We start from the raw sequence: 47,165 nt of genomic DNA, 5'->3' as shown, positions 1-47,165 counted from the left end.
CCGCGGCTAGCGCCTTGCGGCTCACAAAGCCCGATTCGATCCTATCCAACTCGCGGGGCGGCTGGTCCGTGAGCGGCAAGACGCTAGCCGCCGGTGACAGCGCATCCGGACCGACGGCTAGCGTCTTGCGGCTCACAAATATCGGTGTTCTGATTTTCATTTGCCTCGATCCATGCGGTCTTGCGCTTCGGTGATGTAAATGACAACCTGTTCCAGATCATCGTCGGTGTCGATGAATTCGATGTCTCCGCCTTTTGTCCACACCTTTTCGTGAGTGACGGGATTCTGCATGCGGCGCAATGCAGTGGTTCCGTTTGCTTTGAATTGATCGCGCACTCGTTTCGGCGGGGCGCAGGCCGTAACTGCAACGTGAACGTGATTTGAGCGCACAGAAACCGCATGCAATTCCCAGCCACGAATGGATGCGTGTTGTCGAATGATGTCTTCCACTTCCTTGCGTTGCGATTCGTTCAGAGCCAGCGGCTTGTCTTTCATGCGGTCGCGACACCAGTCCTCAAGCAATGGCTGCGGTTGTTGCTGACCGACTTTCCATTTCCGCCAGCCACGTAAATCGCCCGGTAGCCAAGTGCCATAGGTGGTCCAAGTGATAAAAAGTGTGATGGTATCAGGCGCGTCTGAAATACCGGCGGCTAGCGCCTTGCCGCTCACTTGCTCGGTCATGACAACTCTCCGATCATTTGTACGATGCGATCGGTTACGCCTTTGAGTTCAGTATCAATTTCATCGAGTTCCCTCGGCGGTTTGAACACGTAGAAGTGACGGTTGAATGGATATCTTAACCAATCTTCGTCTTGTCGTGGTCGATCCAAGCGTCTGCCACATGCGGCACAACTTCGCGATGGAAATACTCGTCCACATCTTCGCCCAGCGGAACCTCTTCGCTGTCTCGCAGTTTGAAGTCGGGCTTGGGCTGGCCTTTTTTTTTGCCTCGCGTTTCGAGGACTCTCTGGCCGTCTTCATCAAGTAGCGGTCGCTCGACGGTGATCGTCTGGTAGCCAAAGTCGGTCGTCTTGAAGATGCAGCTGATGGGAATTGTGTGAGCGGCAAGGCGCTAGCCGCCGGTGTTTTCGGCTTGCCGTTGCGTGAAGTACCGGCGGCTAGCGCCGTGCCGCTCACGGATACGCGTTTCACTCGCTTGCCGGTGTTCTCGTCAATCCAAACTTCCTTGGCTTCGCCGAACAGACGTGTGATCTCGGCAATGTGTTCGTCGCTCAATTCCTTGCGTTTGCTGCCGAGACTCTTTCGCATCTTCTGCCACATTGCACTGGCGTCGATCAACTGCACCTTGCCCTTGCGGCTGGCAGGCTTGCGGTTGGTCACGATCCAGATGTAGGTGCTGATGCCCGTGTTGTAAAACATATCGGTCGGCAAACCGATGATGGCTTCCAGTAAATCGTTCTCCAGCACGTAACGGCGAATCTCGCTTTCCCCGCTGCCCGCGTTGCCGGTGAACAGCGGCGAGCCGTTCAGGACAATGCCAAAGCGACTGCCTCCGTCTTTGGTGGAGCGCATCTTGGAAATCAGATGCATCAGGAACAGCAGCGAACCATCGCTGACTCGCGGCAGTCCGGGGCCGAAGCGACCGTTGAAGCCGTCTGAAGCATGCTCCTTTTTGATTTCCTTCTGAATCTTTTTCCATTCGACGCCAAACGGTGGATTGGAAAGCATGTAGTCAAACTGCTTACCCGGCAGGCCATCGTCGGACAACGTGTTGCCGTGGATGATGTTACTGATGTCCTGCCCCTTGATCAGCATGTCGGCTTTGCAGATGGCATAGGACTCGCCATTGAGTTCCTGTCCGTACATCACCAGCCGAGCGTCTGGATTTTGACCGCTGAGGTGGTCTTCGGCCACCGACAACATGCCACCGGTTCCGGCTGTCGGATCGTACAACGAACGGACGATGCCGGGTTTGGTCAGGGCGTCGTCGTCTTCAATGAACAGCAAGTTGACCATCAGCCGGATGACTTCTCGCGGCGTGAAGTGTTCTCCGGCGGTTTCGTTCGAGAGTTCCGCGAACTTGCGGATCAATTCTTCAAAGACATGGCCCATCTGCTCATTGGTAACCACTTCGGGGTGCAGGTCGACGTTGGCGAACTTCTCGGTGACCATGTACAGCAGGCCGGGTTTGGCGAGACGATCGACTTGGGTGTGGAAGTCGAAGCATTCAAAGATGTCGCGGACATCTGGTGAGAAAGCCTGGATATACGAGAACATGTTCTCGGCAATGTTGTCCTGATCGCCCATCAGTTTCTTAATGTCCAGCGGCGACGTGTTATAGAACAAACACTTCGACTTCTTCAGCAGGAACGGTTCCGGATTCAGCCCCGCAGCTTCACGTTTTTCCTTCTCCTTCAGCACCGCTTCTTTGGTGGGGTCCAGAACGCAGTCTAAACGCCGGAGCACCGTAAAAGGCAAGATCACCTTGCCGTATTCAGACTGCTTGTAATCCCCTCTCAGGAGGTCTGCAACCGACCAGATAAACGAGGAAAGATTTTGTTGATTCATCGATGACAATCCATTGGCCAGTTCCGCCATGCTTAAACGCGGCATGGTCATGTGTCGCATTTTAGCAAATTCCCACGAACATCGCAGGCAGCACCGTCACATCGCTGCAAACAGTCGCCATTCCCTTATCAACGCTCGTGTGATATTTAGTTGTAACTCAAACGAACGGCTTTTGCTCACTAGCCTGAGTTTATCGTCGCAATAGGGCGAATCATCCCACATTCATGGATGGGGAAGTGTGTAACCGGAATTGCGGTCGGACATACTGCAATGATTCAAACCGGATCCGGTTGATCCAAAGATTAAGGTTCGTGTTTTCTATGGAAAACGCATCAAGTCTAAGCGTTTACCCAAACTCAAAGCAGCCAAAACGAAACCATATTCCGGATTCTTCAATGTCCGAGGCGACTTTAAGCGACCGTCAGTGACAAAGTAACTTTGGGAAGTCGTAGCGCCATACGTTCGACTAAATGCCGACGAACCGAGCCGATCGGAATAGCAATGGTGTTAAGCTAGGTCAACAGTCACGATCGAAGACATCGTAGTTTCCGATACGTTCCGCCCACACTCGCGGGCATCTGCTCACGCACATAGCGCGCTGGCCACACTGGATGGTAGCAACACCGAAACGTGCATCACTACCAGCGAGCTTCCAATCCTGCCAAACCGGTGTGCAGCGATTGAATGCTGTTGACTTGTCCTTGGTAGCCAAGCACCGTGGTGAAGTGTTGCAATATTGACCATTCCAAGTTGATGCCTAGTACGGCCCAATCACGTCCGAGATCGATGCCACGGACACTCACGCTCTCGGTCTCGTCTTGAAAATTGGCAACAAAAGTTTCGTGTGTATCCAAGTACTCGTGCATCCAGCCAAATCGTAACTTTGTTGTCGCAGGTCCAATGCTAGTCGGGGCAGTCTGCTGAATTGACAATCCTAGGATGCTGCGAAGTGAATCGGCGTCGATTGAATCACCAACCAAGTTCACCGAGTCGGCTCCGGTTTCGTGTATTTCGTCTTGATCCAGTGAGATGTACTGCATAGCAAAGTGCGGCACCCACGAAGTCGCACCGCTTTGGATCAACGTTCCATATTCCAGACTCCCAAACCCCTGCGTGCCATCGAATTCGCTTCTTGCGACACGGTTGATCATGCCCTGCGTGTTGGTAATCGTTCGGCGAGCTTGGTATTCTTGATTGCCGCCGCCAGCGATTCCCAAAAGGTAGCCATAGCCGCCGATGTACTGCATCGAACCGCCGTACTGGTAACTGTCGACGTCGGCATCTTGAGCCACGCCTATAGTCGTCACGTTAGACCAACCCATATTCAAAAACAGCCCAAGGTCCAGCCCATTCGCAAAACCTCGTTGCAAGCCGAGCTCGGTACCGCCAAGCGAGTAGTTAAAGCCCGGCGTACCACAGTCATCTCGGTCAGCGTCGCCACCGATGCCGTATCCACGCACCCATCCACGGGTCAGCTCGTCCGGTTGCCGATACATTGTGTCGAGAATCAACTGATCGCGAAGCATTGCCATCGTAAAACTTGTATGTTGCAACTGGGCTGCAACAAGCGACGGATAAATCTGTCCGCCAAGCTGATCCAAATTCGCCTGGATCGAATCGGTAGTGGAACTCTTAAGTGAATCAATGACATGTTGTAAATCACCACTAGGGGACGCCGTTCGTAAAGTATCCAGATAAGCTCCAACGCTGACCTGATTACAAGAATCCCCGATGGCAGCGAACGTTGCGGTCGGATCGTCAACAAGCGTGAAGCTTACAGAAGCCGGATCATAGTTCAGATTAGCGGTGTAGAACGGCAGGTTTTCTGTGATACCGGCGAACACTCCGGTAACAGTGCCGCCTGAGGTCAGGAATGTGTATTCCATTCCGTCTGTATAGATTCCATCCAACGCATTCACATTTACCGTGCCGCCATTAAGGTTGACATTACCGGTGACAGCGTAGAGATCGTTATTGGTACCAGGGACCGTGCCATCAGCGTTGATATCGACTTGTACGTTGCCATCGTCAACCGTCAGGTTGTTGCCGAAGTTGAGTGTATCGATCGCTCCGGTACCGCCGGAATTTAACGTACCGCTGCTCGATGTATCGCCTGCGAGCGTACCGTTTCCGATGAGAGTGCCGCCAGTAACAATATTGGTCACGCCATTGACTATGCCAAAGCCTGATACGTTCGTGATCGCGCCGCTCAAAACGTTCGTGTCACCGTTGACGACGCCACCAACATTAAACTGCGAGCCGCCATTTGCCACTACGTCACCGTTAATTGTCCCGTCGATCGTAGCGACCGCGTCAGCAACCAAAGTGGTGTTTCCCGTAATGGTCCCACCCGCCGGAACATTGATGATTCCGTCAACGGCCACATTTCCGTTAATGGCCCCCTGAACCGTCGCCATCGCTCCGTCGCGGAGAGTCGTATTGCCATTTATCGTTCCACTGGGATCTACCGTTAGGTTTCCGTCGACGACTACCATGCCGTTGACGGTACCGGTGATAGTTGCCGTTGCCCCGGTGCTAACGTCTGCATCGCCTGTGATCAATCCATTTGAAGTCAGTGTTCCACCAGCAGCAACGGAAGCATTTCCAGTGATGGTTCCCGTAGCAGCGATGATGAGGGTTGTATTCGCACCTACTTCTGCATTACCGATATAGTTGGCGTCGCCATTTAATGTCAGCGTGCTCGAGTTGCTTGTTACCAAATCCGAACCGCTGATCGTCAATGCCGTAGCGGCGCTACTGTCAATGGTTAGATTCTCGTTGATGGTCGGCAAAGGTGTGAGCAGTGTAATGGTTTGACCAGAGAGTCCCGTGGCGAAGTCGATCACTTCGTCGGGTGTAGCGACCAGAAGAACCTGGCGCAGCGATCCCGCTCCACTGTCCGCCGTGGTAGTAACGGTGCCAGCCATCACATTCGCATTCGCGCCAATCAACAAAAAGGCGGCCAGCGCAATCCGCTTCAGTTCTGCAGTGCGTCTAAGGACACGATGTGGAAAATTCGTCTTGTTCATTCGGTCGGCGAGCCTCGGATTTACGGGATTATTCGTCAATTTCGGCATTTTCGATCGAATCGGCACAGCAATTACGGAAACTTCCAAGCGATTCACTTGTCACTATGCGTCCGATCACCGGCATGATCGATACAGTCTACCTAGGTCAAGCTGTTTCCAGGATGCTTGGCAAGAAACGTATTTACTTAAACAAAGTCGAAGCATCATTTTCGCGCCGTTTTGTTAACACTCAGTCGCGCAGTTGACTAAAAAGCCAACATTGCCTGGGTTGCCATCCGAGCATTTTTACTTCCATCGGGCGTGTTCTCTGCCGAGCAGGCAGCTTAGAAATCAAGAATGGCCAACGATTTCCACTAAAGCCAGCTGATCCAATGCTAGAGAAACCACGCCCATCCGCTGAAAGCATTGCTGCCAGCAACATTCCTAAGCTACGCGTGAGTGGACCGGATCGCTGGATAACTAGGTAACGGTATTGGAACGACCGGGGGTAGCGGGTCAAAAAACCAGAACGATGTTTTGATTCCATCACTACTCTCAAATGAGCGACGGGGAGCCTTTCATTTTGCCACGGTCGCGTCGTCGCTGTCCCTCTCCCCCGTGACCTTAGGTGCTCGCCTGTCATCGGTTGTCATCGATCAGCAGTCATGCTGCACCAGGATCGAAGGTAGGCACTACTGACCCGATGGATCAGCGTGGTGATCGAATCCTGCCTTAATCAAAATCGATACTGCACTGGACTGGCGATACTGGGGCAATGAACCGTTTACCAAACTGGCTCGATAAACCATGCGATGTGTCCACAATTTTATTTCGTTAGTTGCAGGGTGAATGCGACAGTTAGGCATCCAAGAACAGACGAACGGATCCAAGTCGTTGTTTCCAATTGGACACATCAGTCAGCATGCACCCCGATTGCCATTGACAGCGTCTTGGCGAGATGACTGGTAGAGTGGCGAAGCCCGTTGGTTTAGAACGTCGATTGGATCAGTCCGAAGTTGCCTTTCGTTGATTTGCCAATCCACGTGCAATCGCCAACAGATCATCTTGCGTTGCCTCGTCCATCGTCCGCATTATCTCCAGTGTTTCGAATTGTTGATTGGTCAGGATTGGTCAGGATTGGTCCTGATTGCCCTTCCTGGTGCCCTTCCATGCGAACGTTATCAACATCGGACAATGCCCGCGTTGACGGTTGCGAATCCTCTGGGATGTACTGTTATTTGTTTTCGTAAGTTTCGGTTGATAATCGACTTAGAGTAACCGGCAAAGTGCCGTGCGACCCGCTTCTGAATCCATTCTTGATATTTCCATATCAAGAATCGAAAAGGAGGGGTCGAATGCCTCGTCAAAAGTTCGATCAGCCCGCGTATCGCTATCACATCTCTGGCCAAGCGGTCGTCTCGTTCTGTGGTAAGAACTTCTACTTACGGTCTTTTGCAATCTCGAGCGTGCAGCGTTCAAGCCATTGCCACTGGCGAGATTTCCGTTCTACCACGAAGTTCGTCGCAAGGTGACTCGTGATGGACACATCGCAGTCAACAAAGCGTTCTATAGTGTGCCGCCGGAATATCTTGGTCGCAATGTTTGGGTTCGCCACAACCGTCGTCTGGTGCGAATCCTCAACGAACGAATGGACCCGATCGCCAAGCGCTGCGTGTTCAACAAGGTAATTCGTCTACCTCAACCGCTACGGCTGGCTGTGCCAGTACAAAACGATCGAAAACGACGTACAGGTAGACGGCAACCTGTATTGGTGTGTCGATCCTACGGTTGAAGTGCCGAACGGATTCTTGAACAAGGTGAGAAACTCCAAGTTTTCCGAGGCCAACAAGCAACAGTACCCACCGAGATGGGCCAGCAGGTCGATCGTTGCCGATCCTAAACTTGTCGCGTTCGACCGCGATGCAGAGGCTGCCGGCGATTGCCCTCTTCAGGAGAACAGCCCGGCGATTGGCGATCGGCGATCGACGCCGGCATCGTGCTGCCGGATGAGTTGGAGGACCCGTTCCGCCCAATGGACGCATCGCGGCCGGACATCGGTGCCCTGCCACGTCGTGCAGGTATGTTGGCGGGCGGACGACCTGAGAACACGAAGTCGGTCCCGGAAACACAGGAGTAGTGAAACACAAAAAAGTCCTGGCGACTTCCGCTACAATCAATCATCAGAATCCTCAGTCGTGATGAAACAATAGGAGTTCGATCAGATGCACATCATGCGGGTAATCGTGATATTGTTTCCGTTGTTGCTGGCATCGTCGTTCACTGATGCATGCCTTGCCGCCGAAGTTTTGACACTCGCGAAAGACGGCAATGCCAAGGCCGTGATCGTACTGCCGGGTGGAGCCACGTCTGCCGCTCGCGAGACGGGCGGGATTCTCGCCGATCATCTGAAACAGATCTGCGGTGGCGAATTTCGGGTTATTGTCGAAAGCGATCTGAAAGACGCATCGGTGAAGGATCAGCGAATCGTGACGAAGTCCACTGAACCGGTTGAGACTTTCATCCTTCTTGGCGAAGGCGGATTAACGAAGCTGCTAGGCGCAACGTCAGCCGATCTGGGGCCCGGTGGAATACTGATTCGCACCTTTCCCAACGCGATTGTTCTGCTTGGCCCAGGCAAGACAGCACCGTCCGATCCGTACGGTACTCGTTATGCCGTCATGACTTTTATGGAAGATTCGCTGGGTTGTCGATTTCTGTGGCCCGGTGAACTGGGCAAAGTCGTTCCCCAACGGAAGACGATCAAAGTCGCTCCGATCAACTTCAATTACACGCCTAGGATTCGCCAGCGACGCATACGGATGGCCATGGGGCTTGGCGAACGTAAGTCTCACGGCGTGAAGCGGTTGGGTTTCACCGATGCAGATTATCACTATTTTAACAAGGCCGCGATGGTTACGACTTCGCGAGACGGAGGCTGGGCCAACTGGCATCGACTTGGCGGATCGCTTCGACTCGCGTCAGGACATTCGTTTGGCTACATGTGGGAGAAGCACAAGGATGAGCATCCGGAGTGGTTCGCCGTGCAACCCGATGGAACGCGAGATCAAAGCCGCAGCCCCGATCGTTCTCGCCTGTGTGTCTCAAACCTGGAATTGATCGAAGAGATCGCGCGTGACCGAATCGAAAGCTTGAACAAGTCAGACCTGAACAGCGTTTCCATCGGCCCGAACGACGGTGGACAGACTTCGTTCTGCCGCTGTGACGAATGCAGGAAGCTCGACCCGCCCAACAGCCGCAAATTGGCTGGCGGCGGCCCCGCGCTGACTGACCGATACATCTACTTTTGGAACGAGATCGCAAAACGGGTAACCGAAGTGCATCCGGATGCGTGGCTCACCGCTGATGCCTACAGCGTCTATTCAGCTCCACCCGTACTCCGGAAGCTCCATCCGAACATCGCTATTCGATTCGTCGGGCTGACGTACACAAATGAAGAGAAACGGCGACAGGACCGCGAAGACTGGGACGCGTGGTCGAAAGCGGTGAAGAAGATCTACTTCCGTCCCAACGTGCTGCTGGCCGGACGTCGTCAGGGCACTCCGGTTATCTACGTTCACAAACTGGCTGAAGACTTTCGGTATCTGGCAAGTCATTCTCTGGTGGGCACTGACTTCGATTCGTGCTGCCATAACTGGGCGACGCAGGGACTGAATTACTATGTCTGCGCCAAACTGCATTGGAATCCCGATCTCGACGTGGATGCGTTGATCGACGACTACTGCCAGTCGGGTTTTGGGTCCGGTGCAGACGCCGTGAAGAGTTATTTCCTCCGCCTGGAGGATATCACGAACACGATCGCGGAGCAGCAGTTGAAAATCACTCAGCCTTTCCCACCAGCCGTCATCGACGAGCTACGTGGTTATCTCGACATGGCGGCAGCAGCTACGGCCGACGAACCTGATGCGTCCAAACGAGTCGCGTTCCTGCGGAGCGGACTGGAATACACGGACGCCTACGTTGCCGCGTTTCGGATTTTCCGGGAACATGAGGCAGCGGGCGGCGGTCGACTGTTAAAAGAAACGAAACAGAGAATCCGCGAAGCGCTCGACAATAACTGGCTCGTATCGCGCGGTATCTTCGAGAATCACCATCTCGCGGTGAACGTTGCAACCGTCGCGTGGGGCAGCTGGAACTATTTTGGTCGTTACTACTGGAGCGACCCGTCGCCCGAAATCCGCGCAAAGGTGGAATCGCGATAGGAAGACCATTCCGAGCGGTGGGGCGATCTCGATACCATCACCCTCGGTCCTGACAACATCTATTTTAACACCCCCGGCATGACTGACTTCGGCCAACGTTTCGCCATCAAGATGCAAACGCTTCTCGAGACACAAGAACAAAAGAAATGAAGATCTATCCGGCTCCACATCGACTTGCAAACGTTTTGTTTTTTGAGAGCAGGTACTTCCGGCTTGCCCTTGCTGTTGTTTTCCTGACGATGACGTTCGCCGATGCCTCCGTTGATGCGAAAGAAGGGGGCAATCCCCAGCGTCCAAACGTTCTCTTCATTGCAATTGACGATCTCAATGACTGGGTTGGTTTCTTGAACGGGAACCCCAACGTTCAGACGCCCAACATGGATCGTCTGGCCGCTCGGAGTGTTGTGTTTACGAATGCTCAGTGTCCGGCACCCGCGTGCGTGCCGTCACGCAATGCAATGTTCACGAGCCTGCATCCCACAACAACCGGCATGTACACGAATGGATGTGGGAATTTCAGAAAAGCCGAAATAACGAAAGAGGCAGTCACGTTGCCCCAGCATTTCATGCAGAACGGATACCGGGCCGAAGGTGTCGGCAAAATCACGCATAGCACGGACACAGCGTCATGGCATGAATTCGGCAAAGTCACGGCGGAAAAGCACCTGCCCAATCATGAAGGTTACTGGCAGCATTGGGGGATGTTGGATGTTGAAAAAGAGGAAATGGTTGACTGGAAACGCGCCCAGTGGACTGTCGGGCGAATCAAGAAGGGGCTCCCAGAACCATTCTTTCTGGCGTGTGGTTTCCATCTTCCGCACGTCGACTGGCATGCCCCCAAAGCCTATTTGGAGAAGTTTCCTGTTGACGAAATTGAGCTTCCTCCAATCAACCTGGATGACTACGACGATATCCCAGGCAGGGAAAATTCAGGCGAACTCTTTAAGAAACGATATCTCGATACAGGAAAAGCGAAGCAGGCCGTGCAAGGCTATCTCGGCTGCATTCATTTTGTAGACGAATGTGTGGGCCAGCTAGTAGATGCACTTGATGATTCGCAATTTAAGGACAACACGATCATCGTGCTGTGGTCGGACCACGGAATGCATGTGGGCGAGAAGTTGCGATATGGCAAGTTTGCACTATGGGAAGAGTCGGCCCACGCCCCATTGTTGTTCTCAGCACCGTCCCTCGGCATTGAGCCTGGGCGATGCGATGAAGTCGCGAACTTGATCGATATCTATCCGACGCTGATCGACCTATGTGGATTGCCCAAACGCGATGGACTCGATGGCATCTCACTCATGCCTCAACTGCAGGACCCAACGACCGAACGAGCGTCCCCTTCGATGACCAGCAATCGACAGTATCAGAACACGCTCCGAACGAAACGATGGCGGTATATCCGTTCACAGGATGGTTCCGATGAACTTTACGATCATGACCATGACCCAAACGAATGGAGGAATCTGGCTGACAATCCTGAGTATGCCTCGGTGATCAAGGAGTTGTCGGCTTTTATCCCGATAGAGCAGGCGATGGACCTGGCCAATAGCCCCGAGAATGTCGCCAGGCGAGAGGCAAGCCAAAAGAAGCAAAGAGAAAAGAAACAAACGGTCAAGAAGGGCAAGAGTAAGTAGACGCGAAGTGTTCTACATTATGTCGACGCATTGCAGATCCAGTCCATGAAAAGGCCGATTTTGCAGGCCGAGTTGATAGGCCCTAGTTGGCAGGCCCTGAAGTGAGATTAAATTGAAGACTACTGGACTGCAATGATTTGTGAACGGCAACAAGGAGATAAGTAATGAGATGTTATTCGCATAGTGCCTTTGTCATGAACCGAACAGAGCTTCTTTCCTTGGTAGCGAGTGTTATCGCGTCTCTACTCATCTCCACCTCCACGCATGCCCAGACCCAGCACGTGAAAGTCACCAGTGCCGATGGCAAGAAGGCAATCGAGTTTGAGTTCATTCGCTACATTCCGGCGACACAAGAAGTCGTGTATCGCAGGCATGGGGCACCGCGTCCAATGACGTCCAAGCTGTCACTGTTTTCAGAGGATAGCAAGGCGTTGATTCTGGAACTGCAGCGAGCGAAAGAAATGGCTGTGGTTCAGGCACCCATTCAAGATCCAACGGTCGCCCAACGCACCCCAATAGCATCCAACCAGACCGGATCTTTGAGCGAGCTACCAGCAAGAAACGAGCCCAAAGAAGGTTCTATGCATGAGGGCATCATCAAAGGACTGGCGATCATCGCGGATTTCCCGGATCAGCCGATTTCAGAGGAGCGGATGGCTGAACTGAAAAGGAAGTATAGTGCGATGGAACTGACCGCAGACGGTAAGATTCAATCAATCAAAAAATACTATCACGTCTTGAGTCGAGGCTCTCTCACCATCAAAACCGATGTGGTCGGGCCCATTCCCTTGCCACACAACGCAATGCACTACTACAAGTTGGGGGCCAAGACAGGCGCGAAAGGACAGCAGGTTTCCTTGGGCAGATACAAAGCACTGGAAGACTGCCTCAACCACCTGATCGCCAGTGGATTCGACTTCTCACCGTATACCAAGGTGCAATCGTCGGATCCCCGTCGAGACAACCAACTGCTCTTCCTGTCTTTCGTGTGTCAGGCACGGGGCCAGAGAAGTGAGACGGGGCGTCCCGACGCACTGCTGTTCAATGCTTCGACCACAAGTCTTCGTTTTGGAGGGATCAAACCCATCGAGGCCGACGGAGTGAGATTCAGTACGTTCTTCGGCGGTAGCAGCATCCACGAGGTGGCGCACCGTGTACTGGAATGGCCTGATCTCTACGGCGTCGGGAGTCAAGTTGGTCCGCAAACGGGTGTCTCTACAATCATGAGTGGAGTCTGGAATTCGACTCCTGATCCGTATCACATGTACCAGACTGGCTGGCTGGACGCGGAAAACATCTACGGTAAATCGGGCAGGTTTTCAATCCAATGCGGCGATGTCAATACAGCGTACGCCTACTATGACCCCAGCAATCCCGATGAATACTTCTTCATTCAGCCCATGATTAAGTCTGGTCTGTTTGACAACCGGACGAACGATGAAGGACTTGCGATTTGGCGGATTTATACAAAAGGAGCGAACCACGTTTTTCCGAAGGAACCGTTGCTGGTCGAAATGGTTCATTGCGACGGGGTGAACGCCGATGTCAGGGGCTCCAACGTTTTCTTCAAGTCGGGACAATATGACGCCTATACCGCCGACACCGTGGCAAGTTCCCGCTGGATGTACGGCGAAAAGGCCGGCTTGGATTCCGGACTGGAAATCAGTGACATCAGCAAGGTGGGGTCGACAATGTCTTTCACCCTCCATCGGAGTTCGCTGAAGACCGATCGTGTCGTGCATTTCCATTATCGTCCGGCGGATAGCGAGGGCTGGATACCGACCGCCGTATGCAATCTCCCTGTGCGCACCATAGGCGGCTTCCGGGAGATCAACAGAGATGCCGTCTACAAGCTTCCTGATGGAATAGAGAGTACGTATCGATCATCCATATTGAACAATTTTCTTCTGTCGGGTCATGACAATTCTCTGTCATCCTTTTCTCTGCCGCCTAAGAGTGACGGGGAGAATCCGACGATCGTGATCAGATTAAATGAGATGCGCCAGGTAAAGCACATTGAGGTTGTCGGAAAGACACGATCCAATATCGACAAGAGACGCATGAGGAACACCATCGCTTCTATCTCCGACGATGGAACTCAATGGGAGACAGTCGGCAATGTTGATGCGTCGGAAGATGGTCGTTGGCTGGTGACCCTATCGGATGGAGTGTCAGCACGTTTCATCAAGTTGGAAAACGAGAGCGGAGAGAAGCTTACACTTGGTAAGGTATTCATCTATGGAAGATAGAGCAGTTCTCCACGACTCTGGAAAGCAAAAGTGTCTCGGCAGAGAAACTAAGGGAAAGAACAAATGACGAGGCCAATTGCGATTCAATTTCGGTTAGCGATCTACTCGATGGCAGCGATCGCTGGCGCGTGGCTAGGCCAAGCACATGGCGAGACGACTGAGCGGCCGAATTTTGTGTTCATCATTACGGACGACCAATCGTGGCAACATGCCGGCTGCTACGGGGATACCGCAGTACGCACACCTTCCATGGATGGCCTGGCGGAAAAGGGTATTCGATTCATCAACGCTTACTGTGCCTCCCCGTCGTGCTCACCGTCAAGGGCAGCCATTCTGACAGGTCAGGATATTTTCCGATTGGAGAAAGGTGGCGTTTTAACAGGCTTCATTCGCGACAAATTCGATGTATTCCCGTTGCTACTAGAGAATGGTGGATACTCGATCGGCAATACGGGAAAACCCTATGCTCCCAGGACTCGTGACGTACCAGACACGCACGAGGCTCCACTTGGCAAGCGATACAACGATCGTACCGCGAGTGCGCCCAAGGGGATTAGCAGAGTCGACTACGCCGCAAATTTCGAATCGTTTCTTGATCAGACGCCTCAAGAGGCTCCCTTCTTCTTCTGGGTCGGGATCTCGGAACCGCACCTGCCACATCCAAGCGGACTGGGCACGCAGCAGGGAATCTCAGAACACGCCATCGCGATCCCCGACTTCTACCCTAACGCCGCTGATATTCGTAGCGGCCTGTCGGACTACTTGGCGGAAATCCAGTGGGCAGACAAGATGATCGGCAGAATCATCCAGACTCTGGAAGACAGGAACTTGGTTGACAACACCATGATCGTCTTTACGTCGGACAACGGCATGCCTTTTCCGCGAGCCAAGGCCACGCTGTACGACCATGGCGTACGCATGCCACTGATCGTTCGCTGGGACGACCAGATACAACGAGGGCGTGTTGTCACAGATCCCGTTTCGTTGACTGACTGGGCACCAACGTTTTTGGAACTGGCCGAGTTAGACGTCCCCGCCATGATGACAGGGAAGAGCTTGAAGAATGTTCTCCTTAACAGCGAGTCTGGCCGCGTGGACCATGAACGGGAATTCGTCGTGTCGGCGTTCGAGAAGCACACCCTGGCTCGTCCGCACAATTTGGGCTTTCCGCGAAGGGCACTGCATTCGGAGAATTGGACCTACATCCGCAATTACGAACCCAACCGTTACCCCGCGGGTCATCCCCAGACGCTTATTCCCGGCTGGGGCACTTACGGCGATATCGACCCGAGTGTGATCAAGACGTTCTTCATGGAAAGACAGGAGGATCCGAAGGTAAAGCTGTTTTTCGAACTCGGTTTTGGAAAGGTCCCCGCCGAAGAATTGTATGATAAACGCGTTGATGCAGGGATGACGAGGAACTTGGCTGCCGCCTCAACTCACCAGGACGTACTCAAGGATCTTCGCGGCAAACTGAATGATTATCTCACGGCAAATGGCGATCCGCGAATGCAAGGCTTGTCACCTTGGGATAACTACAATCTCGACAGACCGTTTCCCACTGCCCAGCCCAACGACGAATTCTAACTTTTGCAATACAACCGGAAGTATCTCGTATCATGAATCGAACTGATAAAATGGCAGGCACTTTCACCTTGCTTTATATGTGTGTCTTGATGAGCCTTGCGTCCGTTGTGCAAGCGGCGTTGCCCTCCGTTCATTCGGATTCGTTTCGCTACAAGAACAAGACGTACAGCTATCGAGTTGAACTGTTTGATGTGCGCGGCCCCGATTATCAGGTTCAGTTGCAGACCGAGGCCGATCGTTTTGAAGCGTACGATCCGGGCCCTGTTCGGACCTATGTCGGAACCGTCCAGGAAGATCCGAAAGCGATGGTGGTCGGCTACTTGCGTAAGGACGGGTCTTTTCGAGGGGCTATGTATTGGGATCGATACTCGAAACGCATGAGCTTTGATCGAGGGCAAATGGTCTCGGAAAGCAATATCGATTACCCGCAGACCTTTGATGAGCCCAGACGCCAGTTTCTTCAGGGCGGACGTATGACGGATGGTGTGTATCAGTTCATGTTGGGCATTGATATCCCCAGCAGTGTCTATCACAAGCGACTCAAACGTGATCCGGAGCTGGCACTGGAGGTGATTGAGTTCTCTGCGGCCCAGGTAGCAGCGATTTACCTTCGAGATGCTAAATTGAAACAAGCCGTGAATCATGTGGTGATTCGCGACAACCGAGCCGTTGATCCTTATCAGATCGGACCGGATGCTCTGTCTCGGGCGACGATGAGTGCCCAATGGAAAGACGCGGGCTCGCATCTCTCTTCGGTTGATTACGACAAGTTGCTGTTGTTCCACGGATCGTCAGCAGGCCTGGGTGGATTAACCGCAGGAACGGGTGTTTCCGGCAAGCCGCCACGTGCTGATCTTGTATGGCGCCATGAGTTGTTGCACACATTCAACCCTCGTAACGATGAGGGAGGCTATCCAGAAGGTGCAACGATTATGGTTCGGTACAGCCGCTTCAACCGTATTAGCTCCACCGAATTGGAAGCTGTCGTCAACTACCGAGATACAAAACAAGCAAAAACGGACATGTTCGACGTCCTAGGCGACTATGCCGTGCCGTTGCCGCCCTATGGCAATTATGATTTCGCGCGAGTCACGCATGGTTCGGCCAAGTCTTTGAAAATGGATGTCCTGGCCAACGATCACGATGTCAACGGCGATGCTCTGATGTTGGTCGACGTTGAACCGAAATCACGACTGGGTGCGCAAGTCGCTCTGTCAAAAGGCACCGGGCCTCAGGGACGAGATGAAGTCGTCTATCATGCGCCCAATCGGATCGGCATGGATGCTTTCAAGTATACGATCTCCGACGGCCTCTATCAGTTTAATGCGGTTGTTGTCGTTGATGTTCAGCCGGACCATCGAATTTTTGAAGCTGAGGAGGCGAAGAGTTCCGGACGAAAACTGAGATTGGGTTCCGGCAATACCGGTACCGGTTCTGTACGACTGAGCGCTGCCGGGCAAATGATTGATTGGACTGTCCAAGCTAACCAAGGCTCTCACGGTTTGAAGATACGGTTTGGACAAACCGATGAATTGCGACGTATGGACCTCTACGTGAACGGCCAATTGATCCAAGGCGATGTCGCCTTCCCGCCGACGGGAAAACGTGCCGAATGGCGTTATGTGGGATTCCCTCGCGTTCCACTGAACCGGGGCAAGAATACAATTCGTTTGAAAGCCACAGACAACGCGGTCACCTTGATCGATCATCTCATGGTCCATTCCGAGACCGATATTCGGATCAACTTTTCAAGCCGTTTAACTCCAGACAATTACGATACAGCATGGAAAGGCATCTACTGTCATGACGAGGGACTCGCCTTTGGCCAGCGAGAATATGGTGACCTTGAGTATGGCTGGACCAGGAACGTAAACGATTCGATCGTCCGCGGAATCAATCAAGTGGCGGCCAACGATCTGGGCTCATGCATCAGGATGCAATCCATGGAAACAAGCAAGTGGGAAATTGCGTTACCTAATGGCGACTACCATATCACGATCGCTTGCGGTGATGCCGACCCTAATGCCTCAGACCATATCAACGACTTGTTGGTTGAGGGGAGGCGATTCGAGGATCCCGATGGCAAGGATCCCGATGGTAAGGATCCCGATGGCAAGGATCCCGATGGCAAGGATCCCGATGGCAAGGATCCCGATGGCAAGGATCCCGATGGCAAGGATCAGTTTGATTTCTATGACGGTGTGGTCACAGTGACCGATGGCCGATTGACCATCACGCCCGCGCCTTCGGCCATCAACACCAAACTCTGCTATGTCTGTATTTGTGACCGCCACAAGAATTGACAATTGTGTGCTACACGGTAGACCACGGAGGCAGTGGTGCGCGATGCACGTCGCCGCCAAACAGGTGGCTACGGCACGCACGACTATCTTTTGTCTGTGTGACGCTGATTCTGGAACGCTCGACGTCACCACGCTCCACGCGTTGGAATTGCTACCCAGACTCTTTTCAGTTCGGGATTTCCCGGTCCAGCTTGCGGGCCACGCTGCGGGGCCACTTCAAGGCGGAGAATTTTCTTCATTTAGCGATTTACGTACGGTTTACGCGTTGCTCGGACCCAAGATCGTGAAGCTGGCGTCAGATCGACCGGATCATGTCGGTTGACCTTCAATCCAGTTGCAAAAAGGCCGCCAAAAAAGTGCCCAAAAGAGTGCCCAAAAGAGTGCCCGGGAAAGTGCCCAAAAGAGTGCCCGGGAAAGTGCCCGGGAAAGTGGCTGTTGAAGCCGGTTTACGGTACTCTTGGTCCACTACCGGGTATTCAAATCGCTATCAGTTATCAGTGAGTGGATATGGAATTGCTGATGAAAAATCTAGAAAAGAAAAATATCACAACGAGGTTTACGTGTGGTCGGTATAGTTCGTGGATCTGTTTGGTTCTTTCGGTTCTACTGCCGGCAACGGCGGTGATTGCCGCTCCGGCGAACAGGCCCAATGTGCTGTTGATTCCGGTGGATGATTTGAGCCACTGGGCGGTTATACCGGTCGGAATAAGCAGACGAAGACGCCGAATATTGACCGGCTTTCGCGCATGGGGGTTTCATTTTCCAATGCGCACTGTGCGGCACCGGTCTGCAACCCTTCGCGGGCGGCGTTGATGTCGGGGCTGCGGCCTAGTACTTCCGGTTGCTATTCCAATCAGGCCGATGTGGAGTGGAAGGAATATATTCCTGAGGGGATGAGCGTGAATGCCGTGTTTAAAGACGCGGGCTATCAGGTGATGGGCATCGGTAAGATCTTTCATGTACCAGGTCCGGATATTGCTTATGCGTCGGAATGGGATGACTATCCGAAAAACACCAAACGCTATGGTGGCGGCGCCGCGCGGATGGAGGGCTTTCTGGAGCCGATGACGCTGGACCTGAAAGACGAGGATTTGAATGATTGGCACTATGCGGATTATTGCATCGAGCAGTTGAATAATAAGTGTCGACGTTCGGCTCGCCGCCGGGCTTGTCACCGGGTTTGAGAAAACTCCGACCATGCACCAATTGATTGAGGCCTCCTTCTTGCAAGGCCATCCCTGAGTAGTAGCGATACATCGCGACAATCCCGAGGCCATAGATGTAGCTTTGTTGGCCCGCTTGCTGAAATTTCTCGAGGTCCGATTCGATCTGCATTGGGATTTTTGGCTGCGCCTTCTGGGCGGAGGCCGGACTGAGAAAGGACAATCCGCACAGAGCGGCGAGGGCGAGTACCGTTGGATTTTTCATTTGATGCTGGTGTGGTCGATGAGCCGTGGTGGGCCTCTACTTAGGAATGGGAATATGACTGGCTCTATCTGAGAGAGGTATCTCCTTGGCTGTGTTGTAGATACGGGTGACGATCGTGAAGCCTCCCTTGGGCAGGTCCATGCGGTTGGCATCAGTGCCGCAGTCTTCCTTGGTTCCCAGGCGGAGGGTGAGCGTGCCATCCGGATTAAGCACTGCACTCTCGTTGTTGATGATATTGTTCTCGGTCGCGATCCATCCCCCGGCGTCGTAGACGGTGTAGCTCCAGAATCCATTGAGATCTTCGCGCACTTTGAAGGGGGTGACTTTGAGGGTGACTGCGGTGCCATCCTTGCCTTTGATCACCGGGGTGGTGAGATAAGTGGCGTAGCGTTCAAGCTGACCGCCCCAGCCGAATGCGGCATAGTGGCGGCGCACATCGGCAGCTTTCTCGCCACCTTCTTTAACAACCGAGTCTTCCTGGTAGCCGAAATGCGCCCCGCGTGCCACATACTCAGCCAGGTGGCTCTTGTAGAGGTCGGCGAGTTTGTCCCGCTGTTTGGTATCGAAATTCTGGGGTTTCCAGTCTTTCGGATCCCCGTGGATCTCAAGTTTGATGGCATCCTGCAGCTTGGCCCCGGCAGCATTTCCCTCGGCGCTATTGTCCGTCTGCGTCCGAAACAGGATGTAGACAAAATCAGTCCCTGCTGCTTCACGGGTGATCTCGATGACGCGCGGACGATCCGAGTGTGCCATGTAGGTCCCAACATCTCCCTGATCCCTGGCTTCCCGCACCAGCCCCGTGTTGTAGTTCAGGATAAGTGCCGCCATGTAGGTTTTGCCCGCAGCCGGCAGGGTCAGGCGAAAACCGCCGCGGGCGTCGATCACCACCTTGCTGTAGAGGGTGTCTCGATTCTCGCGGATGATTCCCTGAGACTTGATGTTCGCGGTGGCGCGATTGTGCTGGATGACGTTGGTGCCGACCGCGTCGACGACTTGCCCAAAATAAATATCGGACATGGACTCAACGAAATTACTTTCATCGACAGGTATGGTTGGGGACTTGTCCTCCTGAGCGGAAGCGATGCCGCTCAAGCCCATGATGAAGGCGGAAAGAATGACAGCTGCGGCGGATGGATTGAGTGTTTTCATCGTGATGGGCTTTGGGTGTTGGGAACTATTGTTCCGTGGGCACGCCTTCGATGGCGCTGATAATGTCAACGGTCTTCTTCACGGCATCGGCATCCTTGGGGAGGTACATGCGGATCACGAAATTGCCGCCCTTTTCAACCGTGGCGTTACCTGGGCCTTTCTTGGCATTTGTGGTGAAGGAATAGTAATCTCCTTCGTCCTTCATGTCGTCGTGGGGGATGTAGAAATCATCTTCTTTGATCCATCCGTCAGCACCATAGAAGGTCGCCGATAGGAATCCTTTTTCGCTCCATTTGAGATCAGGTTTTGGGATGGTCCATTTTTGGGGTTGGTCTGACTTCACCTGCATGGGGACGTATTGTGCCGTGGTCATGGGGAGGCCACCCCAGCCATAAGCCGCGGCATAGAGGTAGTTGTGTGGATCGACATCCTTGAGGGTTTTGCCGAAGGCATTGTGTCCTTCCAGGGTTTCCTCACCCGCATTGACGCGTCCCACCAGCATTTCCCGGAATGCGATCACTTCCTTTTCATCGTAGCCTTTGGAGGGATAGGGGCGACTTGCCCTGGCTTTGAATTCCAGGGCCGTTTGTCGGGCCTTGGTGTCCTTGAGATCTTCGGTGGCCTTGGTGCGTGCCAAAAGGTAAACATACTCCCCTTCAATATCGGCTGCAGTGACTTCGAGAGATTCGCCATTGAGGAGGACCTGGTGGAAGAGGTGGGCTTCATCAATGATGTGAATGAGCTGGAATTCGTCAGAGGGCGGGACGGTGAAAGTGGCACCTTCGCTCACATCGACAATGGCGATGGAGTAGACGACATCGCGATTCGAACGGATCACTTGTTGGTTGTTCTTGGAGACAGGATCATCATGCATCCAGGTGTTCACGCCCGCTTTTTTCTGCACCCCCGCGAAATACCAATCGCTTTCTGCGATCACGTAGTTTTCCTCGGTGACCGGCTTTGAGGCAGCGGCGTCCACGTTCTCGTCGGGCTTGCCGCAGAATGCTGGAAGGACTCCCGTGGTGGAAATGGCAAGGGCGGGAATGATGGCTAGGATGTATTTTTTCATGGCTCGATTCTTTCAGGAATGATCGGTTTCAAATGTTAAGTTGGAGTGAGCGGGCCGCCAAATTTCGTAATGAGGGCTGCCCGGTTGGTGATTTTTCGATGGTCCTATCTGAGAACAGGAGCACCACGACCTGCTATTTGACGGGCTCAGTCTTGATACTGCGGAGAGAATCGATGTAGTCGATGAACTCGAGTTCGTTCTTCGGAAGATAGAAGCGGAAGACGCCCGTCCAACCCTCGGGCACGGTGACACTGTTTTCCTTGCCGGGGCTGTTCAGGTAGATGGTGTAGCTGTCGCCATTGTCCTGCATTCGGTTGTGGTCAATGTAGAAATTGTCTTCCACAATCCAACCATCGGCGTCATAGGTGGTCAGCGAAAAGAAACCGCCTGCATCCCAGTCGAGATCTGGCTTGGGAACGGTAATCTTTTGTGGTTCCACTTTGCCCTGACCGGGGATGGTAGGCAGGTACTGCGCGGTATGGGAGGGCAGGCCTCCCCAACCCACTGCGGCCGCGTAGAGGTAGCTTTCCAGGTCGGCGTCCTTCAGCGTCGGGACGAATGACTTATGCTCGAGGATCTTGGCTTCTCCGGCGACATATTCCTGCACCAAGGCATTTCTCGCTGCCACCAGTTCCTTCTCATCGAATCCTTTACTTGGATATGGCTTGGCGGAGCCCGCCTCAATTTTCATCACCTGCTGTGCGGCTAGCGATTCGTCCATGTCATCGGTGATCTTGGTTCGTGCAAGCAGGTAGACGTGGGATCCGCCGGTCACATCTTCGGGACCGATCCGGACGGACTCACCGGCTCGCACAACACGGTGCGTCAGATGGTTCTCATCCATGATGTGGATCGCCTGAAAGGCGTCCCGTTTGGGAATCGTGAAGGTAGCTCCTTTCGAGATGTCCACCACGGCCAGCGAATACATCACATCACGATTCGAACGGATCACATCCTGGGAGTCCTTACTGACCGGTCCATTGTGCGTGAAGGTGTTGACCGGAGCACGTTTCTGTTGTTCGGCAAAATACCAGTCCGTTTCCGCGACGACGTAATTCTCTTTCGTGATCGGCTTGACCCCGATCTCTCCGTCGCCGATTTGCGAGAAGATCGGCGTGATCTCAGGCGCTTCATACGCTCGAAAGGCCTCGACGTCCGGTTCATAGGCCCGCATCAGGAAGCCCCAATCGTCTTCCGTCACCAGGATGAAGTTCTTGACTCCCTTCGCATTCCTCCATCGCTCGGGACCGAAATGAACGGTGAAGGTGCCGTCGTCGTTTAGGACCGCATTCCCGGTGTTGACGATATTGTTCTTGTCCGACATCAGGTATTTTTCGTTGTTGTAGGCCGTGATTGACCAGAACTGCCCAACCTTCGGCTGCGTGTAGGTTGCGACGTAGCCGAGATCTTTTTTAGCGAGTGGGAGGCTGTAGGGCAGGTACATCGCATATTTGTCCGCCGAGAGCCCCCACGCCCCGGCCGTGGCATAGGTGAACCGCTCCCAATCGGTCACCTTGTGGACGTCGTCCGTCATCAGTCCGAAGGTGTCGCTCATCTTGTCGTATTCTTCCATCAACACCGACCGGACTTGAAGCAGCGTCTCCTCGTTGTAGTCCGGAACCGGCTTCGCTGATGGAGCCTTGACCTTCATCTGCGGCTGCAGCTTCTTGACAATGAAATCGACATCCTTTGCGGTAGCGTCGGTTCCAACTCGCACGCCAATTGCCACATGGCTTCCGTTGAATTCCGTCCCCTCGAACTCGTAGACCCCACCGCCGACCAGTTGGTGGCTCATGTGTTCCTCAGTGACAATCTGGGCTGTGATAAAACGATCCTCCGTTTCGGGAAGTGTCAGTGTGAAGCCTTGGGAGGTATCAACGATCGCCATCGAATAAATCACATCGTTATTCGGGCTGACTACCCATTTGTCGGCGGCCTTAGCGAGGCTGGTGAAGTGGTAGAACTCATTAATGCCCTCTCGCTTGGCCATGCCCTTCATGAAATGAAGCGACTCAGATCGGATAAATTCTTCCGGTTTCATACCGTGCTTCGAAGGATCGACGGCCCACTTCGAGGAATCAATTGGAGCGATTGAACTGAAAGGCGCCCCGTTGCCGCCGCCGGATTTCCCCAGTTCAATCACGGTCGGACCAAACATTCCACCGGCAAAGATTCGCCCATCAGGTAGCGGATAAATAAAGCCACCGGCACAGTTGAACTTGTACGAATCGGGCAGCGCAATGTCCGCAACCTGTTCTCCGGAGTCCCAATCGAAGCCCAGGATTCGCCACTCTCCGTCCTGCAGCGTGTTCAGGTAAACGGCATTCGAGGCCGTGCTTACCGGGCTGAGTGTCCAGGTAATTCCCCGGTCAATGTAGGCCCAGTCACGTTGCAGCGTGTTGGAGTTTTCATCCCAGGAAAACTTGTCCGCTCCAATCGGAGCCTTTCGCGTATAGCCCATCGTCAGCAGGGTCTTGAAGAGCGAACGATCGCCATCGAAGACGGGATCCGGGAAATCCGAGGCGAAGACCATGATCCCATTTCCGTGGACATGGGGTGACCACTCGATCGTCGTTTCAACAGGAAACTTGATTGGAATTGCGGCCGCGAGTCGCTTCGAAGAAAAGCCCTCAACGGGTTTGGCATCCGCAGGTATTTGGTCTCGCCAAAACGCCAGCAATTGAACCGGGTCTCCTGCGTCTGGAATGAACACCAGCTTATCGCTGTCGTCTGCAAAACCCATCAAGGTTGGCGTGGCGCCGCTGCCGCGTGAGAGCCACATCCCTGGCTTGTCGGCTTTGTAAGGATAGGGTTCTTTCCATGCGCCGTCCTCCTCTTCCATCGAGAGTTTGGCGCCGGTCCAAACTAGCTTCCTGAGAAACTTTGAGGTCACGACGTAGATGCCATCCGGCGCAATTGCAATCCCGTTGTCGACTGCCTCACCGGTAATGGGTGCGGTGTAAAGTTTGTCCAGGTCCCGGTCCATGGCGGCAATCAGCCCCGGCATGGCAATGACCACGAATCCGTCGTACGTCATGTTGATTCCAAGGAATCGGCTGACACTTTCCGCGAGATCTTCCGGCAGCAGCTTGCGAACGTCCTGGCTTGCCAACACTTTGAGTTTGGAATTCGCTGTTTGACCGGGGTCTGCATCGCCAATCTTGAAAATCGTCGTGCCGTATCCGGCATAGAGATGACCGTCACGATCGATCATTGTGTACAAGCCATTCGGAGCGTTTTCCGCCCCGAGGTTGTATTTCTTCATGTAGCGATCGAGTTCCGATAGCACGACGTCGTCGTTCTTGTAATTGGCGTCGAGCTTCTTCAGGAGAGCTTCCACCACGTCCGGCGACGCGTAGTCATCCTCGAAGCCCGGCAATACGATCTCGTCGATTTTCTCGAATCTTCCTCCGTCGACTCGCAGCTTCATGACACTCGAGTTGGTTGAGGCGAGCAGGACCTCCGAGCCGTCGTCGTACACTTTGTGAACGGTTCCGGGAATCGCCAAACTGGCTGGCAGGAAGCGGACCTCTGAAGGTCGGACCCGCACCGTTCCCTTCGGCATCGGAGCGGAGACAGCGTCTGTCTGCGCAGCGTTGAAGTGGATGATTGGCTGACTGCTGCTTTGATAGAGGAAGGGATTCGCAGGAACCGTATCCTCAGCAAGTCCGGTCATTGCGCAGACAGACAAGCTGCCGACCAAGATTATCCATTCAGGTAGTCTCATTCGCTCTTTCATCTCCGACTTCAACCAGTACGAGAAAACGTCGCGTGTCAGACGTACTTTGGCCCAAAACGCGGCAAAATCGCCTCACGCGTGGCAGGACATCCCGGCGATTTGTGGGTATGATAGATCGCACTTTTCCGCTGGCTATCCTATTTGCGCAATGCACTCCTTTTCACGCGTGATCTGTCCATGACTTCGCAGAATCTCGTCACCGCGAGAGCCCTTGATTGCTCTCAAATCGCCGACTGGTCACGGGCCATCGGATGGGATGTCGATTACCAGCAAATCGGATGTGGAGCGTTCGACGCAGATTTTGCCGTGGTTGGTTGCGGTCAGTTGAGAATCACTCAACAAGTCTGCAACCGGGATGTGGCGATCCAAGGCGTACCTCCGCAGGGCATGCTGGCTGTCGTATTGCCAATGATTAGCAATAGTCTGGGCGTATTCCAGGGCGTCCAACTGAAAGAACATGAGGGGATTATCCTGCGTCCGGAAGTTGATGGTTTCCTGAGATCTCCACGCAATGTTTGGATCAGTTCGGTGAGTATTTCACGTGCTCAGCTTGAGTCGGCCCTCTGGGATTACAATCGCAGCGAGTTGTCGACGATCATTCCAACAAGCAGCACGTTTGCGTTTTCTCCGCAGGTGATTCGGAAACTGAATGATTCGATCATTGCATTACAGAGCACGGGAATTGCCAAAGCCGGTATTCTGGAAATCGAAGACCAGATGCTTCGAACAATAGCTGAAGGATTGTGTGGACGGGCTGGGGAAGTACGTGAGCGGAATCGCGTCAAATACGTTCGCCAAGCCCGTGATTACATTGAAGCTCATCTCGGACGTGTCGTCCGCCTGAGCGACGTCGCGACCAATGCTGGTGTTAGTAGTCGAACGCTGGGGCTCGCTTTCCGCGAGGTGCTCGGTGTCACACCGGTAGAGTACATTCGCACTCGTCGTCTCAATCGTGCCCGCCAACTTCTTCTCAGCTCGGCGCACGTTAGCAACCCGATCACCCACACGGCTATACAGTGTGGCCTCCCCCACCTTGGTTACTTTTCAAGAGACTACATGAAGCTGTTTGGTGAGTTGCCAAGCCAAACACTAAAACGCGTCTAAAACGCTGTTAGCTGCGTAACTCGATTTCGTTCGGTAATATTCGGTTTCTAGCGGTGCCCTACCGCTCACAAGAGATTTGTGGCGACAGTCGGTCTATCGGCGGACCATGCCGCGGTGACGACGCGGGGCCGTATCCTCACCTGGATCGACTATTTGCGCAGAGCCCAACGACAGGCGGCCAGAGAGAAATGCCCAAACAATCCCAAGGTTCCGCCAATCAAAGACGCACCTCCAAGAGAGTGCGGTGGTTGTTGAGCGGGCTCGCGTTGATCGTTGTCTTGTTTCCTGGCATCATTGCTCGCACTGGAATGCGCGACCGATTGATCAACTCCATCATCGGCGCACCAAATCTTCATGCGTCGAGCAAGGGAGCCGCGCTCGGATGGCTTTCCCCTCTTTCCGTGGACGGCTTGCGAATGGATGGCAAGCAGAAACGATTTCGGAAAACATTCTAGTGATCCGGATTTAATCGTCATTGCCATCATTCGTATCAGTAAATGAGGAGAACGGGGATCGCAAATCTGATACGTAGCTCGCGCTGCAGTTCTCGTGAATTTTCGGAAGTGATTCCGAGAACATTGCACCGAAGCGGACGTGTCAGAACGTGGATGTACAGAACTTATGTGTCCTCAAGCCACGGCTATGGAAGTTCACTTGCCGTCGAAACGTGATGAAATACATTTTTCCTGCGCAGCGAGCTTGTATCCTCACGGGTCAGGTTACGACGCTCAACTCACGGAGATTAGAAGAGAAATTTCTGAACCGCCAGAACGAGCGCTACAACCCCAAGCCCGCAATAAAAGACTGCACGAGCGAATTCGTCGATTTTTTCAGAATCCATCTTTTCGGAAGTTCCCTTCATTCTTGCGTCGTATCGGTGAAGTGTGCCACACCTCTTAAGTAGGTCAGACGCGGAATACGTAATCCTGTTCCGACGTTTTCAAAAAACAAGGGAAACAATATGCGGGGAAGGTGATTCGGCATTCGGCCCCACTCTAATCGTCACGAACGGCCTATCGCGTCAAGAAGAGCAGATTTGGCCGTGTCGTAAGACGCCAGATGCAATTCTTGTCGGGCAACTGATAGCAGGCCTATGAAGGGCATGGAGTAAGCCCCTATTGCCATCGGTTCGCCGTCCCTGAACTCCATTCGTTGCATCGACCGAGGCGGAATCCGTATGTCGCAAATCCGCTTCGGTCAAACACACCTCCGCGCGCAAACGCGGGTCGGCTTGGATGGTCCGGTTTCATCGACCAGTGACGTTGTTGTGTACTACGAAGGCCAAAGCACGATAAACTGTTCGTTGGAAAGCCCTCCTTTTGCAGCATGCCGGAGTAGGGGACGGCTCGGGATGGACGACCTCGATGGTCGGCGATTCCGATTAGGGTGCAGGGGCGCCGCGGCCGGACCGATCGGTCAAAATGCAATCTGGTCGTGACGGTCAGCACAGCCCTTGCCCCAAGGGGTTAGCGCAGCGTCAGACCGTCAAGACATTGCTCATGTTCCTTGCGAGCTTGTTCGGTAGAAATGAGGAAATCGCTTTCAAAATTTCTCTGTAGTAGCCGCGTAACGGCATCATCTGATTCAGCAGTCTCAGGGAGTTTCATGAAATTCACTTTCACGTATTCAACATCGAGCGTTCCCGGTCTTTGCAAGATGGCTTCACCAGTTTTCATCGAACGAAGTCGCTGCCCCCACTCAATCGATTGCTCTTCAAACGATTCATAGGTTACGCTCGTGATCTCCTCAAAATTCCTGTGGATGATCACGTGGATCGGTTGAAAGAGCCATACGTAGAGGAATCGCTTGGCACCTATGGGGTCGTTGTCTGCGAGGGCCAAAATGAAGTTTTACGAATGGAGACGCTTGGTGTGGCTGCGGTGGGACTCGGTAGCAACAAGGCGACCGATCATCCAATCGAAAAGCTAATACGTTTTGCTAGGCAAGCGGGCGACAATCGAGTACTTCTATTGCCTGATTGTGACGAGGAGGGCGAGCACGGATTCCGGGAGTTGTTGTGGCGATTGCCTCATCCATCCAGATGACTCGTGCAGCAGCTAAATCCGTTTTCATCATCTTGGATTTCTTTCGGAGCTAGGTGCCGACGAAATCAACAAGTCACGTCGACTGTTTCGCGACCCGTTCTATGCGTGTGCCCCAAAACAAACCAATGCGTCCAAAGTACGGTCGCATGCAACGGGCTTGCGAATACCACTCAATTCTTGACTCCGGACCGGTCAAAACGCGAGCGGAATCTGCACGCCATGTGGTAGTCATTTAGGCGGTCATTCAGGTACTGAATCGCTTCAAGTAAAGACGCTCAAACCCGTCCGGCGGCGAAAAACTTATGTTTGCTCGTGCATTGGCGTAAAATGGCGATATTTCGCGTTATTTACATGTGACGGTACCTTCGTTGCGTTAACCGCAGAATGCTTCCGTAGGACCGAGAGCCAAGCTTCTGCAGGACACTGCGTAAGCGTTTAAAACCAGGAAACAGATGAATCACAGCGATGAATTCCTCGAATTGATCACGGAATACCAGGGGCGGTTGTTCGGCTTCGTTCTGTCGATGCTTGGCAATGTGGACCAAGCCAACGAGGTACTACAGGAAATCAATCTGGTGCTTTGGAAAAAGTCAGACGATTTTACACCGGGCTCCAGCTTCAAGGCATGGTCGTTTCGTGTGGCTCACTTTCAGGTGATGGCCTTTCGGCAACGGCAGATTCGTGATCGGCTGGTGTTTGACGATGCCGCGTTGGAAAAGCTTAGCCGCGACGCAATGGCAATCGATGACGTCTACGAACAACGGGTGGCACGCCTGGAAGGCTGCATGCAACGGCTCTCGGAGCGCAACCGGGACGTCGTCCGTCGCTTTTATGTGAATGGTGAATCGATGAATGAAATTGGCGCAGTGCTGAAGCGAACTGCCAACGCTGTCGGGCAGACGCTGTTCCGAATCCGCAGGACACTGATCAAGTGCGTCTCGGATGAAAGCGAGGTGGCCGATGTCGCCGGATGAAACGACCAGAAGAGAGCTTGAAAATATCCTGGCATTGATGTGCAGTGATGAGTTTGATGACGACGGCAAGCAGCGGCTAAACATGTTGGTGTCAGGGTCAGACGATGCCCGACGCATCTACCTGGAACAATGTCAGATGCAGGCGATGCTTCAGCAATCGACGCTGCTGGCATCGTTTGATGCGGAGAAGTCTGAGGTCGCGTCCACCGTACAAAGCGATAGTCGGCATTCAATGCCTTCGTGGGTAGGCTGGGTTGTTGCGGCCAGTGTCGTGTTCGCCATTGGCCTTGCCGCCGCCACGTTCTTTTCGGATTCCGGCGGGACCGTCTCCGTGCCTTCGACAGTGATCGCCCGCGTCGAAGAACTGAATGGTTCGGCCTGGAGCGAAGAGTCCGCACTGGCACGCGGAGCGAGCGTTTCCCGCGGAGCCGTTCGCCTTGAGTCAGGTTCAATGGAGCTGCGATTCAATCATGGGACGCGACTGCTGGTTCACGGTCCGGGTCAATTATCGATTGATTCAGACATGCAGGTATCGCTGGTGCGGGGCCAGGTCGCGGCGCAAGTGACGGAGATCGCTCACGGGTTCACGATCCTTGGTCCCGATGCAGCCGTGGTTGATCTTGGGACGGAGTTCGCGATGGCCGTGGCGGACGGCGAGAGCTGGGTGGAAGTCTATGACGGAGAAGTCGAAGTCGCGTTGCTGGACGAGGACGGGCGCGCATGGAAGAGTCGCGAACTGTTGACATCGGATGCGGTTCGGATCGATGCCTCTAACGGTCAGATTGTCGACGAGGCGGCTCCGGTTGCACTGCCGCGTCTTGCCGAAGCTCCTTTGGAACCGCTTAGCGTTCCGGCCGAGTACGTCGGGAGTGTCCAAAACGCCGAGCCCGCGCATTACTGGCGATTCGAGGCAGAAAACGGCGGGACGATTACTGACATAGCAGGCGATGCTGATGCGGTTCTTCATGGTGGGGCAAAACTGCAAGACGGCGGCGTGTATTTTCCACGCGGTCGTCGAAACCACGGTTACGTGATGATCGACAGACCAGTGGCGTCAGTGTTAAGTGACGAGTTCACGCTGGAACTGTGGATGAACCCGTCCTTCACACAGCGGACAACGCTTATCGATATCAACCATCGTCAACCCGACTCCAGGTCGCGTGAAAAACTGTACCGCCTTTCGCTGTTACCAATGCAGCATCGTCGAGTTTACCCGGACGAATCCATTCGTTTCATCAACCATTTGTGGCCGTACGGTGAGCAGGAGTCGGTGAATGTCTTTTCATCGCAGCGATACACACCGGGCTCGTGGCATCATGTGGTTGCGGTGCGGAGTGACAATCAGGTTGAGATCTACTTGAACGGCAGTGCGGTTGAAACCTCACCGGCACCGCCGCTCAAGGCCGAGCCGCTTGATGCGATGATTGCCATCGGAGCGTTTCTACGATCAAAGACCCCCGGTTCCTATGACGGCCAAATGTATTTCAAAGGGATGGTCGACGAGTTGGCCGTGTATCCGAAGGCTCTCTCTGCCGAGGAAATCACCAAACACTACCGCCTCATGCAGGCACATTGAGTCGGTCGTATTTGTGGTGCCAGCAAGTCTCCGTAAAAGGCAATTGCCCTTAAATAAGGAAAACGAAATACGTCTTACCCCAACCGTTGCCGCCGAACAGACCGCGTTGCATGAAAAACTGCAACGATCGATCAACAAATTCAAACACGACACGGCAAAGATCTTGCGGTAACGACTTGAAAACTCATCACGCTGAACACAAAAGACACTCCGAACCCGAGTGTTCTCGGTCTATTTCGGCGCGGGCATCTTGGCGTCGATCCGCTGCAGACTACGAAACCGTTGCGTTTTCATTTCCTCCGTCTTCTCCCGCTTCTTTAATGCAAGGTTGTTTTTCTCGCTCAGATCCTTCCTGATCTTGAACAGGTAGTCCTTCCCTATTTTGTGGCTATGAATGGGCTTGTCTTCGAAACGGCAGACTCCGGCGAGCAGCAATCTCCCGACCAGGGTCAAGGTGGCTGTAGATTTCATAAGCGTTTTGAGTCACTGAGTTCGTAAAGTGGCCCCTTGCTCGGACGACAAGGCTTTTTCGTTTCGCGTCGCACATCCTCCGCTGCTGGCAATCGACCGCGGCATATTCGTGACCGGTGAAACTATCTTTTTCTACACAGCCGTAAAATTCGTCAGTTAAGTGCTATTACCTATAGAGCGAACCTGAAAACAGCTCCAGCCAGTCGCCTGCAGTGGCGTCGATTGTGAAGTATTTAAACGAGAGATTCAATGAGAACGACGATTCTTGCAATGGCACTTCTCGCGTGCGTCAGCACCGCAAACGGTGCCGATTCACGACCCAACATCATCCTGTTCTTAGCCGACGACATGGGACAAGGCGACACTTCAGCATATCAGGATTTCACGCAAAACTCGAACGCGTCTCAGGTTCACACGCCGACGATGGAGCGACTGGCGGCCAGTGGGTTGCGATTCACCGACGGTCACTCACCGGCTGCGTTCTGCAATCCCACTCGGATTAGTCTGTTGCGAGGCGGTCGAACGGTTCGTACAGCGGAACAATTCGGTACGGCACTTCCCGCGATGTTGAAACGCTCGGGTTATCGAACCTATGGCGTTGGGAAATGGCATGTCTTCTTTGAAAAGGGACAGGATTTCCACGCGAGTTCACCCATCAAGCTCTGTGCGCTCGACTTTGGCTTTGATCATTACACCGGGACACAGCACAACATCACCAAGAGTCCTGCCTATCACATCGACCGCGTCTATCAAAAGTACGACGCGAACACGAAGTCGCTGGTACCCAACGATTCCAAAAATGCTCCCGGTTACGGAAACCCGGGCGGTCCCATCGAATTCATCAGCCAGCAGTTGTGGCTCAACGCAGCACGTGGATACATGAACGAACACGCGGCCGGAGCAGATCACGCGGACCAACCGTTCTTCCTCTACTACCCATCGCACGCGAATCATAACAAGCTGCTTCCGGCAGCCGACTTGGATGGCGTCACGGTCAAGGGAGCCTGCAAGACCGCGGACGGTCGTGCTTTGTTGTCAAATCGCGATTCGCTCAGGCTCGATCGATCGGAAATGATCTACGAGAACGACGTGGCCGTTCGTCTGCTATTGAAGTGGCTTGGCGAGACTGACGACCCGCGAAATCCGAGCGAGAAGATGCTTGCCAATACGATGTTCATCTTCAGCAGCGACAACGGTGCGAACGAAAAGGCGAACCTGCCAGCAAATGGACGTCTGTCGGGCAGCAAAGGGAAGATCGAAGAGGGCGGGCACCGTGAGCCGTTTATCGTTTCCTGGTCAGGGCGAATTCCAGCGGGCGTGACTTCGTCAGCGCAGATTAGTCTGCTGGACATGTTCGCCACACTGGCGGCGGTTGCCGGCGAAGAACTAGCCGACGACGAGGCAGTCGACAGCTTCAACATGCTGGACACATTCCTGCACCCGGACACCGCCAAGCCGCGCCCGAAAGGCATCTATGCGGCACAGGCATTGCGTCCGACTCATCTGATGATTCGCGACGGAGATTTCAAAATCGTCTGGGAGACGACCAAGCCGTTGAAGTTCACGGGGTTGTATAACCTGCGGAAAGACCTCGGCGAATCCCGTAATCTGCTGGGCAGCCCCGAGTTCGCACAGATCGAAAAGAAGCTGAAGCGACAGGCGAGGGCTTTCCTGAAAGATGGCCGCTCCCGTCCTCGGGCCGGCGCTGCCAGCGAACATAGTGAAGAGAGTGGAGTTTGAGCATGAAAACAACATGCTTCCTCGCAATTATTATCGCAATCACGGTGGTTGCGAACGCATCCGGTGCAGAATCGTCGCGACCCAACATCGTGTTTGTGCTCGCTGACGATCTAGGGTACGGCGACCTTCACTGCTACAACGCGAATTCGAAGGTGCCGACGCCTAACCTCGACCGGCTGGCGAATGGTGGCATGAGGTTCACCGACGCCCATTCCGGTGCAGCCGTGTGTAGCCCGACGCGGTACGGATTCCTGACGGGACGACACTTCCTTCGTCGCCCCAACTGGATTGAAGGCATTCTCAATCGATGCCTGATCGATGAAGAACAACTGACGGTGGCTGAATATCTGCAGGCAAACGGTTATCACACTGCCTGCTTCGGCAAGTGGCATCTTGGCCAAACTTGGTTTGACCAAAAGGGCAAAGCGACCGGCGCCAGCTTCAAAACCGACTACAAGCGTCCGACCAGGGGAGGTCCAAACGACCACGGGTTCGACCATTTCTTCGGCATGAATGGCACGGCCGTTGGATCGCCGTTGTCATTGATGGAGAACCGGCTGGTGACGGAGATCCCAACCGTAAAAGGCCCCAAGAAGGGACGACCGATGGCGAAGTCGCATCGTCCCATTGACGTGATGCCTCGCACGACCCAGCGCGCGTTGGACTACATCGATGCGTCGGTGAAAGAACGGAAGGGACAGCCGTTCTTCATTTATTACGCATTGACCGCCGTTCACACGCCAATCGTTCCCGCCAAACAGTATCACGGAAAATCGGACGCATCGGACTACGGCGACTTTGTCTATCAGATTGACGATACCGTCGGCCAGATCGTTCAAAAGCTCAACGAACACGACCTCAGTGAAAACACGCTGATTGTATTCAGCAGCGATAACGGTTCGCATGGCCGCGCTGCCGAAGGAAACGGAAACGGCCCGGGATCCGTGATGAAGAAGTTCGACCACCAAGCCAACGGCAATTGGCGTGGACTCAAAGGAGACGGCTACGAAGGCGGGCACCGCGTTCCGTTTATCGCTCGCTGGCCGGGGCATGTACCGGTGAACTCTCAGTGTGACGAACTGATCACGCTGGAAGATTTCATGGCCACGTGCGCGGAGATCATCGGGAAGCCACTCCCGAAAGACACGGCCCAGGACAGCTTTAATATTCTGCCGTACCTACTCGGCGACAAGGCTGCATCCGGTATTCGACCCTATGCCGTACTGAGTACGTTCTTCGGCAAGCCGGTCATTCGCAAAGACTCATGGGTGTTAATGCCATTCATGGAAGGCGGCGGGCCGTATAATAAGAATGCCGTTGAATCGGATGAAGGCGGCCCGCAGGGACAGCTGTTTGATTTGTCGACGGACCCTGGCCAAAAGAAGAACCTCTGGCTTAAGCATCTTGATGTCGTCACCGAACTCACTCGACTGCACGCCGAACATGTCAGTCGCGGGCGAAGCCTTGGAATTGATCGATGAGTGATTACCTAATGCGAGTATTTGCACTTCTGGCAGTGGCCTTTGTTGTTGCTCCACTCAACGCGATACAACCGAACATTGTCCTGTTGCTGGTGGATGATATGGGGCATGGCGACATTGCGGCCCACGGAAATCCCGTTCTCAAGACACCCAACTTTGACCGCTTGCACGAAGAGAGCCTTCGGTTTAACGACTGCATGGTGAGCCCCACGTGCTCCCCAACGAGAGCAGCGCTATTGAGCGGGATGCATGAATTCAAGGTTGGTGTCACGCATACGACTTACCCGCGTCATCAATTGAGCTTGAATGCAACCCTACTCCCGCAAGTGCTGAAAAAAGCGGGCTACAGAACCGCGATGTTTGGCAAGTGGCATCTTGGTTTTGAAGGCGAGCACGTGCCTCATAAGCGTGGTTTTGATGTTGCACTCAACGATCTGAACGATGACCAGCGTCAACACTACGATCCGGTAATGGTTCACAACGGCGTTGAGGAACGCCACAAGGGATATCGCACGGATGTTCTTTTCGACGAGGCAATGAAGTACATCGAAGAGAATAAAGATGCGCCCTTCTTTTGTTACCTGTCGACGTTCACTCCGCATTCACCATTGAAGGTTCCCGATGAATACACGCAGCCGTACCGGGGAAAGGCAGCCAAACCCGAATTTCACGGAATGGTTGCCAAGGTCGATGAAAACGTTGGTCGGTTGCTCGATAAGCTCAGGAAACTGGGCATCGAAGAAGACACGCTATTGATCGCCATGAATGACAATGGAGGCACGTTTGGTGTCGACACCTGGAATTCGGGAATGCGTGGCGCAAAGGTGAATGCCTACTACGGTGGTTCTCGCGCCTACTCGTTCTGGCGCTGGCCTGGCACGCTCCAGCCTGGCGAGCGGAATCAGTTAACGGCCCATCATGACATACTTCCGACGCTGGCTGCGGTCGCTGATGTTCCGCTGGACCCCAAACATCGGCAACAACTCGATGGGTTCGATTTGACTCCGCTCTTCCAACACGACAACAAAGACTGGCCCGGCAAGGACCGCATGGTGGTGCATCATTCCGGTCGCTGGCCGAGTGGCCGCGCGCAAAGCCACAAGCATGCGTTTTGTGGAATCCGCTACGGCAGTTATCACCTTCTGCGCCAATACCCGTGCCTTGATCCGGAATGCGGAAAGACCGAACGGGCCATCATCTGCAAGTTGCATTATGAATACATCAACGATCCCTCTCGACCGGGTTACTACGGCGCCCGCGAACACTACAAGTACACCGAACCCGGGCAGTGGAGCCTCTTTGATTTGTCCAGCGATCCGCATGAAGACTGGAATCTTGCCGCACTGAAACCTGATGTCGTTGAAAAGATGTCGAAGCATTACGACCAGTGGTGGACAGGCTTAACTTTCGATAAGGAACAGAATGAATCGAATTAGCCCTTTGAATCCGAAACTGTTTATCACCAACATGGCTTTTCTGATAGCAGTCAGCGTCATGCCGGTCTGCGCTTCCGAACGGAAGCCAAACGTGATCCTCATTCTGGCCGATGATCTTGGCTACGCAGACCTGGGATTCCAGGGCTCCGACCGTATCAAGACGCCGCATCTTGATCGCCTGGCATCCATGGGAACGCGTTTTTCCGACGGCCATGTCAGCGCTTCCGTTTGCAGTCCAAGTCGGGCGGGACTGATGACAGGCCGCTATCAGCAACGCTTCGGCCACGAAGGCAACTCGCCGCGCCGACCCGATGGAATGGATACCGCGGAACGCACGATGGGGCAAGCATTGCAGTCACTCGGCTACCGCACAGCCATCTTCGGAAAGTGGCACCTGGGCAGTGAAGAGAAGCACTACCCGACAAGGCGTGGCTTTGATGTGTTCTGGGGATTGCGTGAAGGCTCGCGAACGTACTGGTACGACGAACAGAAAACCGACAAGCCCGGCAGCGATAAGGCAACCGAGCACAACGGGACGCAGGTGAAATTCGATGGGCATCTGACGGATCGTCTCGGCGACCAAACGGTGAAGTTCATCGAAGAATGCAAAGACAAACCATTCTTTGTTTACCTCTCGTTCACCGCGCCGCATGGGCCGCTGCAATCCAAGCCTGAAGATTTGCAAGCACTCGGCACGGACGACAACTATCTCGGCCTGATCTACGGAATGGACCGCAACATCGGCAAAGTGCTTGACTCACTCCATCAGCACCGATTGATCGACAACACGATCATTTGGTTTCTGAGCGACAACGGCGGCATCGGTCCCACGTTTTCCAACTATCCACTGGGCGGGAAGAAGGGATTCAAGTTCGAGGGCGGTCATCGCGTGCCGTTCCTTCTGTACTGGAAGAACCATGTTCCTGCCGGCAAGGTTTACGATCAGATGGTGTCGTCGCTAGATATCTATCCCACAAGTCTGGCTGCGGCGGGTGGTTCACTGGATCAGCCACGTCCTGTCGATGGTGTGGATCTGATCCCGTATGTGACCGGGGAAAACACAAACACACCGCACGAGAGGCTCTATTTTCGCAAGCTGGAATGTGCCGCGATGCGCGACGGGCATTGGAAACTCATTCGAGTCGATGACTATGGCTTCGCGCTGTACAACCTGAAGGACGATATCGCCGAGCGGAATGATCTTTCCGCCCAACAGCCGGACAGAGTCAGTCAGATGAAGGGTCTGCTGGAAGCCTGGGAGCAGGACAAGATGGAACCGCTGTGGAAGGAAGGCGAGCGATACAAAATCATGCGTTATCAATACCACACCCAACGGTTCAAAACCGGCGAGATCGACCCGAAGCTTGACAGCAAATCTTCCAAGCGGAATCGCAATCAAACAGACCGGCCCTCCCGCCAATGACACTTTCAAGACAATTCCAATGACGGAAGACAGGACAACGATGATCACTCGAATCTCAATGTTGCTCGTGCTGCTGACAATGATGTATGGGCCGGGGCAAAATTCGTTCGCGAAAGAAGGCGACGCGTTCCAAGGCCGTTATGACGTTTTCAGTTCGTTCCATATCAAGGGCGCCGGAGGCACCGATTTTATGGAATTAGCAGCCAAGTACGGGGCCAACACGATTCGCACGTGGCGTATCAGCGACGACACCGGCCAATGGTTGGAGGACGCGGACAAGCTGAATCAAAAGCTGATTCTTGGAATCTGGATGCCGCACCAGGGAAGAAACGGCATCGAAGGCAAAACGGCTTACGACTTCGACTATCGGAAGCGCCGTGAAGAGATGCTCAAGAAACTCGATTCTCATCTCGATGCCTACGACGACCACTCAGCGCTGTTGATGTGGGGACTGGGCAATGAGGTTCATCTAGAAGAACAGTATCTAACCACGGTCAACGAGATGGCGAAGAGAATCCATCGTCGCAACCCGCATCGCTTGACTTGCATCGTCATCATCAATGCGCCGAAGAAGTCGATCGACCTGATCAAACAGCACGCTCCCGAAGTCGACATGATTGGAGTCAACGCCTACAGCAAAGGAGCCATGCAAACGGCGATCAACAACCTAGAAAAGCACTGGAAGAAACCGTATTACTTTTCCGAGTATTCGCACCGTGGACCCTGGGCTGCCAAGAAGGGTGCCACCGACCACGCTTTGGAACTAACACCTTTCGCAAAGGTCCAGCAACTTCGGGAAGCGAATCCCATGATCAAGGTTGGCAAGAATAACACAGGCGGAGTCGTCTTTGTCTGGGGCGAACACAAACGAGGAATGGGCACCTGGTTCAGTCTCCTACTGCCAGAAGATCCAAGAGAGCTGCTGCGTGAAAAAGATTCTCCCTTGGTGACGCCGATGGCGGACGAGATGCACCGGTTTTGGACCGGGAAGGAACCATCAAATCGTGCCCCCGTCATTGAGCGATTGACGCTCGGTGGGACGGATCAGGGAATCGAAGTCTCCGAGCACGAGAAATTGAAGGTGGTTGTCACGGCTAACGACCCCGATAATGACCTGCTGACGTATCGCTACTTGATCTTTCGTGCCCGCGGCAACGACAAAGGCAAATTGGTGTGGGGACCAGTCAAAGGAACGTCGCAGACCAAGGTCGAAGTTCCGCCTGCTCCGGGCGATTACCGGTTGTACTGCCAAGTGCTTGATGGCCGCGGGAAAGGGACGGTGCATCATGTGCCGTTTCGAATCGTAGGTAGCACTGATTCCGACGGCACTCGCGGTGCTCCGGACGATAAGAAAAGCATCCAAACAGAGGCCATTTTTCAGAAGCGAGACAAAGACAAGGATGAGCGTCTGACGCTGAAGGAATTCATCGCCAATGCCTACGGAGAACAGAAGGCAGGCGCGGAAAGACGATTCACCTGGTCAGACAAAGATCAAGACGGCCATGTGACTCTGGATGAATTCAAAGCAACCTGGGGAAAGGTACTCCGCAAGTGAGCGAACTGGTTTGCCATCTCAACGAGCCAACCAAGAACGATCGATGCAACGAATATTAATCTGCGCGCTGCTTTGTCAAGTCACCGGTGTCACGGCGGCTTCTGCTGTGGACAACCAAACCGCGCCAGCAGTGCATTCAAACGAACGCCCGAACGTGCTGGTGATCATCGCCGACGACTTGATGAAACAGGTTGGTGTGTACGGCTACGATTTCGTCGAAACGCCAAATTTGAATCGACTGACAAAGGAGTCCATGCTGTTCGATCGCGCGTACTGCCAATATCCGCTTTGCGGACCGTCGTGTGCTTCGTTGTTTCTTAGCACGTATCCCAGCAACAGCGAGATCACTTGCAACCAGGGCGGCAAAAGCAGCAACGTCCAAAAGAAGGCCGAAAGGCTTGGCATCAAAACCATGCCCGCCCACTTTCGTGAACATGGATACGTCACCGTCGGAGGCGGAAAACTGTATCACGACACCGTCCTGCCTGAAACAGAAAGCGCGAAGCTAGATTTCTCCGTCGTTCTGCCGAGCAAGGGCAAGGATGGGGTGAATGTCAAAGATCCCAAGACAAAAGATAAGAGGACGCGAATTACTTCGGCCAGTGAGTTCGGCGTGTACGAGCACAAGGACGGCGCGTTGGTCAAAAACGCAAAGCAATGGCTGCAGCAGCGTGCAAAGAAGTCAGCCAGCAAACCATTCTTCATGTGCGTCGGATTGAAGAAGCCGCACTCGCCGTATGCGGCTCCAAAACGCTTCTTCAATCTGCATCAACGCGAAGCGATGCAGATCACCGATATCAAGCCGCCGGGCGACATTCTCACCCACTATTCACTGAGCTTTCCGAATGCTCTGCTGAGCGTGCATGCCGATAAACAGCAATACGATGCGTACAGCCTCCCCGCTGCGAAGAAGAAGGAAATGATGCAAGGGTACGCCGCCTGCGTTTCCTATGCGGATTTCCTGGTGGGAGATCTACTGGATTCATTGAAGCAGACCGGCTTCGATGACAATACGATCGTCGTCTTCACTTCGGACCACGGCTACAAACTCGGTGAATACGACCGGTGGGCGAAATTTACGCTGCACGAAAAAGACGCCGTGGTTCCGCTGATTGTTCGCGTCCCGGGTCTCCAATCCGGCCACAATGCGAAGTCGGATGCCATCGTCGGACTGATTGATCTGTATCCGACGCTGGCCACGTTATGCGATGTGCCGGTTCCGCCTGGGATCGACGGCATCAGTTTTGCGAGCACTCTCCGAGACAAACAGTCTTCCGCACGCGAATACATACACACCTTTGTGACCCGTGCCGAGCGGACGACATCGGACAACGTCACGCATCCCAAAGCGATCGGCGCCAGCGCAACGCATCGCAACGGATATCGATATACCCAGTGGTGGCAGGGGGAACCGGCAACATTTCCGTCCCGGTCTCCGATCCTGGGTGTCGAGCTATACGACCATTACCACAAATCCAACTCACCGATTTCCCAACGAAACATCAGCGCAGTCGCACCAGATAGAGTGAAAGAAATGCAGGAAAATTGTCGGCTTGTTACTGACTAACCGTGCTGGCCTTCGCGTTAATCGCGTTGATTAATCCGCTGGGCGCAGCGGGAGACTAGATTCAATTTATACGACACGTTTGTTGCAGAGATTTCCATATGCGTATTCCAGCTAGATTTCTTCTCACCTCGTTCCTCTTCGTCATTGCGGCGATTGGACCACGAACAGCGAGCGCAGACGATCAACCAGTTCGTCCTAATATTGTCCTTTGCATGGCGGACGATCTCGGCTGGGGCGATGTTGGCTACAACGGACATCCTCACATCAAGACGCCGCATCTGGATCAGATGGCAAAGGCCGGTGCGCGACTCGATCGCTTTTACGTCGGGTCACCGTTGTGCGTGCCGTCGCGGGCCGGACTGTTGACTGGCCGAATTGCCACTCGATGCGGGATCAGTAATCACCGCGGCGCGGTCAGTCACCTGAAAGCCGAAGAGCTGACCATCGCTGAACTCGTGAAATCGAAAGGCTACACGACAGGGCACTTTGGCAAGTGGCACCTCGGCATGCTGACGCCGGACTACAAAGGCGACAAGGATGTTCTGATGACACCAGGCATGGCGGGCTTCGACGAGTGGTTTGCTAGTCCATCATCGGTCGCAACTCACAATCCCTATACCGATCCGGGTGGCATCGGACGTGCGCTCGGTGGCCAGTCGTCGCCCAAGCCTATTGATCTGCGAGCGGGCTACATTCACAACGGCAATCCATTGGACGAGCCGATCGAAGGCTGCGCCGCCGAAATCGTAATGGATCGCGCCATCCCCTTCATTCGCGAATCAACCAAAAAAGAACAACCTTTTCTGGCCGTCATCTGGTTTAACCCGCCGCACACTCCTGTGGTGGGACACCCGAAGTACATGAAGGAAATGTACTCGGGTTTGCCCGAAAACCAACAGCACTACTACAGCCTGGCGACAGCGATCGACGCGCAGATGGGGCGGCTTCGGCAAGAACTTCGTGACCTTGGTATTGCTGACGATACGCTGCTTGCATTCACCAGCGACAACGGCCCAGGACCACCAATTGGACGCACCAAGAAAGCGGAAGCACGTTTGCAAGGATCGGCCGGCTCATTCCGCGAACGAAAAGCGTCGCTCTATGAAGGCGGAATCCGAGAGCCCGGCTTGATCGAATGGCCAAGTCAAATCAAATCCGGGACCGTCGTAAAAACTCCCTGCTCTACACTCGACTACCTGCCAACCCTGGCTAAGTTGCTTGGCATTGAGTTGCCCAATCGGCCCTACGACGGTGTCGACATCTTGCCAATTTTGAGAGGCGAAGGGCAGGAACGCGGCGAACCAATCGCATTCTACTTTCGTGATGCGGTGGCACTCTCTGGCGAACGTTTTAAACTCGTATCGGCAGAACAATCGAAAGGCAAACGGTCGGGCGGTGCCGTCAGTTTCACAGACAAGAAGTTTGAACTGTTTGACCTGGAAAACGACCCTGGCGAGAAGAACGACATCGCACAGAAGCATCCGAAAGTCGTCAAAGAAATGAAGTCGCAATTGCGGCAGTGGGTCGACTCGGTCGAACAGAGTCGTCTCGGCAAGGATTATGAATCCGCAGATTCAACGCCACCCACACCGACTGCATCGGGAGAGGCATCCGAAAGGAGAACACATCTCTTTCTCTGTTCTGGCCAGTCGAACATGAAGAACCTCGACCTGAGTGTATCGTTCACTCCGACACTCAAGCAGGCTTTTCCTAACGACGAAGTCATCGTGACGAAGGTTGCTTACGGCGGGCGAGGGATATCGCGTTGGGTACCGCGTGCCAAAATCTATACGGAACTCCTAGCAGCAGCCAAGAAGGCTTCGACCGGTAAGAAAATAGACACCATGACCTTCGTCTGGATGCAAGGCGAAAAGGATCATCAGGAAGATGCGACGACGACGGCATACGAACGCAATCTAAAAACACTTTACCAGCAACTATCCGAAGACTTCGACCGCGACGATATCAACTGGGTGATCGGACGATTGAGCGACGCGAGACTCGGCACGGCCAATTGGGATGCGATTCGGCAGATTCAAGTTGATGTCGCCGACAATCACGCCCGCGCAGCTTGGGTCAACACCGACGACCTGAATGGGGCAAACAACGGTGTCCATTGTCCGCCCGGAGGCTACAAGCAAATGGGCCTCCGCTTTGCCGACAAAGCCATCGGACTGATTAAACAGTCAGGAAAACGGAAAGCCGACCAGGCGATCAAACCGAAAACAAACGCGGGCATCCCAGTGGGTACGAACGTCCGAATTATCCCTTTGGCAAGTGCACTGAAGTCAAAAGATGGGTTCGCTCAATGGATGTTCCCCGACCAATACACGGCACAAGACATCTTGGAGATGATCGACAAGCTGAAGCCACAGGTACTTGAGCGTTACATCACTGGTAAACAGAACATCGACGCGATGGTCCCGGTACGACGCGGCCACGAACCGATGAACGTTGGGGAATTCTTGAATGCGTCGATCAACGCCGGATCGCCGGGATGCGTCATCGTTCCGAAACTAAATCTCACTTGGATTTCATGGGGCCGTGAAAAATATTTTTGGGAAACGGCCGAGAACTATTTCAGCCTTCCGCTAACGCGACCCATTCGGATCGTGAATCTGGACAACTGGAAGGACTTTCTGGAGAAGCACGGAGACAAAAAGGCGACTGAAGTCTTGAAGCGACTTAAGAAGATTGGCTTTGAATCGATCGGCGTGAACATGGCCGGCGGTTTCAACGAAGGTTACGGATACCTTTCGTTCGCCGACTTCCTAATCAATAGCCAAACCTGGGAACTTCGGTTGAGCACGCTGGAAAAGATGAAACGAGATCCGCATCTGACGCAGTACTACCTTTACATCGACTATCCGGGTCAAATGAACGATTTCATGGAGTTACCCGGCGACCAGCAGGCCGACGTATTTACGAAATTGATCCAACCAGCCGAGAAGACGCACGATTTTATTTTTGTCTATCCCATACTGTTCGACCAGTGGGACGCGACCAAACAACTGACCAGCCAATCGGGAGAATACCAAGGCGCGACTCTGTTTGAAGTCATCCAGCAGTCCGTTAACCCGCGCGTCAAAAACGAGGGGGCAGCGCAGGACGAAAAAGACTTTGTACTGCACAATAAACCATTACCGCCGCTTAAAGACGGAGCGTGGACCGCCGTCATCATTCCTGACACGCAAACGTACACGACCCTGCGAAAGGGCCGCGAGGAAAACGTTCAGATTCTTGATCAGATGTTTCAGTGGATGGCGACGAATAAGAAAACACGCAACATCCAAGTCGCGGTGCATGTCGGCGACATGACATCGAAAAACGAACCGAAAGAATGGGAAAAGATTCGCGGCTCGTACCGAAACATCGACGGCGTCGTTCCCTACGTGGTTTGTGTGGGTAACCACGACGAGAAACCGATTAACCGAACGGCACATCTCGATGAGTATTTCAAAATCGCCGACAATCCACTGAATGAAGAGTTCTTCGTTGCATCGTTCGAGGAAGATAATCTTGAGAATGCGTATTACGTCATGGAACAAAACGGTCAAAAGCTGCTGTTCATGGCACTCGAATTCTTACCGCGCGATAAAGTCGTCGCTTGGGCCGACGCGATCATCAAAAAGCATACCGACCATCATGTCTTTTTGACGATCCACGAGTACATCAGTGAAAAGAGTCGGCTGACCAGCAAAGACGGATTGCCTTCACCCGAGTTATCGGACAAAGAAGACTACCTGCGCAGTTTTCGATCCGAGGCTGACAACATCAATTGCGGCGTCGACATCAAGGCGAAGTTGATTGATCCCAATCCCAACGTCGAATTCCTCGTCTGCGGCCACTACGGTTGCCAAATCATCAATGAACGTGGCCAAGCCGTTTTTGACAGGCAGGAAATTGCCACAGCGCACTGCAGCGATCCCCGGGACAATGGTGCGAAATTCCACGCAATGCTGTTCAACGCGCAATGGATGAGTTCAGGCGGCGACGGTTGGCTACTGCTACTCGAATTCCAGCCGGATAATCAGTCCGTCCACGTTCGTACTTACTCACCGTACCTCAAAGCATTCCGCACCGGCCCGGAGTACGATTACGTCCTTCGCCGCTCGGATTAGATCTTTAAGTACAAAAACGGCGTACTTGAAATGGGCGTGCTCGCCTCCATCCCGCGGATGTTGGGAGGACAAGAAATCGCGTTTGCTGCAGTTCGACTACTACCCGCGGTTTCCGTCAGCGATGTTCAATCAACGAACGCGAATTGGAGCGATTGAAGCGAAGCAAGATTCATCACCAAGCATACAAGCCATCGGCGGCTATTGTGACGAGGGTTTGCGTTTGTGTAACCGTCCGGAAGCGGCCCCGTTAGGACGTGAATCGAGCAACGCGTTGCGGTGCACAACACCGACCGCACGACCAGAGATTTCTTCGTACATTTGGTTGCATCGACCGAACGCGAAACTGAAGGCCGCAAAACTGCAGAGGTACGTAAGACCGATGCACTAATGGGAAATCGGAAACCTCGTCGGATTTATCGTCCGACGCGGGTTCGCGAGTCATCGTCATACCCAAGGTTGGGCAACCCTCTATATGTGGCCCCTTCCCTCTTCCCTCTTCATTCTTCATTGCGAAATGATGCAAAAGTGACAACCGAACAAAACAATGGAGGCACGGTTTTTTGGGCTCGGCTTTGGTGTCCGTTCCATTAGTGTTTTGGGTTCAAGTGCATGGGTGGCCCCGGTTGGTTATGGCCCCGGTTGGTTACCGGTTGGTTGCCCGGACGCGCTCAGCTAGGCTGGGTCCGCTAGGATCTTCCTGGTTCGGTCGTCCACTCTGTGTAAGCGAGGTTCTTGCCCAAACGCACCATCGGCGGGTTTTAAGGAGACCAACCAATAAGGATCGTCAGGCACATTCGCCGCCACCATCGCTCGAAGGATTTCCAGATCATGCACACCGTTCTCGCTGAACAATTTTGTGTAGAACTCCTTCTCCCGGCGGATTTTTTGCGTGTCAAAGAACACTGCGGAACACTTTGTACCTGGCAGAATGTCACCAAAGTGTTCGATGACAATCATGATTGCCGCTTTCTGATCTAGTTCTCGGTTTGTCAACTTTTCCTCCCGACGCTTGTCGCTTACGCAATTGGAACACGCAGTCTGATGACGCTCATGGTGCAGGTTAGCAGTGATACTTCATCGAGCAACACCCGGCTTGTGTTGGCGTTCCCAAAAGATGCCTATGAGATGGTCTTCTGCATTACGGTCTTCTGTATTACTGCGTCATGCGATGTTCTCGGTTGTGCCGCCCATCCGCATACGCGCGTCACTCAGCCTGTGACGTCGCTGGAAAAATCGATCAGAATCGTTCACGGTCATGTTGACCCCGAGAGTGGTTGGTAGGGCGGCCTGGGACTGCCTAGAAACAATTGGATTGTGCTGACAAGATAAACTCGATCGATAGACGATGTCGCAGGCAATAAAAATCGCCTGTACCCGTTTTGTCCCTCTCGGCTATTGCGGAAATAAGGGGGGGAATTCACTTCGCATTCGGCGGGTGGCTCTGCTACGTGTGCAAGCTGACTAGGTATTGCCCTCCGGTGGTCGCGATTTCGGAGTGCACATCCAACTTGGGAGAGAGACGCGAGAGTCGATCGATGAGCCAGGCGGCAACGGCGTCGGCGTCTTCACGCGTGGGGCAACGAGCCATGGCTTCGCGGCCGCCCTTTCGCTCGAGTCGCTCGGTAGCCGCGATGATCGGTGCCGGGTCAACGACAATCAGGTGATCGGCCCAGGGCACCACGGGATCATTCGCGCCCTTGCCCGTGTTGCAGCTTTTGTGCGCCAAACGCTCTGGCGGCACGTTTCCCTTGTCTTGTTTTCTTTTCTTCGCGCGGGCCTTGGTGATACGAGTGTCCACACTGGCTCCGCGAGGATCGTTGGGCGACATCTCGCGGTCGACCGGTTCGTCACACAACCAACACCGCCAACCGTCGGCCTCGCCCACGTCATTAAGTTGTCCCATCCGTTTTCATTCCTGGATTTGTTGAGGGAAGCATGGATCGCTGGGTTCATTCTGGTGGGCCCATCACGGCAAGTCCAACGCAATATATATATATACAGGCTAGGAGGATTCGGCCACCCTCGATTGCCCCTTGCGCAGCCGAGACGGGGCCTATCGAGAGCCTCTTTACGGCATTTTCTACGTCGTGCTACGTTACGCCCGGGACGCTCTGTTGCTTCAGGGACGCTGTCTCCTGGTCATTCACCCATTCTTTTCCTGCGGAAGCTTCCATGCTTCTGAATCGGTAGCATCTTGAAAGTCCCCAAGCGTATCAAACCACTTATCGAAGACGGGCTCGTCGACAAAGTCTTAGGCTCACTGATGAGCGGCAAAGAGGCCCAGGTCTTCCTTGTACGTTGCGGCGACGAGATTCGCTGTGCCAAGGTGTACAAGGATGTGGCCCAGCGCAGTTTCAAAAACGCGGTGCAGTACCAGGAAGGCCGGAAAATCCGGAACAGCCGCCGACAAAGGGCGATCAACAGGCGCTCTAAATTTGGCCGAGATCAACAGGAAGTCGTTTGGCAACGGGCCGAAGTGGACGCGTTGTATAAACTCGCCGACGCGGGTGTCCGAGTCCCAAAGGCATACGGTTTCTTCGATGGCGTGCTATTGATGGAGCTGGTCACCGATGGGGACGGCGACGTGGCACCGCGGCTGAACGAAATCACAATGTCGGCCGAACAAGCCGTGAAAGATCACGCGTGACGTTCGAAACATCACGCAATACTACGCGCAGTATGCTCCGGAGCTAGCGGAATCTCACTACGCCGAAGAGATGTGGGAACTGCACGAAAAGAGTGAACTGACCC

At 53.8% G+C, this 47,165-nt stretch carries 32 protein-coding genes; 22 read left to right on the top strand and 10 right to left on the bottom strand.

Translation table 11 applies throughout. The features are described from left to right. Positions 1-156: 156 nt before the first annotated feature. The 3 genes from CA13_RS27090 to CA13_RS27080 all read right to left on the bottom strand — a co-directional run bounded on the left by CA13_RS27090 (position 157) and on the right by CA13_RS27080 (position 5,558). On the bottom strand, positions 157-681 hold the full coding sequence (locus CA13_RS27090) for a transposase (protein WP_146402035.1): 525 nt from the start codon (positions 679-681) through the stop codon (positions 157-159). Between the two features lie 60 nt (positions 682-741). Continuing rightward, positions 742-2,589 (bottom strand): type I restriction-modification system subunit M, encoded by a 1,848-nt coding sequence (locus tag CA13_RS27085; protein WP_473087491.1) that lies wholly within the window; start codon positions 2,587-2,589, stop codon positions 742-744. A gap of 578 nt (positions 2,590-3,167) precedes the next feature. Next, positions 3,168-5,558, bottom strand: a complete 2,391-nt coding sequence (locus CA13_RS27080; RefSeq protein WP_419194889.1) for an autotransporter outer membrane beta-barrel domain-containing protein — start codon at positions 5,556-5,558, stop codon at positions 3,168-3,170. A gap of 1,462 nt (positions 5,559-7,020) precedes the next feature. On the opposite strand from CA13_RS27080, the gene CA13_RS35735 reads away from it, so the two are divergent. The 8 genes from CA13_RS35735 (at position 7,021) to CA13_RS27045 (ending at position 18,720) form a co-directional block, all read left to right on the top strand. Beyond that, on the top strand, positions 7,021-7,329 hold the full coding sequence (locus tag CA13_RS35735) for a Mu transposase domain-containing protein (RefSeq protein ID WP_419194888.1): 309 nt from the start codon (positions 7,021-7,023) through the stop codon (positions 7,327-7,329). 147 nt (positions 7,330-7,476) lie between these two features. Beyond that, entirely contained in the window at positions 7,477-7,674 is a 198-nt protein-coding gene (locus CA13_RS27075) for a hypothetical protein (RefSeq protein WP_146402031.1), read from the top strand. Between the two features lie 85 nt (positions 7,675-7,759). Then, positions 7,760-9,757: a DUF4838 domain-containing protein gene (locus CA13_RS27070; RefSeq protein ID WP_146402029.1), complete on the top strand. Its 1,998-nt coding sequence runs from the start codon at positions 7,760-7,762 to the stop codon at positions 9,755-9,757. A 146-nt stretch (positions 9,758-9,903) separates the two neighbouring features. Further along, entirely contained in the window at positions 9,904-11,397 is a 1,494-nt protein-coding gene (locus CA13_RS27065) for a sulfatase (RefSeq protein ID WP_146402027.1), read from the top strand. A gap of 194 nt (positions 11,398-11,591) precedes the next feature. Continuing rightward, on the top strand, positions 11,592-13,646 hold the full coding sequence (locus CA13_RS27060) for a discoidin domain-containing protein (RefSeq protein WP_419194887.1): 2,055 nt from the start codon (positions 11,592-11,594) through the stop codon (positions 13,644-13,646). A 63-nt stretch (positions 13,647-13,709) separates the two neighbouring features. Beyond that, positions 13,710-15,233: a sulfatase family protein gene (locus CA13_RS27055; RefSeq protein ID WP_146402023.1), complete on the top strand. Its 1,524-nt coding sequence runs from the start codon at positions 13,710-13,712 to the stop codon at positions 15,231-15,233. Between the two features lie 32 nt (positions 15,234-15,265). Then, positions 15,266-17,536: an Ig-like domain-containing protein gene (locus CA13_RS27050; protein WP_146402021.1), complete on the top strand. Its 2,271-nt coding sequence runs from the start codon at positions 15,266-15,268 to the stop codon at positions 17,534-17,536. 683 nt (positions 17,537-18,219) lie between these two features. Beyond that, positions 18,220-18,720: a sulfatase-like hydrolase/transferase gene (locus CA13_RS27045; protein WP_419195164.1), complete on the top strand. Its 501-nt coding sequence runs from the start codon at positions 18,220-18,222 to the stop codon at positions 18,718-18,720. A gap of 280 nt (positions 18,721-19,000) precedes the next feature. Here CA13_RS27045 and CA13_RS27040 read toward each other — a convergent pair whose 3' ends face one another. From CA13_RS27040 to CA13_RS35730, 3 genes are all read right to left on the bottom strand, one after another. Next, complete coding sequence (locus CA13_RS27040) at positions 19,001-20,113, bottom strand: DUF1254 domain-containing protein (RefSeq protein ID WP_146402017.1); 1,113 nt, start codon at positions 20,111-20,113, stop codon at positions 19,001-19,003. A 25-nt stretch (positions 20,114-20,138) separates the two neighbouring features. Further along, the gene (locus CA13_RS27035) at positions 20,139-21,182 is read right to left on the bottom strand and encodes a DUF1254 domain-containing protein (protein WP_146402015.1); all 1,044 of its coding nucleotides are present in this window, start codon (positions 21,180-21,182) and stop codon (positions 20,139-20,141) included. 133 nt (positions 21,183-21,315) lie between these two features. Then, a complete protein-coding gene (locus tag CA13_RS35730; protein ID WP_419194886.1) occupies positions 21,316-24,909 on the bottom strand; it encodes a DUF1254 domain-containing protein in 3,594 nt (1,197 codons plus the stop codon). Positions 24,910-25,098: 189 nt separating this feature from the next. On the opposite strand from CA13_RS35730, the gene CA13_RS27025 reads away from it, so the two are divergent. After that, on the top strand, positions 25,099-26,025 hold the full coding sequence (locus CA13_RS27025; protein ID WP_146402013.1) for a helix-turn-helix domain-containing protein: 927 nt from the start codon (positions 25,099-25,101) through the stop codon (positions 26,023-26,025). Between the two features lie 188 nt (positions 26,026-26,213). Next, entirely contained in the window at positions 26,214-26,480 is a 267-nt protein-coding gene (locus CA13_RS27020) for a hypothetical protein (RefSeq protein WP_146402011.1), read from the top strand. Between the two features lie 1,011 nt (positions 26,481-27,491). Here CA13_RS27020 and CA13_RS27015 read toward each other — a convergent pair. Then, on the bottom strand, positions 27,492-27,701 hold the full coding sequence (locus CA13_RS27015; protein WP_146402009.1) for a class I SAM-dependent methyltransferase: 210 nt from the start codon (positions 27,699-27,701) through the stop codon (positions 27,492-27,494). Positions 27,702-27,794: 93 nt separating this feature from the next. Between CA13_RS27015 and CA13_RS27010 the strand changes: the two genes are divergently transcribed. From CA13_RS27010 to CA13_RS27000, 3 genes are all read left to right on the top strand, one after another. Further along, positions 27,795-28,070, top strand: coding sequence for a toprim domain-containing protein (locus CA13_RS27010; RefSeq protein ID WP_419194885.1), 276 nt, complete (start codon positions 27,795-27,797; stop codon positions 28,068-28,070). 452 nt (positions 28,071-28,522) lie between these two features. Next, entirely contained in the window at positions 28,523-29,044 is a 522-nt protein-coding gene (locus CA13_RS27005; RefSeq protein ID WP_146402007.1) for a sigma-70 family RNA polymerase sigma factor, read from the top strand. Then, positions 29,031-30,620, top strand: coding sequence for a LamG-like jellyroll fold domain-containing protein (locus CA13_RS27000; protein ID WP_419194884.1), 1,590 nt, complete (start codon positions 29,031-29,033; stop codon positions 30,618-30,620). Before CA13_RS27005 ends, CA13_RS27000 begins: the two co-directional genes overlap by 14 nt. A gap of 231 nt (positions 30,621-30,851) precedes the next feature. Here the strand turns inward: CA13_RS27000 and CA13_RS26995 are convergent, their stop codons facing one another. Continuing rightward, entirely contained in the window at positions 30,852-31,091 is a 240-nt protein-coding gene (locus tag CA13_RS26995) for a hypothetical protein (RefSeq protein ID WP_146402003.1), read from the bottom strand. Between the two features lie 249 nt (positions 31,092-31,340). On the opposite strand from CA13_RS26995, the gene CA13_RS26990 reads away from it, so the two are divergent. The 7 genes from CA13_RS26990 to CA13_RS26960 all read left to right on the top strand — a co-directional run bounded on the left by CA13_RS26990 (position 31,341) and on the right by CA13_RS26960 (position 44,414). Further along, positions 31,341-32,831 carry a sulfatase-like hydrolase/transferase gene (locus CA13_RS26990; RefSeq protein WP_146402001.1) on the top strand — a complete coding sequence of 497 codons (1,491 nt, stop codon included), beginning with the start codon at positions 31,341-31,343 and terminating at the stop codon, positions 32,829-32,831. Positions 32,832-32,833: 2 nt separating this feature from the next. Then, positions 32,834-34,312, top strand: a complete 1,479-nt coding sequence (locus CA13_RS26985) for a sulfatase family protein (RefSeq protein WP_146401999.1) — start codon at positions 32,834-32,836, stop codon at positions 34,310-34,312. Further along, positions 34,309-35,748, top strand: coding sequence for an arylsulfatase (locus CA13_RS26980; RefSeq protein WP_146401997.1), 1,440 nt, complete (start codon positions 34,309-34,311; stop codon positions 35,746-35,748). Before CA13_RS26985 ends, CA13_RS26980 begins: the two co-directional genes overlap by 4 nt. Then, entirely contained in the window at positions 35,735-37,171 is a 1,437-nt protein-coding gene (locus CA13_RS26975; RefSeq protein WP_146401995.1) for a sulfatase, read from the top strand. The genes CA13_RS26980 and CA13_RS26975 overlap by 14 nt, the downstream gene beginning before the upstream one ends. A gap of 40 nt (positions 37,172-37,211) precedes the next feature. Beyond that, the gene (locus tag CA13_RS26970; protein WP_419194883.1) at positions 37,212-38,726 is read left to right on the top strand and encodes a glycoside hydrolase family 2 TIM barrel-domain containing protein; all 1,515 of its coding nucleotides are present in this window, start codon (positions 37,212-37,214) and stop codon (positions 38,724-38,726) included. 43 nt (positions 38,727-38,769) lie between these two features. Beyond that, positions 38,770-40,293 carry a sulfatase gene (locus CA13_RS26965; protein WP_419194882.1) on the top strand — a complete coding sequence of 508 codons (1,524 nt, stop codon included), beginning with the start codon at positions 38,770-38,772 and terminating at the stop codon, positions 40,291-40,293. A gap of 98 nt (positions 40,294-40,391) precedes the next feature. Then, positions 40,392-44,414: a sulfatase-like hydrolase/transferase gene (locus CA13_RS26960; protein ID WP_146401989.1), complete on the top strand. Its 4,023-nt coding sequence runs from the start codon at positions 40,392-40,394 to the stop codon at positions 44,412-44,414. Positions 44,415-45,086: 672 nt separating this feature from the next. Here the strand turns inward: CA13_RS26960 and CA13_RS26955 are convergent. Next, the gene (locus CA13_RS26955) at positions 45,087-45,371 is read right to left on the bottom strand and encodes a hypothetical protein (protein ID WP_419195163.1); all 285 of its coding nucleotides are present in this window, start codon (positions 45,369-45,371) and stop codon (positions 45,087-45,089) included. Between the two features lie 84 nt (positions 45,372-45,455). Between CA13_RS26955 and CA13_RS26950 the strand changes: the two genes are divergently transcribed. After that, complete coding sequence (locus tag CA13_RS26950) at positions 45,456-45,695, top strand: hypothetical protein (protein WP_146401985.1); 240 nt, start codon at positions 45,456-45,458, stop codon at positions 45,693-45,695. Between the two features lie 163 nt (positions 45,696-45,858). Here the strand turns inward: CA13_RS26950 and CA13_RS26945 are convergent, their stop codons facing one another. Further along, positions 45,859-46,317, bottom strand: coding sequence for a hypothetical protein (locus CA13_RS26945; RefSeq protein WP_146401983.1), 459 nt, complete (start codon positions 46,315-46,317; stop codon positions 45,859-45,861). A 291-nt stretch (positions 46,318-46,608) separates the two neighbouring features. On the opposite strand from CA13_RS26945, the gene CA13_RS26940 reads away from it, so the two are divergent. Then, a complete protein-coding gene (locus CA13_RS26940; protein ID WP_473087490.1) occupies positions 46,609-47,061 on the top strand; it encodes an RIO1 family regulatory kinase/ATPase domain-containing protein in 453 nt (150 codons plus the stop codon). The last annotated feature ends 104 nt before the right edge of the window (positions 47,062-47,165 follow it).

The organism is Novipirellula herctigrandis, from assembly GCA_007859835.1.
GTDB classification, from domain to species: domain Bacteria; phylum Planctomycetota; class Planctomycetia; order Pirellulales; family Pirellulaceae; genus Novipirellula_A; species Novipirellula_A herctigrandis.
This window is presented reverse-complemented; position numbering and strand designations above follow the sequence as displayed.

Bases quoted from the DNA above. Each gene is read 5' to 3' on its own strand.
- CA13_RS35730 (WP_419194886.1), bottom strand. From the start codon at position 24,909: ATGAGACTACCTGAATGGATAATCTTGGTCGGCAGCTTGTCTGTCTGC.
- CA13_RS27000 (WP_419194884.1), top strand. From the start codon at position 29,031: ATGTCGCCGGATGAAACGACCAGAAGAGAGCTTGAAAATATCCTGGCA.
- CA13_RS26950 (WP_146401985.1), top strand. From the start codon at position 45,456: ATGACGCTCATGGTGCAGGTTAGCAGTGATACTTCATCGAGCAACACC.
- CA13_RS27025 (WP_146402013.1), top strand. From the start codon at position 25,099: ATGACTTCGCAGAATCTCGTCACCGCGAGAGCCCTTGATTGCTCTCAA.
- CA13_RS27070 (WP_146402029.1), top strand. From the start codon at position 7,760: ATGCACATCATGCGGGTAATCGTGATATTGTTTCCGTTGTTGCTGGCA.
- CA13_RS27015 (WP_146402009.1), bottom strand. From the start codon at position 27,701: ATGAAAACTGGTGAAGCCATCTTGCAAAGACCGGGAACGCTCGATGTT.
- CA13_RS26945 (WP_146401983.1), bottom strand. From the start codon at position 46,317: ATGGGACAACTTAATGACGTGGGCGAGGCCGACGGTTGGCGGTGTTGG.
- CA13_RS26970 (WP_419194883.1), top strand. From the start codon at position 37,212: ATGATCACTCGAATCTCAATGTTGCTCGTGCTGCTGACAATGATGTAT.
- CA13_RS26990 (WP_146402001.1), top strand. From the start codon at position 31,341: ATGAGAACGACGATTCTTGCAATGGCACTTCTCGCGTGCGTCAGCACC.
- CA13_RS26955 (WP_419195163.1), bottom strand. From the start codon at position 45,371: ATGATTGTCATCGAACACTTTGGTGACATTCTGCCAGGTACAAAGTGT.
- CA13_RS27065 (WP_146402027.1), top strand. From the start codon at position 9,904: ATGAAGATCTATCCGGCTCCACATCGACTTGCAAACGTTTTGTTTTTT.
- CA13_RS27080 (WP_419194889.1), bottom strand. From the start codon at position 5,558: ATGAACAAGACGAATTTTCCACATCGTGTCCTTAGACGCACTGCAGAA.
- CA13_RS27020 (WP_146402011.1), top strand. From the start codon at position 26,214: ATGCCCAAACAATCCCAAGGTTCCGCCAATCAAAGACGCACCTCCAAG.
- CA13_RS27040 (WP_146402017.1), bottom strand. From the start codon at position 20,113: ATGAAAACACTCAATCCATCCGCCGCAGCTGTCATTCTTTCCGCCTTC.
- CA13_RS27035 (WP_146402015.1), bottom strand. From the start codon at position 21,182: ATGAAAAAATACATCCTAGCCATCATTCCCGCCCTTGCCATTTCCACC.
- CA13_RS26960 (WP_146401989.1), top strand. From the start codon at position 40,392: ATGCGTATTCCAGCTAGATTTCTTCTCACCTCGTTCCTCTTCGTCATT.
- CA13_RS26995 (WP_146402003.1), bottom strand. From the start codon at position 31,091: ATGAAATCTACAGCCACCTTGACCCTGGTCGGGAGATTGCTGCTCGCC.
- CA13_RS27085 (WP_473087491.1), bottom strand. From the start codon at position 2,589: ATGCGACACATGACCATGCCGCGTTTAAGCATGGCGGAACTGGCCAAT.
- CA13_RS26980 (WP_146401997.1), top strand. From the start codon at position 34,309: ATGAGTGATTACCTAATGCGAGTATTTGCACTTCTGGCAGTGGCCTTT.
- CA13_RS27090 (WP_146402035.1), bottom strand. From the start codon at position 681: ATGACCGAGCAAGTGAGCGGCAAGGCGCTAGCCGCCGGTATTTCAGAC.
- CA13_RS27050 (WP_146402021.1), top strand. From the start codon at position 15,266: ATGAATCGAACTGATAAAATGGCAGGCACTTTCACCTTGCTTTATATG.
- CA13_RS27060 (WP_419194887.1), top strand. From the start codon at position 11,592: ATGAACCGAACAGAGCTTCTTTCCTTGGTAGCGAGTGTTATCGCGTCT.
- CA13_RS26975 (WP_146401995.1), top strand. From the start codon at position 35,735: ATGAATCGAATTAGCCCTTTGAATCCGAAACTGTTTATCACCAACATG.
- CA13_RS27055 (WP_146402023.1), top strand. From the start codon at position 13,710: ATGACGAGGCCAATTGCGATTCAATTTCGGTTAGCGATCTACTCGATG.
- CA13_RS27005 (WP_146402007.1), top strand. From the start codon at position 28,523: ATGAATCACAGCGATGAATTCCTCGAATTGATCACGGAATACCAGGGG.
- CA13_RS26965 (WP_419194882.1), top strand. From the start codon at position 38,770: ATGCAACGAATATTAATCTGCGCGCTGCTTTGTCAAGTCACCGGTGTC.
- CA13_RS26985 (WP_146401999.1), top strand. From the start codon at position 32,834: ATGAAAACAACATGCTTCCTCGCAATTATTATCGCAATCACGGTGGTT.